The following is a 57,143-nucleotide window of genomic DNA, read 5'->3' as shown; positions in this document are numbered from 1 at the left end:
GACCACGCTCAAGCGGCCGATCATCAACACCCGCGACGAACCGCACGCCGACGCCGAGAAGTACCGCCGGCTGCACGTGATCATCGGGGACGCCAACCTCTCCGAGATCTCCACCTACCTCAAGCTGGGCACCACCTCGCTGGTCCTGTCGATGATCGAGGACTCCTTCATCGCCTCCGACCTCGCCGTCGACCAGCCGGTGCGCACCCTGCACCGGGTCTCCCACGACCCGACCCTCAAGCACCTGATCACCTTGCGGAACGGGCGCAAGCTCACCGCCGTCCAGCTCCAGCTGGAGTACTTCGAACTGGCCCGCAAGTACGTCGAGGACCGCTTCGGCACCGACGCGGACGAGCAGACGGTGGACGTGCTGGCCCGCTGGGAGGACGTGCTCGGCCGGCTGGAGCGCGACCCGATGTCGCTCTCGAAGCAGCTGGACTGGATCGCCAAGCGGGAGATCCTGGAGGGCTACCGCAGCCGGGACGCCCTGCAGTGGGACAACCCGCGGCTGCACCTGGTCGACCTCCAGTACAGCGACGTGCGGCCCGAGAAGGGCCTCTACAACCGCCTGGTGGCCCGTGGCCGGTTCGACCGGCTGGTGACCGAGGACGAGGTCGAGCGGGCCGTCACCAAGCCCCCGGAGGACACCCGGGCGTACTTCCGCGGGCGCTGCCTGGAGCAGTACGCCGACCACGTCGCGGCGGCCTCCTGGGACTCGGTGATCTTCGACCTGCCGGGCCGGGACTCGCTCCAGCGGGTGCCCACCCTGGAGCCGCTGCGCGGCACCCGCAACCACGTCAAGGAGCTGCTGGACCGCTGTCGCACGGCGGAGGACCTGCTCCGGGTGCTGGCCGGCGGGTAACTTTTCGATCACCATGGGTGAACGTCCGCCGAATGGGAATCATCCGGGGTGGCAGCGGGTGTTGGACAGGAAGCGCCACCGGCAAACCGGGAGCGGCAGTCGCACCTTGTGTATAGGGTCGGTGCAGCAAGCAGCGACCAAACCGTGCCAGACCGATCGAGCGGGGTGAGGGAAATGGCGAGCAAGGACACCGGCGGCGGCCAGCAGCGGGCGAACCGCTCCTCCGAGGAGGTCGAGGAGCAGGCCGCGGAAACCCAGAATTCCGACGACCTCAAGGAGCGCCAGGAAAAGCTGAGCGACGACGTCGACGCGGTCCTGGACGAAATCGACGAAGTGCTCGAGTCGAACGCGGAGGATTTCGTCCGGGGCTTTGTCCAGAAAGGTGGGCAATAGCCCGTCCCCGGTATTCGGGAATTCACGGTCGCGACCGTCGAGGGCGGCCGGGCGGCGAGGGCTGCCCGACCGCCCGGCACCGGCCCCTTCACGCGTGGACAGTGATCGTCGGGCGGGTAGGGTGCGGGCAGCGCGCGCTTCAAGCTACCTGGAAGGAATCGTGTGGAAGCCAACACTCGTGGCACCGGGCGTCTACCGGCTGCCTTCCTGACCCCGGGGTCCTCCTCGTTCCTTGACTTCCTCGCCGAGCACAAGCCGGAGCTGATTCCCGGTCGGCGCGGGCTCCCCGAGGGGGCCGTGGTCGAGGCCCCGCACGGGACCACGATCGTGGCCGCGGTCTTCGACGGCGGTGTCGTGATCGCCGGTGACCGCCGCGCGACCATGGGCAACGTGATCGCCCAGCGCGACATCGAGAAGGTGTTCCCGGCCGACGAGTACAGCGCGGTCGGCATCGCCGGCACCGCCGGCCTCGCGGTGGAGATGGTCCGGCTGTTCCAGCTGGAGCTGGAGCACTACGAGAAGATCGAGGGTGCCACGCTCTCCCTGGAGGGCAAGGCCAACCGGCTGACCAGCATGATCCGGGGCAACCTGGGCATGGCGATGCAGGGCCTGGCCGTCGTCCCGATGTTCGCCGGGTACGACCTGGACCTCGGCCGCGGCCGGATCTTCAGCTACGACGTCACCGGCGGCCGCTCCGAGGAGCGCGGCTTCGCCGCCACCGGCTCGGGCTCGGTCTTCGCCCGCGGCTCGATGAAGAAGCTCTACCGCGAGGACCTGACGGCCGACCAGGCCGCCACCCTGGTCGTCCAGGCGCTCTACGACGCGGCCGACGACGACTCCGCCACCGGCGGCCCGGACCTCGCCCGCAAGATCTTCCCGATCGTCTCGCTGATCACCGAGGACGGCTTCCACCGGCTCACCGAGCCGGAGGTCACCGAGATCGCCGTCGCGATCACCGACGAGCGCCTGACCCGCCCCAACGGCCCGCAGGCCCCGCTGATCTAGCCGCCACCTACCAGGAAAGGGACGACCGCCGGTGTCGACACCGTTCTACGTCTCGCCCCAGCAGGCCATGGCGGACCGCGCGGAGTACGCCCGCAAGGGCATCGCGCGCGGCCGCAGCGTGGTCGTGCTCACCTACGCCGACGGCATCGTCTTCGTCGCGGAGAACACCTCCAGAGCGCTCCACAAGGTCTCCGAGATCTACGACAAGATCGCCTTCGCGGCGGTCGGCCGCTACAACGAGTTCGAGAACCTGCGCATCGGCGGCGTCCGCTACGCCGACCTGCGCGGCTACTCCTACGACCGGGCCGACGTCACCGCCCGAGGCCTGGCGAACGTCTACGCCCAGACCCTCGGCACCATCTTCTCCTCGGTCGGCGAGAAGCCGTACGAGGTCGAGCTGATCGTGGCCGAGGTCGGCCGCACCTCGGACGAGGACCAGATCTACCGCCTCACCCCGGACGGCTCGATCGTGGACGAGAAGAGCTACGTGGTGGTCGGCGGCAACGCCGACTCGATCGGCAACTACCTGGGCCAGCGCCACCGCAGCGGGATGGGCCTCACCGAGGTGGTCCGGGTCGCCGTGGACTCGCTCGCCCGCGACCCCAACGGGGGCAGCCCGCGCGCCCTCACCCCGGAGCAGCTGGAGGTCGCGGTCCTCGACCGCCAGCGGTTCCAGCAGCGCAAGTTCAAGCGCATCCTGGGCGGCCAGCTCGGCCGGCTGCTCGACGGCGACCAGTCCGCCGAGGCGGACGACGAGGAGAAGCCGGCGGCCACCGCGCCGTCGGACGAGTAGTGCCTGCGGAGTCCCGTGCGGCGGCCTGACCGCCGTACGGGACTCCGGTGCCCCTGCGGCGGCCCAGTCGTCGTGGAGGCGGTTTCGGACAGCTCCGACCAGAATGGAGTGCTCATGGACCGCCGGATCTTCGGGCTGGAGAACGAGTACGGGGTCACCTGCACGTTCCGCGGGCAGCGCCGGCTGTCACCGGACGAGGTGGCGCGGTACCTGTTCCGCCGCGTCGTCTCCTGGGGCCGCAGCAGCAACGTGTTCCTGCGCAACGGCGCGCGGCTGTACCTCGACGTCGGCTCCCACCCCGAGTACGCCACCCCCGAGTGCGACAACGTGGTCGAGCTCGTGACGCACGACAAGGCCGGCGAGCGCATCCTCGAGGGCCTCCTGGTGGACGCCGAGCGGCGGCTGCACGAGGAGGGCATCGCCGGGGACGTCTACCTCTTCAAGAACAACACCGACTCCGCCGGGAACTCCTACGGCTGCCACGAGAACTACTGCGTGGCCCGGCACGGCGAGTTCTCCCGGCTGGCCGACGTGCTGATCCCCTTCCTGGTCACCCGCCAGCTGATCTGCGGCGCCGGCAAGGTGCTGCAGACCCCGCGCGGCGCGGTCTACTGCGTCAGCCAGCGGGCCGAGCACATCTGGGAGGGCGTCAGCTCCGCCACCACCCGCTCGCGGCCGATCATCAACACCCGGGACGAGCCGCACGCGGACGCCGAGCGCTACCGCCGGCTGCACGTGATCGTCGGCGACTCCAACATGTCCGAGACCACGACGCTGCTCAAGGTCGGCTCCACCGACCTGGTGCTGCGGCTGATCGAGGCCGGCGTGGTGATGCGCGACCTGACCCTGGAGAACCCGATCCGGGCGATCCGCGAGGTCAGCCACGACCTCACCGGCACCCACCAGGTCCGGCTCGCCAACGGGCGGGAGGCCAGCGCGCTGGACATCCAGGAGGAGTACTTCACCAAGGCGCTGGAGTTCGCCGACCGCAAGGGCATCAACACCGGCACCATCGCCCGGGTCCTCGACCTGTGGGGCCGCACCCTGGAGGCCGTCCGCACCGAGAACCTGGACGGGGTGGCCACCGAGATCGACTGGATCATGAAGTACAAGCTCATCGAGCGCTACCGCGAGAAGCACCAGATGAGCATGTCCAACCCGCGGGTGGCCCAGATCGACCTCGCGTACCACGACATCCACCGCCGCCGCGGCCTGTTCTACCTGCTCCAGGGCAAGGGGCAGGCGCAGCGGGTGACCACCGACCTGAAGACCTTCGAGGCCAAGTCGATCCCGCCGCAGACCACCCGGGCCCGACTCCGCGGGGACTTCATCCGCCGGGCGCAGGAGCAGCGCCGGGACTTCACGGTGGACTGGGTGCACCTGAAGCTGAACGACCAGGCGCAGCGCACGGTGCTCTGCAAGGACCCGTTCCGCTCGGTGGACGAGCGGGTCGAGAAGCTGATCGCCGGGATGTGAGCCGGGCCGTGGTGCCCGCCCGGATGTGATCTTCGCGGTGTCCGGCCCCGGTGGTGTCTACCGGGGCCGGACGCGTGCGGGGCATACGCTGTCCGTCGAGTCAGGAGGCCCGACTTCGACCGACAGTAAGGACCCCCGTGCGTCGCACCGCCGGTTTGCTTCTCACCCTGCCGCTGCTGCTCCTGGTCGCCTGTAGCAGCTCGACCAAGGCGGCCGGCCCGGCGACGTCGTCCGTGCCGAGCGCGCCGCCGACCGTGCCCGCGCCGGTCAGCGAGGCGTCGCCGATGCCCACCGTTTCGGGTGGCGGCTTCGGGAGCAAGGCGACCATCACCATCCCCGAGGGCCAGCCCAGCGGTCAGTTCGTGGTGAACACCGTGAGCGAGGGCGACCGGTCGACGGTCAACAAGGGCGACTGGGTGACGGTCAACTACACGGCGAAGGACTGGACCACCGGCAAGGACCTGCCCAGCTCGTACGACCCGGGCGGGAAGCCGCAGCTCTACCAGGCGGGCAGCGGGCAGTTGGTGCCGGCCTTCGACCAGAGCGTGATCGGCAAGAAGGTGGGCAGCCGGCTGCTGGTGGTGGCCCCGCCGGCGGCGGCCTTCGGCGACCAGGGCAGCACCCAGCTGGGCGTGAACAAGGGCGACACGGTGGTCTTCGTGCTCGACATCATGGAGAGCGTGCCGCAGGACTCCACGCTGTCCGGCACCATGACCCAGCCGCCGGCGAACCTGCCGCAGGTCAAGGACAACGGCAAGGCCCCGGTGACGATCACCATCCCGGCCGGGCAGGCGGCGCCCACCGACCTCCAGCAGGCGGTGCTGATCAAGGGCGAGGGCAAGCAGGTCAAGGCCGGGCAGACCCTGGTGGTGCAGTACACCGGGGTGCTGTGGAGCAACGGCCAGCAGTTCGACTCGTCCTGGACGCACGGCGGCGCGCAGGCGGTGCAGATCGGCACCGGGAGCGTGATCGAGGGCTGGGACAAGGGTCTGGTCGGCCAGACCGTCGGCAGCCGGGTCGAGCTGGTGGTGCCGCCCGCGCTCGGCTACAAGGACCAGGCGCAGGGCGCGGTGCCGGCGAACTCGACCCTGGTCTTCGTGATCGACATTCTGGAAGCCGTCTAGGAAGAGCCCGCCAGGATTCCGTACGCTTGGGCGGACGCTCGCACATGGAAGCGTCCGCCCTCATCCTGAGCTGTCATACTGCCCTCGCACTGTGGCAGGCGCCGCCCGGTGCCGAGGTCCGGGGCGGGCAGTGTGCGGCGGCAGCCGGCGCTCACCACGCCGGTGGTGACCTTGAAGACCTGGCGAGATGGATGGGGAGTCATGACTGAGAAGACGCCGAGCCCGGGCGGGGCCGGCACCGCGGCGAACGACAGCTCTGCGGGTGACCCGGCCGCCTCGCGTCCCGGCGGGCCGCTTGCGGGGGACGGCGAGTCGATCGTCGTTCCGCCGTCGATCCTGAAGCAGCAGGCGGGCTGGACCCAGCCCGGTGACCGGCCGCGTGCCGCGGGCGGGACGAAGACCGACGAGACCCCGCAGATCTTCGCCTCCACCGTCCGCCGGGCCGACACCTCGGAGGCCGGGTACGACGAGAACCCGCCCGGGGTGGGCCGGCTCGGCGTGATCCTCGGCACCGTGCTCGCCGTGCTGCTGGCCGGCAGCGCCGTGACGCTGTACCTGGTGAACAAGGACGGCTCCAAGGACGACGTCTCCGCCGCGAAGCCGGACGCCGTCAAGACCGCGCCGCCCACGCCGACCCAGGACCCGGTGCCGCCGATCAAGGACAGCGCCAAGGTGCTGCCGACGATCACCGGCGACTTCGGCAAGAAGGCCGAGATCCAGGTGCCCGGTGACAAGTCCGACGGCAGCTTCGTGGTCAAGGTGCTGTCCGAGGGCAACGGCCCCAAGGTGGACAAGAACTCCTGGACCTCGGTGGACTACACCGCCAAGGACTGGAACACCGGCAAGGACATCCCGAGCTCGTACGACAACAACGGCAAGCAGCAGATCTTCCAGGCCGGCACGGACGCGCTGATCCCGGCGCTGGACCAGGCCGTGCTCGGGAAGAAGGCCGGCAGCCGGGTCCTGGTGGTGGCCCCGCCGGCCGCCGCCTTCGGTGCCCAGGGCAAGGCCGACATGTCGATCGGGCCCAAGGACGACCTGATCTTCGTGATCGACATCCGCAACGCCAACGCGCCCGACGCGGTGGTGAGCGGCACCGTCACCCCGCCGCCGGCGGACTTCCCGCAGGTCAAGGACAACGGCAAGAAGCCCGCCGAGATCACCCCGGTGGCGGGCGCGGCCGACCCGACCGAGCTGAAGACGCACGTGCTGATCAAGGGCAACGGGCCGAAGGTGGAGAAGGGCGAGAAGGTCGTCGTCCAGTACACCGGCGCGCTGTTCAAGGACGGCAAGATGTTCGACTCCTCGCTCAGCAAGGGCCAGGCGTTCTCCTTCCCGGTCGGCGGTGGCCAGGTCATCCAGGGCTGGGACCAGGGCCTGGTCGGCCAGACCGTCGGCAGCCGGGTCGAGCTGGTCATCCCGGCCGCGCTGGCCTACGGCGACAAGGGCCAGGGCGACATCCCGGCCAACGCGCCGCTGGTCTTCGTGGTGGACATCCTGGACGCCGGTCAGGGCTGATCCACTTTCGGGTGACAATGGTGTGCGTGTGACCTTCGGGTCCGGCCGCGTGGCCGGACCCGGACGGGCGGCGGGCGCCCGTATCGTGGTCCGTCCGTACTGCCGTGCGGGTGGACCTGGGTGCGGGCGCCCGCCGCTTGGTCGTGAGTGCAAGCGAATGAGGAGAAGACTGTGGGGACTGTGAACCTCAACGAGAAGCCGGAGATCGACTTCCCGATCGGCGAGCCGCCGACCGAGCTGAAGATCACGGACATCGTCGTCGGGACCGGCGAGGAGGCCAAGCCGGGCCAGACGGTCAAGGTCCACTACGTCGGTGTGACCTACGCGACCGGCGAGGAGTTCGACGCGAGCTGGAACCGGGGCAGCGCCTTCCAGTTCCCGCTGGGCAAGGGCCGCGTCATCAAGGGCTGGGACGAGGGCGTCGTCGGCATGAAGGTCGGTGGCCGTCGCGAGCTGATCATCCCGGCGAACAAGGCCTACGGCAACCAGTCGCCGACCCCGGCCATCCCGCCGGGCTCGACCCTGATCTTCGTGGTCGACCTGCTGGGCGTCTGAGCCCGCTCGCGCCGTGGGCCGGATCCCGTTCGGGGTCCGGCCCACGGCCGTTTCGGACCGCGGCTTTTGCAGTGCGTTCCGCTACCGGTACGGTCGGTCCCGCCGGGCGACGATCGCCCGGTTGGCGCACCCCGCGCGCGGCGCGGCACACCGGAAGGGTCAGCGATGGCGATCGCCAAGGCAGAGCGGCTGATGAATCTCGCCCTGTGCCTGATGAACACCAGACGTCCGCTCTCCAAGAAGGAGCTGCGGGAATCCATCGAGGCGTACCGCGAGGCCTGGCAGCACAGCAGCGAGGACGCCTTCAACCGGATGTTCGAGCGGGACAAGGACGACCTGCGCGAACTCGGTCTGGTGATCGACGTCGACGAGAGCGCCCTGGACGGCGAGCTCGGCTACCTGGCCCGCGCCGACCGCAACCGGCTGCCCGAGATCGCCCTGGACGCCGAGGAGGCGGCCGCGCTGACCCTGGCCGCCCGGGTCTGGCAGCAGGCCAAGATGTCCGGCGCGGCCAGCGGCGCGCTGCAGAAGCTGCGGGCGGCCGGGGTGCCGTTCGCCGAGCCCGAGGGCCGCACCGCCCTGGAGCCGCGCATCCCCGCCCGGGAGGCCGCGTTCGAGCCGCTGCTCACCGCCGCCCGGGACCGCCGTCCGGTCACCTTCGAGTACCGCAAGGCCGGCGCCGCCGCCGTCGAGCAGCGCAGCGTCGAGCCGTGGGCACTGGAGTGCTGGCGCGGCCACTGGTACCTGGCCGGGTGGGACCGCGACCGGGGCGACGCCCGGGTGTTCCGGCTCAGCCGGATCACCGGCAAGGTGCGGGCGAAGGGCGGTGCCTTCCTCGGGACGGTGCCCGAGCACGTGGACGTCCGGGCCACCGTGGCCAAGTTCGCGGGGGAGGGGGCCACCGCCACGGCGACCGTCCGGGTCCGGCGGGGGGCGGGTTTCCCGCTGCGCACCAAGGCGCTGGGCAGCACCCGGGTGGACGAGACCTGGGACGAGCTGGAGATCCCGTACGGGAACGGGCTGGGCGCCGACCTCGCCGAGTTCGGCCCGGACGTGCTGGTGCTCGGGCCGGAGGAGCTGCGGGCGGACGTGATCGAGCGGCTGCGGGCCGTGGCGGGGCTGGACGTGGAAGGCGTGCGGGCATGAGCAATGCGATCGACCAGACCAGGCGGATGCTGTCGCTGGTCACCTACCTGCGCGAGCGGCCCGGTGCCGAGGTGGCCGAGGTCGCCCGGGCCTTCGGGATCACCGAGCGCGAGCTGATCGGGGACCTCAACGTGCTGCCGATGTGCGGCACCAGCTTCCGCGGCGGCGACCTGCTCGACATCGACACCGACGGCGAGCGGATCTGGTGGCACAACGTCGACGACGTGGCCCAGCCGCTGCGGCTGGCCGCCGACGAGGCGACCGCGCTGCTGGTCGCCGCCCGCGCGGTGGCCGGGCTGCCCGGCCTGCGGGCGGGTGACCGGGAGGCGCTGACCCGGGCCGTCGCCAAGATCGAGAACGCGGCCGGGGAGAGCGCCGAGGGCAGCGCCCGGGTCGGCGTGACCTTCGAGGCCGAGAGCCACGTCTTCGCCGACATCGACCGCGCGCTCAGCGAGGGCCGCCGGCTCTGGCTGCGCTACTACTCGCACGGGCGCGGCGGGATGACCGAGCGCGAGGTGGACCCGATCCGGCTGCTCACCGAGGGCCACACCTACCTCGAGGCCTGGTGCCGCACCTCCGAGGACCACCGGATGTTCCGGCTCGACCGGGTCGCCGAGATCCGGGTCCTGGACGTGCCGGCCGACCCGCCCCGGCGCGAGCCGCGCGACCTGAGCGGCGGGCTGGTCAACCCGTCCGCCGACGACCCCGAGGTGGTCGTCGAGGTCTCCTCCGGCGGGCGCTGGGTGGCCGAGTACTACACCCACGACAAGGCCGAGGAGCTGCCCGACGGCGGGCTGCGGATCACCCTGCGCAGCGCCGACCCCTCCCAGCTGCGCCCGCTGGCGCTGCGGCTGGGCCGGGACGGCCGGATCGTCTCGCCGCCCGGGCTGGCCGGGCAGGCGCGCTCGGCCGCGCGGGAGGCGCTGGCCCTGTACGGGGAGGGGCGGGTCTGACAGGTGGAGCCCGGGACCAGATTCAAGGTGTACTGCTCCGAGTGCCGGGAGAAGGTGGAGCTCCCGGCCGAGGAGTTCCGGCTGACCCTCGGGCGCACTCCGGCCCAGGCGTACTACAGCTTCGGCTGCCCGCTCTGCGGGGCGGCGGTGCGCAAGCCGGCGGGGGAGAAGATCGTCGCGGCGCTCACCGGGGCGGGGGTCCGCACCATGCGGCTCGTCCCGGCGGAGGGGTAACCGGCTGCGTGCCGGTGGGGCCCGTTAGGGTGGGGGCCATGTCCTGGATGCTCGTCGCCGCCGTTCTGCTCGCCACCGCGGGCCTGCTGGTCCTCGGGGTCCTCGCGATCCGGCTCTGGCTGGACGTGCGGGCGCTGGCCAAGGGCGTGGACGCGGCGGCGCGGGCGCTGGCCGAGGCGGGCGGGGAGCTCGCCGCGGCCGTCCCCGGGCGGTAGCACACCCGGGCCGTCGGCGGTACGGGGGCTGCTGCTCGGAGGTGAGGGCGGGTTACGCTCTCAGATGGCTCCTTGCAGATGGCTCCTGAACTGCGAACCGGGGCCGCTGTCCTGTTCGGGCGGCCGTCGTCGTGGCGTCATCCGCAGCGGTTACCATCCGCGGCGGGCGGCCCGTCGGGCCGCCATGACTGAAGGTGGTCGCCCATGCGCATCTCGATGACCGCGATTGTGGTGGTCGTGGTAATCGCCATCGTGCTGTTCGGAGCCAAGCGGCTGCCCGATCTGGCGCGCTCGCTGGGGCAGTCGATGCGGATCCTGAAGAGCGAGGCCAGGGCGATGCGCTCGGAGGACGCCGAGGGCGGTGCGGCCGCCGCGGCGCCGCCGGCGCCGGTCGAGGGCGGTGCGGCCAGGACCATCCAGACCGCCCCGGGGGCTTCGGACACCGCCCGTCCGGTGGCCGGGCCGGCCGCCGAGCGGTCCGCCGACGGCGACCGGCCGCACTGAGCGCGGCGCACGTGACGTACGTGACCCACGTGACGCGTGCGACGACGCGCGTGACCATGGAGGCCCGCCGACCGGCGGGCCTCGACGCACGAGTTGAGGACCGGGGTTGAGCAAGCTCTCCATGGCGACGAAGGCGCCCAAGGATCCCGAGGGGCGGATGGCCCTCGCCGACCACCTGCGGGAACTGCGCAACCGCGTGGTCAAGTCGGTCCTGGCGATCGTGGTGATCACGATCATCGCGGCGATGTACCACAAGCAGATCGAGGACTTCCTGCTGAAGCCGCTGCCGCGCTGCACGATGGAGACCGCGGGCCAGTTCCACGGCAAGTGCGCCCAGGTCTCCAACATCGGTCTGACCGCCGGTTTCACCTGGATGTTGAAGGTGTCGCTGACGGCCGGTGTGGTCGCGACCGTGCCGATCTGGCTCTACCAGGTGTGGGCCTTCGTGGCGCCCGGTCTGCACAAGCACGAGAAGAAGTACGCGGTCATCTTCATGGTCTGCGGGGCGCCGCTCTTCCTGGCCGGTGTGGCCTGCGCCATCCTGGTGCTGCCGACCACGGTCGACGTGCTGATCTCGTTCACCCCGAACAACACCACGCCGATCCTGCCGCCCGAGGACTACCTGGACATCGCCACCCGGATGGTGCTGGTCTTCGGTCTGGCCTTCGAGTTCCCGCTGCTGCTGGTGATGCTGAACATCGTCGGCATGGTCACCGGTAAGCGGCTGCTCGGCTGGTGGCGCGGGATGGTCATGGCCATCACGGTGTTCGCGGCCTTCGCGACGCCGAGTGCCGACCCGGTGAGCATGCTGACGCTGGCCGCGCCGATCTGGGCGCTGTACTTCATCGCGGTGGCCATCGCGCTGGTCAACGACAAGCGGAAGGCGCGTCGCAACCCGGACGCCGGGCTGAGCGACGAGGAGGCCTCGCACCTGGACCTCTCGGTGGAGGCGGTGGCGGGAGCGGAGACCGTGCAGGCCTCGACCGCCCCGGTGGCCGGTCCGCCGGTGCCGGCGGCCCGGCACGAGCAGCAGATGGACGACATCACCTGAGCCGGTGACCGGGACGATCGCCCGTGAGCCCCGGCCCGCCGTTCCGAACGGCGGGCCGGGGCTTTTGCGATGCTTGGGTCCGATTCGTGTTTCGGTGGGGCGCTCTTGGCAGGGTGGATGGCATGTGACATATTACTGACGTGCTCAAGACCGAGAGACCTCCCCTGGATGTCGTCGTGGTCGGCGCCGGTGTCGTCGGCGCCGCCTGCGCGTACTACGCCGCCCGCGCCGGGCTCGCCGTCGCCGTCGTCGACCGCGGGCCGGTGGCCGGCGGCACCACCGGCGCCGGTGAGGGCAACCTGCTGGTCTCCGACAAGGAGCCCGGGCCCGAACTCGACCTCGCACTGCTCAGCACCCGGCTCTGGCGCGAGCTCGCCGAGAGCTTCGGCGCGGCCATGGAGTACGAGCCCAAGGGTGGCGTGGTGATCTCCGCCACCGAGGCCGGACAGGAGGCCCTGCGGGCCTTCGCCGCCCAGCAGGCCGAGGTGGGCGTCACCGCGGAGGAGGTCCCCGCCGAGCGGCTGCACGAGCTGGAACCGCACCTCGCGCCCGGCCTGGCCGGCGGCTTCCACTACCCGCAGGACGCCCAGGTCCAGCCCGCGCTCGCCGCCGCCCACCTGCTGCGCGAGGCGCGCCGGATGGGCGCCGAGCTGATCACCGGCGAGACCGTGACGGCCGTCGACCGGGGGCCGGACGGCGCCGTGCGCGGCGTCCGGACCGACCGCCGCCGACTGGCCGCCCCCGCCGTGGTCAACGCCGCCGGTACCTGGGGCGGCGAACTGGCCGGGCTGGCCGGGGTGCACCTGCCGGTGATGCCCCGGCGCGGCTTCGTCCTGGTCACCGAGCCGCTGCCGCGGATCGTCCGGCACAAGGTCTACGCCGCCGACTACGTCGCCAACGTCGCCAGCGGCTCGGCCGGCTTGCAGACCTCCGCCGTGGTCGAGGGCACCCCGGGCGGGCCGGTGCTGATCGGCGCCAGCCGGGAGCGGGTCGGCTTCGACCGGACGCTCTCCCAGGAGGTGCTGCACCGCCTCGCCGCCCAGGCCGCCGCGCTCTTCCCGGTCCTCGCGGACGTCACCGTGATGCGGGTCTACCGGGGCTTCCGCCCGTACCTGCCGGACCACCTGCCGGCGATCGGCGAGGACCCCCGGGTGCCCGGGCTCTACCACGCCTGCGGACACGAGGGGGCCGGCATCGGGCTGGCCCCGGCGACCGGGCTGCTGATCAGCGAGCAGCTCACCGGCAAGCGGCCCGAACTGGACCTCGCGCCGTTCCGGGCCGATCGGTTCCCGGCCGAGGGCTGACGCCCGCTCGTACCTTGTTTGGACCGTTCCCACAGGGCCGTTCCCCGCGGACCGCCCCCTGTGGACCGCCACCGGATTGGAGAGGCCGCCGATGCGCCGCACCCCCGCCGAGCTGGTCGGGGCCGAGCCCGGCCCCGCCCACCACATCGAGTTCGACGGCCGACCCGTCCCGGCGCTGCCCGGGCAGTCGATCGCGGCCGCGCTCTGGGCCGACGGCGTGCTCGCCTGGCGCACCACCCGGGTCGGCGGGCGCCCGCGCGGGGTGTTCTGCGGGATCGGCGCCTGCTTCGACTGCCTCGCCACCGTCGACGGCCGGCCCAACCAGCGCACCTGCCTGCTCCCCGCCGAGCCCGGCACCATCGTCACCACCCAGGAGGGCAACGGCCGTGCCGACCTCGCCGTTTGATTCCGCCGGCTCCGCCGCGGCCGCTGGTTCCGCCGATCCGGGTCGGTACGACCTCGCGGTGATCGGGGCCGGCCCGGCCGGGCTCGCCGCCGCCGTCACCGCGGCCGACCTCGGGCTGCGCTGCGTCCTGCTGGACGGCGGACGCAGCACCGGCGGCCAGTACTACCGCCACCCGGCGCCCGGGCTCGGCGCGGCCCGGCCGGACCGGCTGCACCACGGTTGGTCCGTCTACACCGGGCTGGCCGACCGGCTCGCCGGGCACGAGCGGACCGGCCTGGCCGACTTCCGGGCCGGGCACCAGGTCTGGGCGCTGGAGCGGCTCGACGAGGGCTTCGCGGTGCACGTGACGCTCGGGCCGGAGTCCGCCGACCGGACGACCGTCCGGGCGGCGGCCGTGCTGCTGGCCACCGGCGCGTACGAGCGGCAGCTGCCGTTCCCCGGCTGGACGCTGCCCGGGGTGGTCACCGCCGGTGGTGCGCAGGCCATGCTCAAGGCCGGGCTGGTGCTGCCCGGTCGACGGATCGTGGTGGCCGGCAGCGGGCCGCTGCTGCTCGCGGCGGCGTCCTCGCTGGTCACCGCGGGGGCCGAGGTGCCCGCGGTGGTCGAGGCCACCAACTACCTCGGGTACGCGCGGCGGCCCGGCGTGCTGGCGGCCGTCCCCGCCAAGCTCGTCGAGGGTGCCGGGCACGGGAGCGCGCTGCTGCGGCACGGCGTCCGGCTGCGGCCGCGCAGCGCGGTCGTCGAGGCGCACGGCACCGACCGGGTCACCGCCGTCACGGTGGCCCGGCTGGACGCCGAGTGGCGTCCGGTGCCCGGCACCGAGCGCCGGATCGAGTGCGACGCGGTCGCGGTGGGCCACGGACTGCTGCCGCAGATCGACCTGGCGACCGAGTTGGGCGCGGCCACCCGGACCGCCCCCGACGGGGCCGTCGCGCTGGACGTCGACGCCCGGCTGCGCACCAGCGTGCCCGGCCTCTGGTCGGCGGGCGAGACCAACGGCGTGGGCGGCGCGGACCTCGCGATCGCCGAGGGGGAGCTGGCCGCGCACGCCGTGGCCGGGCGCTCCCCGAAGCCCGCGCTGCTGCGCCGGCGGGCCCGGCTGCGGGCCTTCGCCGAGCTGATGGCCGCCGCCCATCGGCCCGGCCCCGGCTGGACCGGCTGGCTGCGGCCGGACACCGACGTCTGCCGGTGCGAGGAGGTCCCGGTCGCGAAGGTCCGGGAGGCCGTGGAGGAGCTGGGCGCGGGCGATCCGCGCACCGTCAAGCTGCTCACCCGGGCCGGGATGGGGTGGTGCCAGGGCCGGATGTGCGGTCCGGCCGTGGCCTGTCTCGCCGGCTCGGGTGAGCCCGGGCCGGACCGCCGTCCGCTGGCCTGCCCGGTGCCGCTCTCCCAGTTGGCGGGGGAGCCGCCGGTGGCGTCGCCGGGGGCGGAGGAGTAGCGATCGGTCCGTCCGTCGAACACGGGGGCCGGGGACTCTTGTCTCCGGCCTGTCCCGTCTAATAAAATGTCACACCTCACCAAGGAGTACATCACCGTGTCCCACACCCCGCACGACACCACGCGTCCCTGGCGCGGCATCATGGTCGCCACCACGATCCCGCTGCGCCCGGACCACTCCGTCGACTACGACGCGTACGCCGAGCACGTCCGCTGGCTGATCGAGTCCGGCTGTGACGGCGTCGTCCCCAACGGCTCGCTCGGCGAGTACCAGACGCTCACCGCCGAGGAGCGCGCCCGCGTCGTCGAGGTGGCCGTCGAGGCGGCCGGCGACGGCTCCCGGGTCATGCCGGGCGTGGCCGCGTACGGCAGCGCCGATTCCCGCCGCTGGGCCGAGCAGGCCGCCGAGGCCGGGGCCGGCTCCGTCCTGCTGCTGCCGCCGAACGCCTACCGGGCCGACCACGCGTCCGTCCGCGCGCACTACGCCGAGGTCGCCAAGGCCGGGCTGCCGATCGTCGCGTACAACAACCCGATCGACACCAAGGTCGACCTGGTGCCGTCGCTGCTCGCGGAGCTGCACGGCGAGGGCTCGATCGTCGCGGTCAAGGAGTTCAGCGGCGACGTCCGCCGGGCCTACGAGATCGCCGAGCTGGCCCCCGGGCTGGACCTGCTGATCGGCGCCGACGACGTGCTGCTGGAGCTGGCGCTGGCCGGTGCGGTCGGCTGGATCGCCGGCTACCCGAACGCCCTGCCGGAGGCCAGCGTCGCGCTGTACAAGGCCGCCGTGGCGCACGACCTGGAGACCGCGCTGCCGCTGTACAAGTCGCTGCACTCGCTGCTGCGCTGGGACTCCAAGACCGAGTTCGTCCAGGCGATCAAGCTGTCCATGGACATCGCCGGCCGCCCCGGCGGTCCGGTCCGCGCGCCGCGCCAGCCGCTGACCCCGGAGATCGAGGCGGCCGTCCGCGCGGCCACCGAGAAGGCGCTGGCCGAGGGCCTGGCCTGAGCCGGTAGACGGGCAGTCACCAGGGCCGGCTGTGGGGGCAGCCGGCCCGGCCTGGCCGATCCTTGTTTTCGTCCGTACGTCCCACCCACCCCGACGGGAGTCGTAAGCCATGCGCAGCCGTCACGTGTTCCACGCCGTCGACTCGCACACCGAGGGCATGCCGACCAGGGTCATCACCGGTGGCTTCGGCGTCATCCCCGGCGCCACCATGGCCGAGCGCCGGGTGCACTTCCAGCAGCACCTGGACCACTTCCGCACCCTGCTGATGTACGAGCCCCGCGGCCACTCCGCGATGAGCGGCGCCATCCTTCAGCCGCCGACCCGGCCGGACGCCGACTTCGGCGTGCTCTACATCGAGGTCTCCGGGCTGCTGCCGATGTGCGGGCACGGCACCATCGGGGTGGCCACCGTGCTCGTCGAGACCGGCATGGTCCCGGTCGTCGAGCCGGTCACCACCGTCCGGCTGGACACCCCCGCCGGGCTGGTGATCGCCGAGGTGCGGGTCGAGGACGGCGCCGCCAAGGCGGTGACCATCCGCAACGTGCCGTCCTACTCGGTCGCGCTGGACCGCAAGATCGAGGTGCCCGGCTACGGCACCGTCGGCTACGACCTCGCGTACGGCGGCAACTTCTACGCCATCCTGCCGCTCGCCGAGTTCGGGCTGCCCTTCGAGCGCGAGCGCAAGCAGGAGATCCTGGACGCCGGGCTGGCCCTGATGGACGCCATCAACGCGAGCCCCGACCGGCCGGTGCACCCGGAGAACCCGTCGATCCACAGCTGCCACCACGTCCAGCTGCTGGCCCCCGGCTCCACCGCCGAGCACTCCCGGCACGCGATGGCCATCCACCCCGGCTGGTTCGACCGCTCGCCCTGCGGCACCGGCACCTCGGCGCGGATGGCGCAGCTGCACGCCCGCGGCGAACTGCCGCTCGGCAAGGACTTCCGCAACGACTCCTTCATCGGGACGACCTTCATCGGGCGTCTGGTCGAGGAGACCGAGGTGGCCGGGCGGCCCGCCGTGGTGCCCACCGTCACCGGGCGGGCCTGGGTCACCGGCACCGCCCAGTACTTCCTCGACCCGAGCGACCCGTTCCCGGCCGGCTTCCTGCTCTGACCCGGTCTGCCGGAGACGTCGGTCCTGCCGTGCTGAACCACCCCATGAAGGGCTGCTAGTTGTGACCATCACCTCGTACAACCCCGCCGACCCGACCGATCTCGTCGTCGCGGTCGAGGAGCCCGGCGCCGAGGCCGTCCGGGACGCCGTCGCCCGGGCCCGGGCCGCGCAGTCCGGCTGGCTGGCGGCCGGCGCCGGTGCCCGGTCGGCGGCGCTCGGCCGGATCGCCGAGGCGGTCGAGGCGCACGCGGAGGAGCTGGCCGCGCTGATCGTGCGCGAGGTCGGCAAGCCGCTCGCCGAGGCGCGCGGCGAGGTCGCCCGCACCGCCGCGATCTGGCGGTACTACGCGCAGGCGCCGTTCGCGCCGTCCGGGGCGGTGCACGAGACCGCCGCCGGGCCGGGGCTGCTGCTCACCCGGCGCCGCCCGTACGGGGTCGCCGGGCTGATCGCGCCGTGGAACTTCCCGCTGGCGATCCCGACCTGGAAGGCCGCCCCGGCGCTGGCGGTCGGCAACACGGTGGTGCTGAAGCCGGCGCCCGAGGCCACCGCCTGCGCGCTGCGGCTGGCCGAGCTGGCCGGGCTGCCCGAATCCGTGTTCACCGTGCTGCCGGGTGGTGCCGAGGAGGGCGCCGCCCTGGTCGACGCGGCCGACGTGGTCTCCTTCACCGGCTCGACCGGGGTCGGCCGGGCCGTGGTGCGGGCCGCCACCGAGCGCGGGGTGCCGGTGCAGGCCGAACTCGGCGGGCTGAACGCCGCGCTGGTGCTGCCGGACGCCGACATCGAGCAGGCCGCCGCCCACATCGCCGCCGCCGTCGCCGGGTACGCGGGGCAGAAGTGCACCGCGACCAGCCGGGTGATCGCGGTCGGCGCGGCCCACGAGCCGTTGCGCGAGGCGCTGGTCAAGGCGCTGGAGGCGGTCGACGACGCGGTCTGCGGGCCGGTCGTCAACGCCGCCGCCCGGGACCGGCTGACCGGTGCCGTCTCCTCGGCGACCGCGGCGGGGGCCACGGTGCTCACCGGCGGCGGGGTGCCCGAGCGGGCCGGCTGGTACGTCGAGCCGACCCTGCTCACCGACGTGCCGGCCGAACACCCGCTGGCCCGCGAGGAGTTCTTCGGCCCGATCGCGGTGCTGCACGCGGTGGCCGACCTCGACGAGGCGATCGCGCTCGCCAACGACACCCCGCACAGCCTCTCCACCTCGGTGCACAGCCGCAGCCTGGACGTGGCGCTGGCCGCCGCCGACCGGCTGGACGCGGGCATGATCCGGATCAACGCGCCCTCCAGCGGCGTCGACTTCCACCTGCCGTTCGGCGGCGCCAAGGGCGCGAGCCACGGCGAGCGCGAGCAGGGCCAGGCGGCGCTGGACTTCTACACCGTCAGCCGTACCGTCAGCGTGCTGCCGGGCGGGGGCGCCTGATGTTCGTCCGGACCGTGGACTACCACACCGGGGGCGAGCCGTTCCGGATCGTGCTGGACGGCGCCCCGACGATCCCCGGCGACAGCGTGGCCGAGCGCCGGGCCATCGCGCTCGGCGCCGGCGGCCGCGCCACCGCACCCCGGCCGAGCGCGCTCGACGACATCCGGCAGCTGCTCAGCCGGGAGCCGCGCGGGCACGCCGGGATGTACGGCGGGTTCCTGGTGCCGCCGGACGACGACGAGGCGCACCTCGGCGTGCTGTTCTGGCACAAGGACGGCTACTCGACGGCCTGCGGGCACGGCACCATGGCGCTCGGCGCCTGGGCGGTCGACTCCGGGCTGGTCGCGGCCCCCGCCGACGGCGTGGCGCGGGTGCGGATCGACGTGCCGTCCGGCCGGGTCACCGCCACGGTGCACCGGTCCGGCGGGCGGACCACCGGCGTCACCTTCCGCAACGTGCCCAGCCGGGTCAGCGCGCTCAAGCTGCCGCTGACCACCTCGCGGGGCACCGTGGAGGTCGCGGTGGCGCACTCCGGGGCCTGCTACGCCTCGCTGCCGGCGGCCGCCCTCGGGCTGTCGGTGGAACCCGGGCAGCTGCCCGAACTCACCGCGGCGGGGCGGGAGATCAGGGAGCTGCTGGCCGGTTCCGAGGCGGTCGCCCACCCGACGGACGCCCGGCTGTCGGGCGTCTACGGGGTCGTCCTGTACGACGAACTCCCCTCGGAGGAGGGTGGGTTGAACCAGCGGAACGTCACCGTCTTCGCGGACGGGCAGATCGACCGCTCGCCGTGCGGCTCCGGCACCTCTGCCCGCCTGGCGGTCCTCGCTGCCGAGGGGCGGCTCGCGCCGGGGGAGGAACTTCGGCACGAGTCGATCATCGGGACGGTTTTCACCGGGCGGGTGCTGCCCGGCGGCGACCCGCAGGGCGGGGGCGTCGTCACCGAGGTGACCGGCACCGCGCACCGCACCGGGGAGAGCGGCTTCGTGCTGGAGCCGGACGACGACCTGGGCGCGGGGTTCCTGCTGTGACCGTGGACGACTGCGTTGCGCTGCCCGGCGCGGCGGCTGAGCCGCTCCAGTACGCCGTGCCGGGCGCCGGTGGGGTGACGCCGCTCCGGGCCGTCGAGGCGATCGAGCGGGTGCTGCTGGACGGGTTCGACCCGGAGGCGGCGCCGGCCCGTGCGAACGTGCCGGTGCCGGCCGGTGAGCTGCTGATGATGCCGGCGGCGGCGGGCCGGTACGCCGGCGTCAAGATCGCCGGGGTGGCGCCGGCCAACCCGGGCCGCGGGCTGCCCCGGATCACCGGGAGCTACCTGCTGCTCGACGGGCCCACCCTGCAGCCGCTCGCGCTGCTGGACGGCGCCGCGCTCACCGCGCTGCGCACGCCCGCCGTGACCGCCGCCGCGCTGCGCCGGCTGGCCGCGCCGGACGCCGCGCACCTGGTGCTGTTCGGCTCCGGGCCGCAGGCGTACGGGCACCTGGACGCGCTGCTCGCCGTCCGGCCGCTCACCCGGCTCACCGTGGTGGCGCGCAACGCCGAGCGGGCGGCGGCGCTGGCCGGGTACGGGCGGGAGCTGGGGCTGGCGGCCGAGGTGGGCGGGCCGGCCGCGGTCGCCGGGGCCGACCTGGTGGTCTGCTGCACCACCGCGCGCACGCCGCTGTTCGACGGCGCGCTGGTGCCCCCGCATGCCGTCGTCGCAGCGGTCGGCTCGCACGAGCCGGACGCGCGGGAGGTGGACGAGGTGCTGGTCGGGCGGGCCGAGCTGTACGTCGAGGCGCGAGCGGTCGCGGCCCGCGAGGCCGGGGACCTGATCGTGGCCGGGGTGGGCGGCCGGCAGGTGTGGAACCTGGCCGAGCTGGTGCTGGGCGAGGCGCCGGTGCCGGCGGACCGGCCGCGGTTCTTCAAGAGTGTCGGCATGGCCTGGGAGGACCTGGCCGTGGCGGCGGAGGTGTACCACGACAGCGGTGGGCGCTGATCGTGGGACAGCTGTGACCGGTGGCCGCCGTTCGGGGTGGCGACCGGTTACAGCGTGACGCCGATCGCACAAGTCCGTTACCACGGGCGGCGGTTGGGCGTTGTGAGGGAGGGCCGGTGCGGCGGGCAGGGATCCCCTGGCGCACCGGCCCTCTTCGGTTCGGTTCCGGGCGGCGCAGCGGAGGCTCGTGCGGCGGAGGATCGTGTGCCGCCGGCCGTTGTCACGGCAGCCGGCCGCTGTCACCATGGGTTTCGGTCGAGGTCCGGGTGCCTGACGGACCGTCCCGATCCCGGAATGTTGCACACTCAACGTAACGTGACATTGTACGCTGGTGTTCTGCACCCACCCGGAGGAACACCATGGCCGACCTCAAACCCCGCACCCTGATCTCCGTGCAGGAGCGGCTTCGCGACCAGGTCGCCCACGCCCTCCGCGCGGCCCTGATCTCCGGCGAACTGCGCCCCGGCGTCGTCTACTCCGCCCCCGCGCTCGCCGCCGACTTCGGCGTCTCCGCCACCCCCGTCCGCGAGGCCATGCTCGACCTCGCCCGCGAGGGCCTGGTCGAGGCCGTCCGCAACAAGGGCTTCCGGGTCACCGAACTCACCGAGCGCGACCTCGACGACTACACCGAGATCCGCGCCCTGATCGAGGTCCCGACCGTCGGCCGGGTGACGCGCACGGCCACCAAGGAGCAGCTGGAGCGGCTGCGCCCGCAGGCCGAGGCGATCGTCGCGGCGGCCCGCAAGCACGACCTGATCGGCTACCTGGAGGCCGACCGGCAGTTCCACCTGGACGTGCTGGGGCTGGCGGGCAACGCCCGGCTGGTCGAGACCGTCGGCGACCTGCGCAAGCGCTCGCGGCTGTACGGGCTGAACCGCCTCGACGAGCGCGGCGAGCTGGTGTCGTCCGCCGAGGAGCACCTGGAGCTGCTGGACCTGATGATCGCGGGCGACGCGGCGGCGGCGGAGGCCTGCATGACCCGCCACCTCAGCCATGTGCGCTCGCTGTGGGCGGGCCAGGAGGAGGCCGAGGCGGACCGCCCGGCCCTGCGGCTGCGGGCCCGGTAGGGGCGCGGTCACCCGCTCGGGTACGAGTACCGGCAACGGGTCGTCCCCCGCAACCGTCGGTGACGGTTGCGGGGGACGACCCGTTTCTCGCTGCGCGGCCCGTGCTCAGTGCACGGCGGGCACCGTGAGGCGGCCGTCGTGGACTTCGGCGATCTGGTCGACGGCGGTGAGGTGGGTGCGGTCGTGGGTGACCAGGACGGTGGCGGTGGCCCGGCGGTGGGTGAGGTCGGTGATGAGCTCCAGGACGGCGGCGCCGCGCTCGTGGTCGAGGGCGCTGGTGGGTTCGTCGATCAGCAGGACGGTGGGGTCGTTCATCAGCGCTCGGGCGATGTTGACGCGCTGGCGCTGACCGCCGGAGAGCTGGTGCGGGCGACGGCCGGCCTGGTCGCGCAGGCCGACGGCGTCCAGGAGCTCCAGGGCCCGGGGGAGGGCGGCGCGCGGGGAGCGGCCGTCCAGGTGGGCCATCACCTGGAGCTGTTCGGCGGCGGTCAGCGAGGGCAGCAGGTTGGCCTGCTGGAAGACGATGCCGATCCGGGTGCGGCGCAGCGCGGTAAGTTCGGCGCGGCTGAGGCCGGTGGTGTCGGTGCCGTCCACCACGACCCGGCCGGAGTCTGGGGCGATCAGGGTGGCGGCGACCGCCAGCAGGCTGGACTTGCCGGAGCCGGACGGGCCGACCACGGCCGTGATCGAGCCCTTGGGGACGGTCAGCGAGACCTCGTCCAGCGCGGTGAGCCGTCCGTCGCCGTCCGGGTAGGTCAGGGTGATGCGGTCGAGTTCGAGACTCATGCGCCCACCTCGCTGCGCTCGGCGGGGGCATTCGCCCACGCGCACCTTTTGATGGTCACTTCGCTTCGCTCGTTCAACGGGCGCTCCCGAGGGCGGTCAGTGGGTCGACGGCGGTGATCCGCCGGATGGACAGGGCCGCGCCGACCGCGCCGAGGGCGATCATGACGGCGGCGGGGAGGAGCACGGTCGGGGCGTCCAGGACGAACGGGACGGCGGAGCCGATCAGCGCGCCGAAGCCGGAGGCGATCGCGGTGCCGACGGCGGTGCCCAGCACCAGCAGCAGGACGGCCTGGCCGAGGGCGTCGCGCAGCAGGTAGCGGGTGGAGGCGCCGAGGGCCTTCAGCACCGCGATGTCGCCGCTGCGCTGAATCGTCCAGACGGTGAAGAAGGCGCCGATCACCAGCGCCGAGATGGCGAACAGGAAGCCGCGCATCAGCTGGAGCGAGCCGTTCTCGGAGGTGTAGGAGCCGATCGCGTCGAGCGCGTCGTCGCGGGTGCGGGTCTCGGTGCCGAGGCGGGCGTCGGCGGCGGACAGCTCGGCGCCCTTCGCGGTGGTGAGCGCGACCACGGTGGCGTGGCCGGCCCCGCCGGGGGCGAACTGCTGCCAGTCGGTGAGGCTGGTCCAGATCACCGGGGTGTGGCTGTACGCGGCGTCCCCGTCGACGGCGGCGACCCGCAGGTGGTGGCCGGCCAGGGTGAAGTCCGCGCCCGGGGCGAGGCCGCCCAGGTTCGCGGCGGCGGTCTTGGACAGGACGGCCTGACCGGGGGTGATCCGGTCGCCCTGCGGGGCCAGCCCGGAGCCGTCCGGGACGCCGAAGGCCGAGAGCGCGGCGGTACGGGTGCCCGCGGCGGCCTTGGTGGTGGTGATGCCGAGCGGCTGGGCGGAGCTGACGCCCGGCTCGCGCGCCCAGGCCTGCCACTGCTCCGGGGTCACCTGGGAGTCGGTGAAGGAGAGCTTCTGCCCGTCCGCGGGCCGGGAGAACACCAGGTGGTCGGCGGGCAGGCCGGTGATCGCCGAGATGTTCTGGCGGCCCAGCCCGGCGGTCAGTCCGGACAGCAGGCCGACCAGGACGGTGATCAGCACGATGACGGTCCCCATCAGGGCGAACCGCCCCTTGGCGAACCCCAGATCCCTCCAGGCGACGAACACGGCGGGCCTTTCTGTACAGCGGTTTCTCCGACGCTTCCACCCTCGCGGTGGAGGGGGTCCGCGGGCATCGCTCCGGGGATTGCATCCTCGGCATCAAAGGGCAGAAGCGGAGTTCAACCTTTTGATTGATGCCGGGGCGGGCGGGCGGCTTTAGGCTGGACGGATGGCGACCGAACGAACCCGTACCACCCCCGTCGCCCGCGTCCTCCAGGTCTGCCTGCACCTGCTCGTGGCGGGCCTGCTCGTCCTCGCCGTCGCCCGGGCCGTGACCGGCCGGGACGGCGATCCGGCGGCCGTTGCCGCCGCGGCATCCGCGATGGCCGCCGTGTGGGCCGTCGGGCCCGGGCTCGCCGCCGTCCGGCGGTCCCGGCGGGCCGCCGCGCTCTGGCTGGTGCTGCTCGGCGTCACCTGGGCCGGGGTGCTGGTCGCCACCCAGGACGGGGTCTGGCTGGCGTTCCCGCTGTACTTCCTCGAACTGCACCTGCTCGGGCGGCGCGGCGGGCTGACCGCCGTCGGACTCACCGCGGGTGCCGCGATCGCCGCCTGGTCCTGGCACCAGCACGGCTTCAACCTGGCCGCCGCGATCGGGCCCGCGCTCGGGGCGGCCGTCGCCACCGCGACCGTGCTCGGCTACCAGGCGCTGTACCGGGAGAGCGAGGAACGGCGCCGGCTCATCGACGAACTCACCGCCGCCCGGGCCGACCTCGCCGCCGCGCACCACGCCGCCGGGGTGCTCGCCGAGCGCGAACGCCTCGCCCGGGAGATCCACGACACCCTCGCGCAGAGCCTCAGCAGCATCCAGCTGCTGCTGCGGGCCGCCCAGCGGGCCCTGCCGGAGCGCACCGAGGCCGCCGCCGGGTACGTCGAGCAGGCCCGGCAGGCCGCCCAGGACAACCTGGCGGAGGCCCGGCGGTTCGTCCGGGCGCTCACCCCGCCCGCGCTGGACGACGACCCGCTGCCGGTCGCGCTGGAGCGGCTCTGCGCGACCACCACGGCGCACAGCGGCCTGCCCGTCCACCTGCACGTCTCGGGGGACCCGGTCCGGCTGCCGGTGCCGCAGGAGGTCGCGCTGCTGCGGATCGCGCAGTCGGCGCTCGGCAACACCGTCCGGCACGCGCAGGCCTCGCACGCCGAGGTGACGCTCAGCTACATGGAGGGCGAGGTGGCGTTGGACGTGTTCGACGACGGGGCCGGGTTCGACCCGGCGGCGGTCACCGGCCCGGCGGGCGGCGAGGGCGGCTTCGGGCTGCCCTCGATGCGGGCCCGGGCGCGGGCGCTCGGCGGCAGCTTCACGGTGGAGTCGGCGCCCGGGGAGGGGACGGCGCTGGCGGTCCAGCTGCCGGTGCTGCCGGTGGGGGCTCCGGGGGCTCCGGTACTGCCGGCGTCGTCGGGGTCCGAGTCGGTGTCGGCGGTCAGGGAGGCGGAATGAGCGAGCGGGTGATCCGGCTGCTGCTGGCGGACGACCACCCGGTGGTCCGGGCCGGGCTGCGGGCGGTCCTGGAGGGCGAACCGGACTTCGCGATCGTCGCCGAGGCCGCGACCGCGGAACGGGCCGTCGAGCTGGCGGCGGCGGGCGGCGTCGACGTGGTGCTGATGGACCTGCAGTTCGGGCCCGGCTCGGCGATGAACGGCGCCCAGGCCACCGCCGCGATCACCGCCCGGGCCGGCGGGCCCCGGGTGCTCGTGGTCACCACCTACGACACGGACGCGGACACCCTGCCCGCACTGGAGGCGGGCGCCACCGGGTACCTGCTGAAGGACGCCCCGCCGGAGGAGCTCGCCCAGGCCGTCCGGGCCGCGGCGGCGGGCCGCTCGGCGCTGGCGCCCAGCGTCGCGGACCGGCTGCTGGAACGGATGCGGGCGCCCGCGGCGGCGCTCAGCGCGCGGGAGACCGAGGTGCTGGGGCTGGTCGCGGACGGGCTGACCAACCAGCAGATCAGCCAGCAGCTGCACCTGAGCCAGGCCACCGTGAAGTCGCACCTGGTGCACATCTACACGAAGCTGGGCGTCGACTCGCGGACGACGGCCGTCCGGGAGGCCCGGGGGCGGGGACTGATCCGGTAGCCGGGCGGAGTCGATCGACTCCGCCGACCAGGCCGGCCGCGCCCCGCGCTCCCGAGGCGCCGCCGGGGCGCCGCGTAGGGTGGCGGAACTGTCGTCCGTGGTGGAGGAGTTCCGGTGGTCGTCCGTCTTGACGAGCTGGCCGTTGCGGTGATCGGCGCGCCGATGGCGGGTGGGGCGTCGACGCCGGAGCTGGTGGCGGCGGTGAACCGGGCCGGTGGGCTGGGGTTCCTCGCGGCCGGGTACCGGAGCGCCGCGGCGATGGTCGAACAGATCGGCCGGGTACGGGCGTTGACGGACCGGCCGGTCGGCGTGAACCTCTTCGTCCCGGCCCCGCCCGGTGATCCGGCGGCGGTGGCCGGGTACCGCGAGCGGCTGCGGCCGGAGGCCGAGCGGTGGGACGTCCGGCTGCCGGAGGAGATCGGGCCGGACCGGGACGACTGGGAGGCCAAGCTGGCCGCGCTGCTGGCGGATCCGGTCGAGGTGGTCTCGTACACCTTCGGGCTGCCGACGGCGGCGGAGGCGGCGGCGGTCCGGGCGGCCGGGATGCTCCAGGTGGGCACCGTGACCACGCCCGGGGAGGCGCGGGCGGCGGAGGCGGCCGGGATGGACGCGCTGTGCGTGCAGGGTCCGGAGGCGGGCGGGCACCGCGCCACCCACCACGTCGGGGACGAGCCCGGCACCCGCCCGCTGCTGGAACTGCTGCCCGCCGTCCGGGCGGTGACGGCGCTGCCGCTGGTCGCGGCCGGCGGGCTGGGGGACGGCGCGGCGGTGGCGGCGGCGCTGCGGGCCGGGGCGGTGGCGGTGCAGCTGGGGACGGCGCTGCTCTGCGCGGACGAGTCCGGCGCCTCGGCCGCGCACCGGGCGGCGCTCACCGCGCTGCCGGAGACGGTGGTCACCCGCGCCTTCACCGGCCGCCCGGCCCGCGGCCTGCGCAACGCCTTCATCGACCGGTACGGCCGCTACGCCCCGCCCGCCTACCCCGAGGTGCACCACCTCACCCAGCCCCTGCGCGCCGCGGCCACCGGTCGGGCCGACCTCCAGGCCATGCACCTGTGGGCCGGTACCGCCCACCGCGCCACCCGCCCGGGCCCGGCGGAGGAGATCGTCGCGGGGCTGTGGCGGGCGGCGCGGTGGGCCTGAGCCGTACGCGGTGGGCGTGAGCCGTACGGGGGTCAGCTCAGCAGGTCGGCCATCCAGGATTCGATGGCCGGGGCGGTCCGCGGCAGGGCGCCGGACATCAGGTGGGCGCCGTCGGCGGTGATGACGAGGTCGTCCTCGATGCGGACGCCGAGGCCGCGGAGTTCGACGGGGAGGGTCTCGTCGTCGGGCTGGAGGTAGAGGCCGGGTTCGACGGTGAGGACCATGCCCTCCTCCAGGACGCCGTCGAGGTAGCGGTCGGCCCGGGCCTTGGCGCAGTCGTGGTAGTCGAGGCCGAGCATGTGGCCGCTGCCGCAGAGGGTGTAGCGGCGGTAGAGGCCGTTGTCCTCGGCGAGGGCGTCCTCCGCGGGGATGCGCAGCACGCCCCAGTCGGCGAGGCCCTCGGCGATGACCCGCATCGCGGCCTGGTGGAAGTCGCGGTAGCGGGCGCCGGGGCGCAGCGCGGCGATGCCGGCGCTCTGGGCGGCGAGGACGAGGTCGTAGGCCTGGCGCTGGACGGGGGAGAAGGTGCCGCTGAGCGGGAGGGTGCGGGTGATGTCGGCGGCGTAGAGGGTGTCGGTCTCGACGCCGGCGTCGAGCAGCAGCAGGGCGTTCGGGTCGAGCGGGCCGTCGTTGCGGATCCAGTGCAGGACGCAGGCGTGCGCGCCGGAGGCGACGATGGTGCTGTAGCCGGTGCCGTTGCCCTCGGCGCGGGCGCGCAGGTCGAAGACGCCCTCGATCCAGCGTTCGCCGCGGTGGTGGCGCAGCGCGGTGGGCAGGGCGCGGACGACGTCCTCGAAGCCGGTCACCGTGTGGTCGACGGCGAGTTGCAGCTGGTCGACCTCCCAGTGGTCCTTGACCAGGCGCAGTTCGGAGAGGACGGCGGCGAGTTCGGCGTCGGCCTCGGCGCGGGTGGCGGCGCCGGGGCGGCCGGTGGCCTGGTCGACGTACGGGTCGGTGCCGGCCAGCACGCGGGTGGGCGGCTGGGGGCCGTCGAGGAGCTTGTCGAGCAGGTCGAGGTGTTCGGTGCGCAGGCCGGTGAGCTGGGCGGCCTCGGCGAGGTCGGGGCGGCGGCCGACCCAGAACTCGCCGTAGCGGCGGTCGCGGTAGAACTCGGTGCCGTTGGCGTGGTTGCCGCGCGGGGAGCGGGGGCGCAGGTAGAGGACGGGCTCGTGGCCGTCGGGGCCGGCCGGTTCGAGGACGAGCACGTGGTCGGCCTGGTCCTCGCCGGTGAGGCCGGTGAGCCAGACGTAGGCGCTGTGCGCGCGGAAGCGGTGGTCGAGGTCGTTGTTGCGGACCTTGAGCCGGCCGGCGGGGATGACCAGCCGTTCGCCGGGGAAGGCGGCGGAGAGCCGGGCGCGGCGGCCGGGGAAGTGCGGGTGGCCGGGGACGCGCTGGTCGGCGGGGAGCGGGGTGGCGGCCCACCGGGTGCCCATGAAGGCTTCCAGTGCGGGGGAGACCGGGAGGTCGTGGCTCCCGGTGTTGAGGCCGGTCTGGCGGAGGGTCACCGGTGAACTCCTATGCGGGGCGGGGGAGGTGTGGCACGGACACAGCTCGGTAACGGGCGGCGTCACCTCTTGTGCAGTGCAATTTCACATTACTATGTTACGGGTCACACCGCGGGAGCGGCTAGACCTCGACGGTCGCCCTCCCCGGTCGGACCCCGGACCAGCCCCGGGGCGGACCACGGGCCTTCATGGTGGGCCCCCCACAGCGGAGTTGCACATGACCAGGCGCACCCACGCCGCCCTCGCGGCGGCCCTCGCGGCAACCCTCACCCTCGGCCTCGGGGCCTGCAAGAACGACAAGAGCGACAGCGGCGGGGACGCCGGCAGCACGGCCGCGGCCTCCAAGGGCCCGGGCGCGGAGAGCGGCTCGATCATCGGCGGCACCCCGGCCAAGGGCGGCACCCTCAACGTCCTGACCAACCAGGACTTCGCGCACCTCGACCCGGCCCGCAACTGGGTGCTGCCGCACATGGACTTCGGCACCCGGCTGATCTACCGCACCCTGGTCACCTTCAAGGCCGAGCCGGGCGCCGCGGGCAGCGAGATCGTCCCGGACCTCGCCACCGACCTGGGCAAGTCCTCCGACGGCGGCAAGGTGTGGACCTTCACCCTGAAGGACGGCCTCAAGTACGAGGACGGCAGCCTGATCAAGTCCGCCGACATCAAGTACAACGTCGAGCGGTCCTTCTCCCCGGACCTCACCGGCGGCCCCGACTACGCGATCCAGTACCTGGCCGGCGGCGAGAACTACAAGGGCCCGCTCGGCGGCGAGCACCTGGCAAGCATCGAGACTCCCGACGACAGGACCATCGTCTTCCACCTGAAGCGCGCGGTCGCCGAGTTCTCGTACACCACCACCCTGCCGACCTTCTCCCCGGTGCCGCAGGCCCAGGAGAAGGGCACCCAGTACGACTCGCGGCCGTTCTCCTCCGGCCCGTACAAGATCGAGACCTACGACCGGGGCAAGCAGCTGGTGCTGGTCCGCAACACCAACTGGGACCAGGCCAGCGACACCGTCCGCAAGGCGTACCCGGACCGGATCGTGGTCACCCAGGGCCTGAAGGGCGGTCAGGTCGACGACCGGATCATCGCCAGCGACGGCGCGGACGCCTCCGCGATCGAGATGCCGTGGATGCAGCACGAGTCGGTGTCCAAGGTGCTGCCCAAGGCCGACGTCAAGGCCCGGATGGCGGCCGAGCGGACCGGCTGTACCGACATGCTGTTCATGAACACCGCCAAGGCGCCCTTCGACGACCCGAAGGTGCGCGAGGCGATGATGTACGCGGTCGACCGCGAGGCCCAGGTCACCGCGTTCGGCGGCCCGGCGATGGCCGACGTCGCGACCTCCTTCCTGCCGCCCGCGCTGACCGGCGGCGACAAGGCCGACCCGCTGAAGATCCCGGCCGCCGGTGACCCGGCGAAGGCCAAGGACCTGCTGAAGGCGGCCGGCAAGTCCGACCTCAAGGCCTCGCTCACCGTCTCGCTCGGCGACAAGACCCGCGCCGAGGCGATCCAGCAGTCGCTGGCCAAGGCCGGCGTCCAGGTCACCGTCAACACCGTGGACCCGTCCGCCTTCGCCGACACCGTCGGCGACACCAAGAACGCCCCCGACCTGGTCATCCAGGGCTGGTGCCCGGACTACCCCTCCGCCGCGACCTTCTTCCCGTTCCTGTTCGACGGCCGGACCATCAAGGAGAAGGGCAACCAGGGCAACTACAGCCAGTTCAAGGACCAGGCCACGATGGACCGGATGGACCAGATCGCGGCCATGACGGACGTCGCCGAGGCCAACAAGGCCTGGCAGCAGCTGGACCAGGACCTGCTGAAGAAGGCCCCGGCCGTCCCGCTGATGTGGCAGCGCCGCCCGCTGCTGACCGGCAGCAACGTGGCCGGCGCGTTCGGCAACTCCGGCTACGCCGGCATGATCGACATGGCCGTGGTCGGCCTCAAGGACCCCTCGAAGAGCAAGGGCTGAGGGACCGCCGCGCATGAGTACCACCACTGAGCCCGTCGCCGTGGACACCACGGCGGCGGGCCCCGCGAAGGCCGCCGGGCGCGGGCCGTGGCGGCTGGTCTGGGACCAGCTGTGGGCCCGCGGTTCGGCCCGGTTCGGCCTGATCACCGTCGGCGTGCTGGTCCTGGCCGCCGCCCTGGCCGGTCCGCTGAGCTCGCTCGGCGGCTGGTCCCCCGAGGAGTTCGACAAGCGCTCCATCGACGCCTACCTGGGCGGCATGCCCAAGGGCGACTTCGGCGGCATCAGCACCCGGCACTGGCTGGGCGTGGAGCCGATCACCGGGCGCGACCTGTTCGCCCGGGTGCTGCACGGCGGGCAGGTCTCGCTGCTGATCGCCTTCACGGCGACCGCCGTGGTCGTGGTCGTCGGCACCACGGCCGGCATCGCGGCCGGCTACTTCGGCGGCCGCACCGACACCGTGCTGTCCCGGCTGATGGACCTGACCATGTCCTTCCCCTCGCTGATCTTCATGATCGCGATGATGTCGGTGGCCAAGGACGTCAACCGGATCCTGCTGATCACCCTGGTGATCGGCCTGTTCACCTGGCCCGGCATCGCCCGCGTGGTCCGCGGCCAGACCCTCTCGCTCAAGCACCGCGAGTACGTGGAGGCCGCCAAGGTCGGCGGCGCCCGCTCCTGGCGGATCCTCACCCGGGAGATCCTGCCGAACGTCTCCGGCCCGATCATCGCGTACACCACGCTGCTCGTCCCCGGCATGATCGCCACCGAGGCCGCGCTCAGCTACCTCGGCGTGGGCGTGCGCCCGCCGACCGCGTCCTGGGGCCAGATGATCGCCGAGAGCATCCTGCACTACGAGACCGACCCGACGTACTTCCTCATCCCGACGGTCTTCCTGTTCCTCGCCGTGCTCGCCTTCACCCTGCTCGGGGACGCGCTGCGCGACATCCTCGACCCCCGGGGAGGCCGGTCGTGATCCTCTACCTCGGCCGCCGGCTGATCGGCGTCGCGGGCATCCTGCTCGCCATCTGCGCCATCACCTTCACCATCTTCTACCTGCTGCCGAACGACCCGGCCGCGGCGGCCTGCGGCAAGACCTGTAGCCCCGAGCGGCTGGCCGACGTCAAGGCGGCGATGGGCCTGGACAAGCCGATCTGGGACCAGTTCCTCGGCTACCTGACCGGCATCTTCGCGGGCCGCGACTACGGCACCGGGCCGAGCGCGCTGCACTGCGAGTTCCCCTGCCTCGGCTACTCCTACGAGTACGGGCTGCCGGTCTGGGACCTGCTCACCGACCGCCTGCCGGTCTCGATCTCGCTGGCCCTCGGCGCCTCGCTGCTCTGGCTGCTGCTCGGCCTCGGTGCGGGCGTCACCTCGGCGCTGCGCAAGGGCGGCGTCACCGACAAGGCCCTGATGGTGCTCTCGGTCGGCACCGCCTCGCTGCCGGTCTACTTCACCTCGATCATGCTGATCTGGGGCGTGGTCAGAACGGCCGGACTGCTGCCCTACCCGGCCTACCACAAGTTCACCGAGAACCCCGTGGAGTGGGCCTCCAACCTGCTGCTGCCGTGGATCGCGCTGGCCCTGCTGTACGCGGCGATGTACGCCCGGCAGAGCCGCAACTCGATGATCGAGGCGATGGCCGAGCCGTACATCCGCACCGCCCGCGCCAAGGGGCTGCCGGCCCGGACGGTGACCGTCAAGCACGGGCTGCGCTCCGGGATGACGCCGATCCTCACCATCTTCGGCATGGACCTCGGCGGCCTGCTCGCCGGCGCCGTCATCACCGAGTCCATCTTCGGCCTGCCCGGCGTCGGCCGGCTGTTCTACGACGGTCTGGCCCGTTCCGACCAGCCCGTCATCCTCGGTGTCACCCTGCTCGCGGCCTTCTTCATCGTCGCGGCGAACCTGCTGGTCGACCTGCTCTACGCGTTCGTCGACCCGAGAGTGAGGTACTGATGACCGCTCTGTTGGAGGTCGAGGACCTCAGGGTCTCCTTCGACACGCCCCGGGGCACCGTCCGGGCGGTGGACGGCATCTCCTTCACCGTCGAGGCCGGGCGGACCCTCGGCCTGGTCGGCGAGTCCGGCAGCGGGAAGTCCGTCACCTCGCTCGCCGTCATGGGCCTGCATCGCGGGGCCGCCGTCACCGGCTCGATCCGGCTCGCCGGGCAGGAGCTCAACGGGCTCGGCGAGCGGGAGCTGGGCGCCGTGCGCGGCCGCCGGATCGCGATGATCTTCCAGGACCCGCTGTCCAGCCTGCACCCCTTCTACACCGTCGGGGAGCAGATCGCCGAGCACTACCGGGTGCACTTCAAGGCCTCCCGCAAGGCGGGCCGGGAGCGCGCGATCGAGATGCTGGCCGAGGTCGGCATCCCCGAACCGGCCCGCCGGGTCGACGAGTACCCGCACCAGTTCTCCGGCGGCATGCGCCAGCGAGTCATGATCGCCATGGCGCTCGCCTGCGAGCCCGACCTGCTGATCGCCGACGAGCCCACCACGGCCCTCGACGTCACCGTGCAGGCGCAGATCCTCGACCTGATCGCCCGCATCCAGCAGGAGCGCGGCCTCGGCGTCGTCATGATCACCCACGACCTGGGCGTGGTCGCCCGGGTCGCCCACGAGGTGCTGGTCATGTACGGCGGCCGGGCCGCCGAACAGGCCCCGGTGGACCGGCTGTTCGCCACCCCGGCGCACCCGTACACCCGCGGCCTGCTCGACTCGCTGCCCCGCCTGGACGACACCGACGACGCCCCGCTGCGGGCCATCCCCGGCAGCCCGCCGTCGCTGATCGCCCCGGCTCCCGGCTGCTCCTTCGCGCCGCGCTGCGCCCGCACCACCGCCGCGACCGCCGAGGAACACGCCCGCTGCCTGGCCGAACGCCCCGAGTTCGGCCCGCGCGCCCCCGGCCACCAGGCCGCCTGCCATCTGCCGCTGGTGCCGGAGGTAGCCCTGTGAGCCCTGAGAACCGCGAACCGCTGCTGTCCGTCCGGGACCTGGTCAAGACCTTCCCCGGCCGGCGCGGGCGCACCGGCCGGGCCGGCGCCCCGATCCGGGCCGTGGACGGGGTCAGCTTCGACGTCGGCACCCGCGAGACGCTCGGCCTGGTCGGCGAGTCGGGCTGCGGGAAGTCCACCACCGGCCGGATGATCGTCCGGCTGCTCGACCCGACCTCGGGCACCGTCACCTTCGACGGCACCGAGATCGGCGGGCTCTCCCAGGCCCAACTGCGGCCGCACCGACGGCACTTGCAGATGGTCTTCCAGGACCCGTACTCCTCGCTCAACCCCCGGCAGACGGTCGCCCGGATCATCTCCGAGCCGCTGCTGGTCCAGGGGACGAGTGCGGCGGACGCGCGCAAGCGGGCCGGCGAGCTGATGGAGCTGGTCGGGCTCATCCCCGAGCACATCGACCGCTACCCGCACGAGTTCTCCGGCGGCCAGGCGCAGCGGATCGGCATCGCCCGTTCGCTGGCCACCTCGCCGAAGCTGGTGATCGCCGACGAGCCGGTCTCCGCGCTCGACGTGTCCATCCAGGCCCAGGTGGTCAACCTGATGGAACGGCTCCAGCAGGAGCTCGGGCTGGCGTACGTGTTCATCGCGCACGACCTCTCGGTGGTCAAGCGGGTCTGCGACCGGGTCGCGGTGATGTACCTCGGGCGGATCGTCGAGATCGGCGACAAGGCCGAGGTGTACGGCAGCCCCGCGCACCCGTACACCCGGGCGCTGCTGTCCGCGGTGCCGCTGCCGGACCCGGCGGCCGAGCGCGGGCGGGATCGGATCGTGCTGCTCGGCGACCCGCCGAGCCCGGCGAACCCGCCGTCCGGCTGCACCTTCCACCCGCGCTGCCCGAAGGCGCAGGAGGTCTGCCGGACCGAGCGGCCGCTGCTCCAGATCGCCGGGCCGGGCGGCCGGCAGGCGGCCTGCCACTTCCCGGAGGCCTGAGCCGGGGCCCGAGTCTCCGGGAAGCCGGAGCCGGGCGGGCTGAGCCTCCGGGAGGAGGCCTCGGCCGGAAAACCGAAAGACCCCCGGTCGGACGTGGCGGGGAACCTCACGAGGGCCGCGTCCGACCGGGTTCCAGGCGTCGCCCGGGGCCGTCCGGCCGGGTCACGCCTGGCGGGCGTGTCCGAGCGGCGCGCCCCGGGCCCGTCGTCACGACGGGCCCGCCGGGCCCGGCGGTGGGCCCGGTCGCGGGTCACCCGTGGTGGCCCGGTTCGGGACTTGGTTCGGAGCCTGGTTCGGGGCCCGGTCCGGGACCCGTCGAGGGGTCCGGCGGTGGGCCGCCCGGCAGCAGCCGGCGGGGGCCGGGCCCCTCGGCGGCGAGTTCGTCGCCCGGGTTGAGCACCCGGCAGCGGCGCAGCGACACGCAGCCGCAGCCGATGCAGCCGGTCAGCTCCGCCTCCAGCCGCTCCAGCTCGGCCCGCCGGGCGCGCAGCTGCTCCGCCCAGCGCCGCGAGATGCGCTCCCAGTCGTGCTTGCCCGGCATCCGGTCCTCGGGGAGCCCGGTGAACACCTCGGCGACCTCGGCGAGCGGGATGCCGAGCCGCTTGGCGACCAGGATCAGCGAGATCCGCCGCAGCACGTGCCGCCGGTAGCGGCGCTGGTTCCCGGTGGAGCGCTCCGAGGAGATCAGCCCCTGGTCCTCGTAGAAGCGCACCGCCGAGGTGGCGATGCCGGCCCGCCGGGCCACTTCGCCGACGCTCAGCAGGTCGACCGGTGCGGTGGTCATCAGCCCGCTCCTTGACTTCAAGTGCTGTTGAAGTCCTAGCGTACCGGACGTGACCGAATCGACCGCTGTACAGAGCGCTACCACCGGTGCCGAGCAGGACAGTTACCCTTCGGGGCGGACGTCCGCCGGCCCTTCGGGCGGCTGGCGTGAACTCTTCTCCGGGCGCTACCTCGCGGCGGCGTCGATCCTGGCCGGCGGGGTCGCGCTGTACGCGATGAACCTCTACTTCACCGCCGCCCTGATGCCCTCGATCGTGGCCGACATCGGCGGCGAGCGGTACTACGCCTGGGTCGCCACCGGCTTCCTGACGGCCGCCGTGATCGCCTCCATGCTGGTCAGCCGGCTGCTCGACCGGCTGGGCGCCGCGCGCGCCTACGTCCTCGGGTTCCTGGTCTTCGGCGTCGGCGCCGCGCTGAACGCGGCCAGCCCCTCGATGGCGGCGCTGATCGTCGGCCGGGTGGTGCAGGGCCTCGGCGGCGGGCTGGTGGCCGGGCTCGGCTACGCCGTGATCCGCGGCGCGCTGCCGGAACGGCTGTGGACCCGCGCGGCCGGGCTGGTCTCGGCGATGTGGGGTGTCGGCACCCTGGTCGGGCCCTCGCTGGGCGGGCTCTTCGCCCAGCTGGGCGCCTGGCGCTGGGCGTACGTCCTGCTGCTGCTCGCCGCGCTGGCACTGGCCGCGCTGGCCCGCCGGGTGCTGCCCGGGCCGTCCGGCCCGGGGCGGGCCGCCGAGCCGGTGCCGCTGGCCTCGCTGGTGCTGCTGACCCTGGCGGCGGCCGGGTTCAGCATCAGCTCGACCGTGCCGCGCGGCTGGCCGACGGCCCTGTGCATCCTGGCCGGACTGGCCCTGCTGGTGGGTTTCGTGCTGGCCGAGCGCCGGGGCGGGGCGACCGTGCTGCCGCGCCGGACCTACCGGGCCGGGAACGGTCTGAAGTGGCTCTACCTGACCGTCGCGGTGCTGTGCGCGGGCGTGATGGCGGAGAACTTCATCCCGCTGTTCGGGCAACGCCTCGGCGGGCTGGGCCCGCTGGTGGCCGGCTTCCTCGGTGCCTCGGTGTCGGCGGGCTGGACCACGGCACAGCTGTTCAGCGTGGGCATCGAGTCGGCCCGCGGCCGGGCCCGGGCGATCCGCACCGGACCGGTGGTGCTCACCGCCGGGCTGCTCGGGTACGGGCTGCTGCAGAGCGGCGAGGCCTCCGGCGTGCGGGTGGTGCTGTGGGCGGTGACGCTGTTCGCGGCCGGGACCGGGATCGGCCTGGCCTTCCCGCACCTGAGCGTGGCCGCGATGCGCAGCAGCGCCGACCCGGCCGAAGGCGGCAAGGCGGCCGCCGCGCTCAACACCACCCAGCTGATCGCCTTCTCGGTGACCTCGGCGCTGGCCGGCACCCTGGTCAGCCTGGGCGGGTCGGCCCTGCTGGACTCGGCCCGGTACATGACCTACGGGATCGCCGCGATCACCCTGCTCGGGGTGGGCACGGCCGCGCGCACCGCCCGGCGCCTGGGGCGGTGAGTCCTTACGAGCGAGCCCCGGGTCCGTTTCGTCGGGGCCCGGGGCTCGCTTGCTACCGATGGACCGTCAGGAGGCGGGGCCCACCCGGACGGTGGTGATCCGGCCGCCCTGGGACTCCCGGACGACCTCGATGTTCGTGTTGGTGTCCGGCACCTTCACGGTGAGCTGCGGGGTCGCCGGGTCGCTGTAGACGCCGGTGTGGTCGTTGAAGACCGGCACGGCCGGCTCCGACGGGATCCGCACCGCCACGCCGCCCTTGTGCAGGGTGAACGCCGTGGTCGGCTTGAGCGAGAAGGTCGCGTCGAAGGTCTGCGCCCGCGCGTTCACCAGGCTGCCGTCGGCGAAGCGGATCGGCGCCGGGTGGGCGTCGATCGGCAGGATCAGCCCGCCGCCGGGGTGGTCCTTGGTGTTGTTGTCGCCGTACGAGGTGTCCCAGAGCCAGAGCAGGACGCCCTCCTGGTACGGGTAGTTGTCGACGACGTTGGCCTTGCCCTCGACGCCGGTGTACCCGAAGTTGTACGGGCCGGTCTTCAGGAACGCGCCGTAGCCGGTGTAGCGACGGTTCTCGGCGAGGTAGGCGCGCGGGTGCTGCTTGACCGCGGTGCGGCCGGTGATCACGGTGAAGCCGTTGACGGTCCAGCCGTTGACACCGTTCTCGGCGCCGTCGGCGAACAGCTCGGTGCCGCCGGCGGTGAGCTTCACGGCGTCCACCAGGACGCCCTTGCCGTGGGTGTTGCTGTCCGAGGTGGCGTGGAAGCGCAGCCGGACCTGCTGGCCGAGGTAGCCGTCCAGCGGGATGTGCAGCTTCCGGTAGGCGCCCGAAGTGCCGGTCAGCCCGGGGGTGTTGGCGCTGGTGTTGCCGATCGGCGCGCCGTCCACGGTGCCGGGCAGGGCGGTCCAGTGCTTGCCCTGGTCGGTGGAGGCCTCGACGGTCAGGAAGTCGTAGTCCTGCTCGATGTCGTACCAGACGGCGGCGTCCAACGCGGCCGGGCCGGCGGCCGAGCGCAGATCGACGTCCCGGGTCAGGGAGTTGTCGAGGTTGTCGCCGGTGTCGCTCCACCACTGCTTGCCGCCCTCGTACGGGTCGGCGAGGTCGGTGCTGGTGGTGCCGTCCGGCAGGTGGACCAGGACGGCCTGGGCCTGGTCGGTGTTGTAGCTGCTCACCCCGAGCGCGTGGCTGGAGCGGGTGGCGGCCTGCGCCTCGTCGTAGTTGAGCCAGCCGAACTGCAGCTTGCTCCAGGCGTCGAGGTCGCCGGGATAGCCGCCGGTGGTGTTCGGGCCCTTGCCCAGGTACGAGCCGGAGGACATCAGCGACCAGAAGTTGACGCTGTTGTCGCCGCCGCTGGTGCTGTACAGGTCGGGCAGGCCGAGGTTGTGGCCGTACTCGTGGGCGAACAGGCCGACGCCGCTGTTCTCGCCGCCCTGGACGTAGTCGTAGACGTACAGACCGGTGTCGCCGACCGGGGCGCCGCCGATCTTGTCGCCCTCCGGTCCGGTCTGGCCGGTGGCGTCCGGGAAGGCCCAACTGCGGTGCGCCCACAGGGCGTCCGCGCCCTGGGCGCCGCCGCCCCAGGTCTCGTCGACGCCCGCGTGCACGACGACCACGTTGTCCAGGTAGCCGTCGGGCTGGTTGAACTCGCCGTTCTTGTCGTGGTCGTAGCGGTCGTAGACGTCGTACTGGGCCAGCTGCGCCTTGATGTCGGCGACGCTGCGGCCCTTGGCGATCTCGCCGTCGTACCAGGCCTTCACGGCGTCCCGGATGAACTCCTGGGCCTGGGTCCAGGCGCCGGAGCCCTGCGGGCCCTTGTTGCTGCCGTACCGGGCCTCGTTGTACGGGACGGTGACCCAGTCGCTGACGGTGCCCTCGACGTCGTACCGGCCGGAGGACTGGGTGCGGTAGTAGTTGCGCATCGACACCGCGCCGGGCGTGTCGTCGAAGAACATCTTCTGGTAGTAGTCACGGCCGAAGTCCGACGACCAGAGCGTGTGGTTGTCGTCCTTGCCCGGCTTGGGGATCTGGTTGTGCCGCGGGCCGGGGGTGCCGCCGTAGCGGGGCTGGCCGTTGTACTGGGTGGTGTTGTCGACCTCGTCGCCGAACTGGGCGAGGATCACGAAGACCTTGTCCGTGCGCTGGTGGGCCAGCTGGACGTAGTCGTTGCCGATCTTCACCTTGGCGGGTGCCCGCTTGTCGGCGGTCTTGGCGACGGCGCCCTTGTTGAGCTGTTCCAGGGCCTTGGTGCGGAGCGACTGGCGCTCGCGCTCCTGGGGGGCGAGCGGCGCGGGCGGGGCCTCGGCGCCGCCGGCCTCGGCGCCCTGCTCGGCAGCGGCGGCGATGGTGAGGGGGGCGGGGGGTGCGGCCTGGGCGGGAGTGCCCAGGAGGGTGGCCGCTATCGCGCTCGTGGTGAGCGCGGCCGCGAGTGCCGCGGACAGTCTGCGCAACTGACCGGTCCTTTCCGGGGGATGGGGGAGGCTGGTCGTCTGATGAAGGGTTCTCAGATGAAGCGCAGGTAATATTTCACATGTCACGGGTCACGTGGAAGAGGTCGGGGTGTTCGCGTGCGAGGGGTCGGGGCAGCGCAAAGGGCGCCGCACGGAGTGTGCGACGCCCTCGCGTGGACGCGTCGTCAGTTCGCGGTGTACTCCACGGCCACGCTGACCACGGCCAGGACGGCGAAGACCGTCCCCAGGGTCGGCCGGCCCGCCGCGTGCAGGGCCAGCGCGCCGGTCGCCAGGACCGCGAGCTTGAGCACGATCTCGGCGGCCAGCGGCAGCCGGAACTTCGGTCCGCCCGCGGCCAGGAACAGGCCCCAGGCGGTGGCCGCCAGTGCGGGTGCGCCGATCCCGAGCAGGATCCGGGTGAGCGTGCTGGAACCGGTCTTGAAGCCCCAGTAGCAGAGTGCCGCCAGCAGCCCCAGTTCGAGGGCGAAGGCGAGCCCGCCGTTGACCACGGTCAGCGGGGTCCACTGCCGCTGCGAGACCGGGCCGGGTCTTTCGATCCTCATCTCGTTGGTTCTCCCCGTTCGTCGCCGCCGCCCGGGCCGGGCGGCGATCACGCGGGGAGTGTCGCAGCCCGGCCCGGGGAGCACAATCGATCAGGCCGGGTTTCCGCCCAAGGAAGCACGCAGGAAGGCGAGTTCGGCCTGGGTGACCTGCTCGTTCACCCCGCCCGGGGTCATGTGGGTGACGCCCGGCAGCGGCAGCACGCTGTGCGGGCGGCCGGCCTTGGTGAGCGCCTCGGAGAGCAGCAGGGTGTGCGAGGGGTGGACGTTGTCGTCGGCCAGCCCGTGGATCAGCAGCAGCGGGCGGCTCAGGCCCGGCGCGTCGGTGACCAGGCAGTCGTCGGCGTAGCCCTCGGGGTTGTCCTGCGGCAGCCCGAGGTAGCGCTCGGTGTACGCGGTGTCGTAGTGCCGGAAGTCGGTGGGCGGGGCGCCCGCGCAGGCGGCGTGGAAGACGTCCGGGCGGCGCAGCACGGCGAGCGCCGCGAAGTAGCCGCCGTAGGACCAGCCACGGACGCCGACCCGGCCGAGGTCGAGGTCGGGGTGCTGCTCGGCGAGCGCCAGCAGGGCGTTCACCTGGTCGTCCAGCGCCACCTGGGAGAAGCGGCGGAAGATCGCCCGGGTGAACTCCGGCGAGACGAAGGGGGTGCCGCGGTTGTCGGTGGTGACCACGGCGAAACCCTGGTCGGCCCACCACTGCCGGACCTGCCAGCGGCGCGGCTCGGCGGCGACGGCCTGGAAGCCGGGGCCGCCGTAGACGTCCAGCAGCACCGGCAGCCGGCGGCCGGGGACGTGGTCGCGGGGGTACACCACGGCGGTGGGCAGGCCGAGTTCGGTGACCCGGGCGAGCTGCGGGGTCACCCGGTAGGGCAGCCGGGCGCTCAGGTCGACGAGGGTCAGCTCGTGGCCGTCGGGCGCGGCGCTCGGCTCGCTGGTCGATGCACCGCTGGTCGATGCACCGCTGATCGATGTGCCGCTGGTCGACGAGCCGTTGGGCAGCAGCCGGCGGCGGGTGCCGTCGGCGTCGGCGGTGGTGAGCAGCAGGGTGTCGGCGGCGGCCAGCGCGGAGTGCAGGCCGGGGCCGGGGGTGAGGAGTTGGGGCGCGCCGCCGTCCGGGTCGATCAGGTGGACGTACTGGTCGGCCGGGTCGCCCGCGCCGGTCTCGCAGAGCAGCCGGCCGCGCAGCCGTCCGACCACCCGGCGGATCTGGAGCCCGGTGGTGTCCAGCGGCTTGCCGTCCAGGGCGAGGCCGCGGGCCTGCGGGGTGTCGTGGACGGTGAGCAGCCGGCCGTCGGCCAGCCGGGCGGGCGTGCCGGGCAGGTCGTCGACCCAGAACTCGTCGGTGGTGCGGGAGAGTTCGGTGGTCTCGCCGGTGGCCGGGTCGGCGCTCAGCAGCAGCACCTGCTGCTGAAGCCGGTCGGCGACGGTGATCAGCAGCTCCTGGTCGGAGGCCCAGGAGGCGGCGCAGACGTACGGGAACCGCTCGTCGTCCCAGTGGATTTGGACCCGGCTGCGGTCGAGGCCGAGGACCCAGAGCCGGACGTCCGCGTTGGGGCCGCCGGCCTGCGGGTAGGCGAAGTCCTCGGCGGGCTCGCCGGGGTGGGCCGGGTCGGCGAAGTACCGCCGGGGGAGGGCCGATTCGTCCACCCGGGCGGCCAGCAGCGCGCCGCCGTCCGGGCGCCACCAGTGGCCGCGGGCCCGGCCGAGCTCCTCGGCGGCGGCGAACTCGGCGACGCCCCAGCGGGCGCCGTCGGCGGGGGAGAGCGGTTCGAGCTCCGGCGTGACGTACAGGGCGTCCCCGGCGACGTACGCGACGCGCTCGCCGGTGGCGTCCGGGCGGGGGTCGAACGCGGGCCCGGCGACCGGGAGTTCGACGGTGTCGGCGGCCGCGGTGTCGGTGCGGAAGAGCCGGCCGTCGAGGGTGAAGACGGCGACGGCGAGGTCGGCGGTGGCGGCGAAGGTGCCGATTCCGGCGGCGGTGAGGCGGGTACGCTCGCGCAGGCGGCGTTCGACGGCGGGCAGGTCCTCGCGTCGGCCGGTGCGGCCGGGGGCGAGCGCGGCCGGGTCGGCGACCAGGCGTTCCTCGCCGGTGGCGACGTCGAGCAGGTGGAGGCGGTCGACCGGGTCCTCGGGGCCGGTCGAGCGGAGCAGCAGCAGCCGGGAGCCGTCCTCGGCGAGGGTGATCGCGCGCGGGGCGCCGTAGGTGAAGCGGCCGGTGCGGGCGCTGAGGGAGAGGAAGGGGTCGGTGATGGTCACGGCCCGATCGTGGTCGCGTGGTGCGTCCCCGGACCAGTAGTCTGTCATGTGAAATGTCACACATCAGTGATCCGTCGCCAGCTGGGAGGACGCCGTGACCGAGGACGCCGTGGGCGAGGGCGCCGTGACCGAGGAGCTGTGGACCGTCGAACCCCCGGCGCCGCTCGCCGGGGTGGAGCGGCTGTTCAGCGTGTCGACGGACGCGGCGCACCTGAACCACGGTTCGTACGGCGCCGTGCCCGTCCCGGTGCAACGGGCCCAGGAGCGGCTGCGCACCGAGCACGAGCAGGACCCGGACGGCTTCTTCGCCGACCTGCCGGCCCGGGTCGGCGCCGCCCGGGTCGAGATCGCCGCCGAGCTGGCCACCGACCCGGACCGGCTCGCGCTCGTCCCCAACGTCACCGAGGCCGTCGCGATCGCCCTGGACAGCATCCCGTTCGCACCCGGTGACCGGATCCTGGTCACCGACCACGGCTACGGCGTGGTGAACCAGGCGGCCGAGCGGCGGGCCGCCGAGACCGGCGCCGAGGTGGTCCTGGTGCCGGTCGCGCTGGACGCCCCGGACGAGGCGGCCGTCCGCGAGACCGTGCTGGCCGCCGTCGACGAGCGGACGAAGGTCGCCGTCCTGGACCAGATCACCTCGCCCACCGCCCGGCTGATCGCCGACCCGGCCCTGCTCGCCGCCCTGCGCGGGCGCGGCGTGACCACCCTGGTGGACGGCGCCCACGCCCCCGGCATGCTGCCCGCCCCGGTCGACCCGGGCGCCGACTTCTGGTGCGGCAACCTGCACAAGTGGGCCTTCGCCCCGCGCGCCACCGGCGTCCTCGCGGTCCGCCCGGAGTGGGTGGACCGGGTGCGCCCGGTCGCGCTCTCCTGGGAGCACGACCAGGGGTTCCCCTGGAACGTCGAGTGGCGCGGCACCTGCGACTACACCGCCTGGCTGGCCGCGCCGGACGGCTTCGCGCTGCTGCGCGAGCTCGGCCCCGCCGCGGTGGCCGGGCACAACGCCCGGCTGGCCGCCTACGGTCAGCGGGTGCTGGCCGAGCGGGCGGGCCTGGCGCCGCTGCCCGCCACACCCGGGGTGTCGATGCGCGCCGTCCGGCTGCCCGCCGGGTGGGCCGAGCGGGAGGCCGACGCCAAGGCGCTGATGCGACAGGTGTGGCAGAGCCTCGCCACCCGGATCGCCGTCCGCCCGTGGGCCGGCGGCGGGGTGCTCCGGATCAGCGCGCAGGTGTACAACCGGCCGCAGGAGTACGAGCGGCTGGCGGACGGGCTGGCGGCGCTGTTGAAGGGCTGAGCCGGAACGCGGGCCGGGCGCCCGCTACTCGGCGGCCGCGCGCAGCTCGGCGAGCAGCAGGTTCTGGTCGTCGAGCAGCCCGGTGAGGATCCGCCGGGCCGTCCGCAGCAGGTCGGCGACGTCGCCGCCGGCCAGCGCGTACACCACCGTGCTGCCCTCCCGGGTGGCGGTGACGATGCCGGACCGGCGCAGTACCGCCAGCTGCTGGGACAGGCTGGAGGGCTCCACCTCCAGCTCGGCGAGCAGCGCGCGGACGGGCGTCGGTCCGGCCTGGAGCAGCTCCAGCACCCGGATCCGGACGGGATGGCCGAGCATCCGGAAGAAATCGGCCTTGGCCTGGTACAGCGCGACCGGCACGAGGCCCCCCTTCCCTGGTGTCGGTCCGCTCAGATCTCCAGCGCGAGTTCGATCCGCTTGAGCTGGTGCCGGGCCATCGCGAGGTTGGCACGGCCGCGGTGGAGCGCCAGGAAGAGGAAGAGCCCGCGGCCGCCCTGCGTGGTGATCGGCCGGACCAGGTGGTACTGGCTGGTGAGGCTGATCAGCATGTCCTCGATGTTGTTGTCGTGCAGGTTGAGCAGCTCCATCGTCCGCATCTTGGCCCGCACCACGTCGGTGTTGCCGGCCGCGGCGACGTTGAGGTCGAGATCGCCGCCGTCGCCCAGGGTGCCGAGCGCCATGCCGCTGTTGTAGTCGACCAGGGCCACGCCGATCGCCCCGTCGATCGCCATGGCGTCCTTGAGGGACGTCTCCAGGTTCGCCATCGTCGGTGTCCTCCTGTGAATTGGTGGGTGTGTGAACGCCTTGTGACCACGACGGTAGGGAAGCTGGGCGGCGATCCACCGGAGATGACCGGAGGTGTTCGAAGCTGGTGCGATCGTGATCAGTTGAAGACATTTGCAACTATGGATCTGAGAGAGATCTGATCTCGTAGCGCCTCGTAGTGCGGAAAAAACGGTGCTATCGATGTCAGGGCTCCCGGGTAACCTCTCGCTGAGATGCGAGATCACACCAACCACACCCGGACGGCGATGAACACCCCTGAGCCCGAGCCCCACGACGACCGGGAGCTCAGCCCCGCCGAGGCGTACGCGGCCAGCCGCCGCCGGGCCGCGGAGCAGGCCACCGCCCTGTACGGCTTCCAGCAGCTGTACGACTTCCCGCTGGACGACTTCCAGCTGGAGGCCTGCCAGGCCCTGGAGGCCGGCTCGGGCGTCCTGGTCGCCGCGCCCACCGGCTCGGGGAAGACCATCGTCGGCGAGTTCGCGGTGCACCTGGCCCTGCAAGGCGGCCGCAAGTGCTTCTACACCACGCCGATCAAGGCCCTCTCCAACCAGAAGTACGGCGACCTGGTCAAGCGCTACGGCGCCGCCAAGGTCGGCCTGCTCACCGGCGACAACAGCGTCAACGGCGACGCCCCCGTGGTGGTCATGACCACCGAGGTGCTGCGCAACATGCTGTACGCGGGTTCCAGCGCCCTCGACGGCCTCGGCTACGTCGTCATGGACGAGGTGCACTACCTGGCCGACCGCTTCCGCGGCGCCGTCTGGGAGGAGGTCATCATCCACCTCCCCGAGTCGGTCGTCCTCGCCTCGCTCTCCGCGACCGTCTCCAACGCCGAGGAGTTCGGCGACTGGCTGGACACCGTGCGCGGCGGCACCAAGGTGATCGTCTCCGAGACCCGGCCCGTGCCGCTCTGGCAGCACGTGATGGCCGGCAACCGGATGTACGACCTGTTCGCCAACCCCGACCGGGACGGCCGCCCCAAGGACAACCTGAAGAACCCCGGCAAGGCCGTCAACCCCGAGCTGGTCCGGCTCGCCCGCTCCGAGCTCGACCGCAACCCGCGCGACCGGTTCGGCCGCGGCCGGGGCCGCTCGATGCCCAACGGCCGCCCCGGCCGGGTCTGGACCCCGGGCCGGGTGGACGTCATCGACCGGCTCGACGCCGAGGGCCTGCTGCCCGCGATCACCTTCATCTTCAGCCGGGCCGGCTGCGAGGCCGCCGTCCAGCAGTGCCTCAGCTCCGGCCTGCGGCTCAACAAGGACGCCGAGCGCGCCCAGGTCCGGGCCGTCGTCGAGGAGCGCTGCGCCGACATCCCCGACGAGGACCTGCACGTTCTCGGCTACTTCGAGTGGCTGGACGGGCTGGAGCGCGGCATCGCCGCCCACCACGCGGGCATGCTGCCCCGGTTCAAGGAGGTGGTCGAGGAGCTCTTCGTGAAGGGCCTGGTCAAGGCCGTCTTCGCGACCGAGACCCTCGCCCTCGGCATCAACATGCCCGCCCGCTCGGTGGTCATGGAGAAGCTGGTCAAGTGGAACGGCGAGACCCACGCCGACATCACCCCCGGCGAGTACACCCAGCTCACCGGCCGGGCCGGGCGGCGCGGCATCGACGTCGAGGGCCACGCCGTGGTGCTCTGGCAGCGCGGTCTCGACCCGGAGGCCCTGGCCGGCCTGGCCGGCACCCGCACCTACCCGCTCAAGTCCTCGTTCCGGCCGTCCTACAACATGGCCGTCAACCTGGTCTCCCAGTTCGGCCGGCACCGCTCGCGCGAACTGCTGGAGACCTCCTTCGCCCAGTTCCAGGCGGACCGCTCGGTGGTCGGCATCGCCCGCCAGGTCCAGCGCAACGAGGAGGGGCTGGACGGCTACCGCGCGTCGATGACCTGCCACCTCGGCGACTTCGACGAGTACATGGCGCTGCGCCGACAGCTCAAGGAGCGGGAGAACGAGCTCGCCCGCGAGGGCTCCAGCCAGCGCCGCGCCGCCGCCGTCGAGTCCATCGAGCAGCTCAAGCCGGGTGACGTCATCCACGTCCCCACCGGCAAGTTCGCCGGCCTCGCCCTGGTCCTCGACCCGGGCCTGCCGCCGGTCAACCGCTCCGGCCGGGGCGGCTCGCGCCACCCCGACTACCAGGACGGGCCGCGCCCGGTGGTGCTCACCGCCGAGCGGCAGGTCAAGCGGCTCGCCATGATCGACTTCCCGCACCCGGTGGCCGCCATCGAACGGCTGCGCATCCCCAAGTCCTTCAACCCGCGCAGCCCGCAGTCCCGCCGGGACCTCGCCTCCGCGCTGCGCACCAAGGCCGGCCACCTGGAGCCCGAGCGGTTCCGGCGCGGCCGCGCCGCCGCCGCGGACGACCCGGAGATCACCCGGCTGCGCACCGTCCTGCGCCAGCACCCCTGCCACGGCTGCGACGAGCGCGAGGACCACGCCCGCTGGGCCGAGCGCTACCACCGGCTGCACCGCGACACCGAGCTGCTGGAACGCCGGATGCGCTCCCGCACCCACACCATCGCCCGCACCTTCGACCGGGTCTGCGGGCTGCTCACCGACCTCGGCTACCTCAGCGGCGACACCGTCACCGAGGACGGCAAGCGGCTCGGCCGGCTCTACGGCGAACTCGACCTGCTCGCCTCCGAGTGCATCCGCGAAGGTGTCTGGAGCGGCCTCGCCGCCGCCGAACTCGCCGCCTGCGCCTCGGCGTTGGTCTACGAGGCCCGGCAGTCCGACGACGCCGGCGCCCCCCGGGTGCCGGAGGGCGCGGCCAAGGAGGCGCTCGGCAAGATGGTCCGCATCTGGGGCCACCTCGACGCCCTGGAGGAACAGCACCGGATCAACACCGCCGAGGGCGTCGGCCAGCGCGAACCCGACCTGGGCTTCGCCTGGGTCGCCTACCGCTGGGCGCTCGGCCACAACCTCGACCAGGTCCTGCGCGACGCCGACATGCCGGCCGGCGACTTCGTCCGCTGGACCAAGCAGCTGATCGACGTCCTCGGCCAGATCCAGGACGCCGCCGGGGAGGACGCCGAACTCCGCAGGACCGCCCGCAAGGCCGTCGACGGCCTCCGTCGCGGCATCATCGCCTACTCCTCGGTCGGCTGACCGCGACACCCGAACGGGCCCGCACGTTCGTGGCGAACGTGCGGGCCCCGCTCGGGCCTGTCCGGCGGTCCTGCCCGTCCGGCCGGCCCGGTCGGTGGAAAGCCTTGCCACCGGGCAGGATCGCGCCGCACAGTGGCCGCGGGCGCGTTGACGATCGCGAGCCCCCGGCAGTCCGGCTGCCGGTACGAGGGAGGGGGACGGCAGATGGCCGTGAGTCTGAGCAAGGTCGAGCAGAGCGCGCCCGCACTGGTGAACCTGTACAAGACCGCCGCGGACGCGGTGGAGCGGCGCGGGCTGAACGGTCAGCCCGTCGCCGTCTACCTGGTGGTCGACTACTCCGGCTCGATGCGGCCCTTCTACAAGGACGGCAGCGTCCAGGCGCTCGCCGACCGGGTGTTGGGGCTGTCGGCCAATCTGGACGACGACGGGAGCGTGCCGGTCGTCTTCTTCTCCACCGAGGTCGACGCCCAGACCGAGATCGCCCTGCGGGACCACGAGGGCCAGATCGACCGGATCGTCGCCGGTCTCGGCCACATGGGCAAGACCAGCTACCACCTGGCGATGGAGGCGGTCATCCGCCACTACCGCGAAGGCGGCTCGACCGCCCCGGCGTTGGTCCTCTTCCAGACGGACGGCGGGCCCATCAACAAGGGCGCGGCGGAGCGGAGCCTCTGCGAGGCGGCGAAGCTGCCGATCTTCTGGCAGTTCATCGGCTTCGGCGACCCGGACAGCCGGCAGTTCGACTTCCTGCGGAGCCTCGACCGGTTGGCGGTCCCGGCGAAGCGGCCCATCGACAACTCCGGCTTCTTCCACCTCGGGCGGGACCCCCGGCGGATCTCCGACCGCAAGCTGTACGACCTGATGCTCTCCGAGTTCAACGCGTGGCTGGCTGCCGCCCGCGCCCAGGGCATGCTGCCTCCCCTGCCGGAGGGCCAGAGCGGCCCCGGCCAAGGCGGCTCAGGCCAGAGCGGCCCCGGCCAGGATGACGTCCGCCGCCGAGGTCTCGGGGCGGCGCTCTCCGGGTGGTTGAGAAGCCTTTTCCGCCGTCATGCATGATGACCGGATGAACCAAAGCGTCCAGCGCTTCCACGTCATCGTGCTGTCGAACTTCGCGAAGGGCTTCGACAAGTACGCCTTCGCCTATGGCAAGGCGGGGATACCGGAGAGCACCTTTCCCGACCGGTTCCACCTGCTGACCCGGGCCGAGTTGGACATCGGCATCCGCAAGGCGCGGCGCCTGCTGGACCGTCTGGCCATCCCGGGCGACCGGCTGCTGGTGCTGGAAACCACGGTGGACCCCGACGAACTGGTGCCCAACGTGTCGACCGGCCTCGGCGAGGAACTGCACGAGGCGCGCATCCGGTTGTCGGCCGTCCACGAACTCGACCACGCGGGCGAGGAGTTCACGCTGCGCCCGACGACCGTCGAGGACGCGATGGCGGCCTCCCTGCACCTGCACGGATCGGCCCTGCGTGACTACGCCGAGCTGCGACCGCGCTCGGTCTCGCTCCTTCCGGTCGCCTCCGCCTGCCAGGCCCGGTGTTCGTTCTGCTTCTCCGCGGCTTCGATCTCCAGCGACCAGACGCCGGCCCGGGTCCCGTGGGACGCGGTCGCCCACTGGCTGGAGCGCGCCCGTGCGGCGGGTGCCGAGCGTGCGGTGATCACCGGCGGTGGGGAGCCCACGCTCATACCGTTCGACCAGCAGCTGCGGCTGGTGTCCGCCTGCTCGGCGGCCTTCCCGAAGGTCGTCCTGATCACCAACGCGCACACCCTGGCGAAGGGGGAGCACGCCGACCGGGCCGACCGACTGGCCGCCCTGGGTGCGGCAGGCCTCAGCGTGCTGGCGGTCTCCCGGCACCACCAGGACGACGCCGTCAGCGAGCGACTGATGATGCTGCGCACGCCGGTGGGCTCGGTGGTCGACTCCTGGCGCGAGGAACGTGACCGCTGGCCGGGGCTGCGGATGAGGCTGATCTGCGTCCTCCAGCGCGGCGGCGTGGCCGACGCGACCGGCGTCGCCGACTACCTCTCGTGGGCCGCGGCGCTCGGTGTCGAGGAAGTCTGCTTCAAGGAGCTCTACGTCTCCACCAGCACCGAGTCGCTCTACTTCGACCGCGCGGCCAACGTCTGGAGCCGGGAGCACCAGGTCTCGCTGTCCGTGGTCACCGGGTTCGCCGAGCAGCACGGCTTCGCACTGGCCAGCCGCCTGCCCTGGGGTGCGCCGGTCTACCGGGGCAGCTGGGACGGCCGGCCGATGCGGATCGCCGCCTACACCGAGCCCAGCCTGCTCTGGGAACGCACCAGCGGGATCGCCCGCAGCTGGAACGTCCTGGCCGACGGACGCTGCTACGCCTCCCTGGAGGACCGGGCGAGCGAGGTCGTGCCGGAGGGGGCGGCGGTATGAGGTTCGACGAGTTCCAGGAGTTCCGGCAGCGGCAACTCGGTGCTTCCGCAGCGCTGCTGGACGCCGCCGAGACCAACGTGTACCGGGCGCTCGCTCCGCTGCGGCCGGAACCGCCGGTGGGTACGAGCACGGTGTACCGGTGCGACCTCGCCCGTACCTGGCTGCGGCGGTTCGAGCTGCCGGAGGAGTGGTCCCGCCGCGCCATGGTCTGCCGCGGGGTCCGGCACGGGCTCGGTGTGGTGTTCCCGTGGCTGCGCGCCGTGCGAGCGCGGTTGTGGTTGCCCGGCGACGTGTACCCGGTCTACTTCGAGCTTGCCCGCGCCGCGGGCCTGGCGCCCGCGTCCTACCCGACGCTGCCGGCGCCGGCCCTGCCGGGCTCGCCGGCGGACGACCGGCCGGAGTACCTGCTGCTCACCAACCCCAGCAAGCCGCTCGGCCGGTACCTCTCCGATGCCGAGTGCGCCGCGCTGATCTCGTGGTTGCGGGAGTCACCGCGCCGCCACCTGCTGATCGACAGCGTCTACGACCTGGGCGCCCCGTTCGCCGCCGGCACCCGGCGGTTGCTGGACACCGGCCGTGCGGTCCTGCTGCATTCGGTCACCAAGGGCTGGCTCTGGCCGCGCACGTTCGGCGTGGTCCTGCTGGGTGCGGAGCACACCGAACTGGCCGAGGCGTTCCGGGCGGATCCGCCGGCGCCGGATCAGCTGCGGCTCGCCGACCGCCTGCTGACCGAGCACGGTGACGTGCCCCGGCAGGTCGCCGACGAACTGGCCGCCCGGGCCGAGCGGTTGTTCGACCGGCTGCCGGGCGAGGTGCTCGGGGCGATTCCCGCGGCGAGCCGGATCTCGCCCGGCAACTACTTCTTCCCGGTGGACATCCCGGCGGAGACGCTCCGGCGCGAGTACGGCGTGCTCGCCGTGCCGGTCGGCGTGTTCGGGGAGAGCACCTGGTCCGGCTCCGTCCTGACCAGCCTCGCCGACGCGTTCGGCCCGGGGCCGGCGGCGGCGCGGTAACCCCTCAGGCCGGCTTGCCGGCCTGGGCGAGGGCCTCCAGCAGGCGGTCGAGGGAGGTGCCGAGACCCCAGCGGGTGGAGAGTTCCTCAAGGGTCATCGGGTCGAGGGGCTCGCGGGGGAGGGCCGGGTCGAAGGCGGGGAGGGGGGCGTCGGCGGCGACCCGGACGACCGTGGGGGCGACGTCGAGGTAGCCGGAGCCCTCGACGAGGTTGCGGCGGCGGGCGGGGGTGAGGCGGGAGGAGAGGTCGAGGGCGGCGGCACGGATGGCGGCGAGGTCGCCGTACTCGTTGATCAGCTGGGCGGCGGTCTTCTCGCCGATGCCCTTGACGCCGGGCAGGCCGTCGCTCGGGTCGCCGCGCAGGGCGGCCATGTCGGCGTACTGGGCGCCGCGCACGCCGTACTTCTCCAGGAGCAGGGCGTCGTCGGTGACCTGGAGGTTGCCCATGCCCTTGACGGGGTAGAGCACGGTGATCCGGCGGGCGTCGTCGACGAGTTGGAAGAGGTCGCGGTCGCCGGTGACGATCTGCACCGGGCCCCGGGCGCGGGCGGTGAGGGTGCCGATGACGTCGTCCGCCTCGTAGCCGGGGGAGCCGACCCGGGCGATGCCGAGCGCGTCCAGCACCTGCTCGATCACCGGGACCTGCGGGGCCAGGGTGTCGGGCACCTCCTCCTCGCCGTCCTCGGCCGCCTCGGCGACCCGGTGGGTCTTGTACGAGGGGACGAGGTCGACCCGCCACTGCGGGCGCCAGTCGGCGTCCATGCAGGCGACCAGCTGGTCGGGGTGGTGGTCGTGGACCAGCCGGGCGATGAAGTCCAGCAGGCCGCGGACGGCGTTGACCGGCTCACCCTGCGGGGAACGCAGGGTGTCCGGCACGCCGAAGTAGGCCCGGAAGTACAGGCTGGCGGAGTCGAGCAGCATCAGTCGCGGTGCGGTCTGCGGTGCGGTCACGGGTCAGATCATGCCGTACCGGGGCGACAACCGAGGGCCTTCGTCGCTCGTGCGGGCCGGCCGTGGGCCTCAGTGCTCGTGCGGGCCGGCGCGGTGGACCGGGCCGTGGGCGTCGGCGCAGTGTTCGGCGGTCAGGTCGCCGGGGGCGGCGATCTGCAACAGCGCGCCGGCCTCGTCCTCGCCGACGTGGTCGACCTGGAGCGTGCTGTGGGTGATCCCGTACTCGCCGGCGAGCCGGCGCTGGAGCTCGCGCCGTACGGCGTGGCAGTCGCCGCCGGGAGTGACCAGGATGTGCGCGGAGAGGGCGGGCTGGCCGGAGGTGATCTCCCAGATGTGCAGGTCGTGGATCTCCTCGACCAGTGGCTGGGTGACCAGGCGGTCGGCCACCGCGTCCGGGTCGATCCCGGCCGGGGCGGCCTCCAGGAAGATCCGGGCGGAGTCGCGGACCAGTCCGATGCCGGCCTTGAGCATCAGGGCGACCACGATCAGCGAGGCGATCGCGTCGGCGCGGGCGAAGCCGGTGGTGAGCACGACCAGGCCGGCGACGGCGGTGGCGATGAACGCGTACAGATCGGTGAGCACGTGCTGGAAGGCGCCCTCGACGTTCAGCGAGCTGCGGTTGGCCTTCGACATGCACCAGGTGGCGGCCAGGTTGACGACGATCCCGACCAGCGCGGTGACCAGCACCAGCGAGCCGGTGACCGCCGGCGGCTCCAGCAGCCGGGTGACCGCCTCGTAGCCCAGCCAGGCGGAGAGCACCAGCAGGGTGACGCCGTTGGCCTGGGCGGAGAGGATCTCGGCGCGCTTGAGGCCGTAGGTGTAGCCGCCGCGGGCCGGGCGGGCGGCGAGCCGCATCGCGACCAGCGCGAGGACGATCGACGCGGCGTCAGTGAGCATGTGGGCCGCGTCGGAGATCAGGGCCAGCGACTGGGCGGCGAAGCCGACCACGACCTCGCCGGCCATGAAGACGACGATCAGCGCGAGGGCGCTGAGCAGCCAGCGGCGGTCGGCGTCGGCGGCGACACCGTGCGAGTGGCCGCCGTGCCCGCCGTGTCCGTGCCCGTGTCCGTGCGCGTGTCCGCCGGTCCCGCGTCCGCCGCTCCCGTGTCCCGTCGAGCCGTGGTCGTGGGAGTGCTTGTGGTCATGCGCATGATCAGCGTGGGAGTGCTCGTGCCCGGCCATCGAAGTCCTCTCTGGAACGCACGGGTGGGGAGGGGCGGGGCCGCGAACGCCCCGCAACCGAAGTGAACCTCAGATCGGACAAAGATCCAAAGGCTGTACTGGTGACCGTTGTCGTTGCCGTTCGGACACCTTGCTCCGATAGGGTCACGCCGCCGCTGACCAGGGGAGAAGCGATGGAGTCGAACGAACGGCCGGGGTTGGTCGCGATCGCCGCCGAATGGGGCCGGATCGGGGTGACCGGCTTCGGCGGGCCGCCCGCGCACATCCTGCTGCTGCGCCGGCTCTGCGTCGACGGGCGCGGCTGGCTGACGGCGGCCGAGTTCGAGGACGGCATCGCGGCGTGCAACCTGCTGCCCGGGCCGGCCTCCACCCAGTTGGCGATCCTCACCGCCTGGCGGCTGCGCGGACCGGCCGGTGCGCTGGTCGGCGGGGTGGCCTTCATCGCGCCCGGGCTGGTGCTGATCCTGGCGCTGGCCGCGCTGTTCCTGGCCGCCGAGCCGCCGCGCTGGGTGCTCGGCGCGGCCGCCGGCGCCGGGGCGGCCGTTCCGGCGGTCGCGGTGCAGGCGGCGGTCGCGCTCGCGCCGGGCGGTTTCACCCGGATGGGTCCGGGGCGGGCGGCCCGCGCCCGCTGGGCCGGGTACGCGCTGGCGGGCGCGGCGGCGGCCGTGCTGACCGGGCCGTGGCTGGTGCTGGTGCTGCTCGCCGCCGGGCTGGCCGAGGTCGCGGTCCGTACGCCGGGGCGGCTCGCCGTGCTTCCGGTGCCCGTGCCGCTGCGCCCGCTGGCCGCGGCGCTGCCCGCGCTCGGCGGGCTGGGTGCGGTGGCCTGGGTGGCGTTCAAGGTGGGCGCGCTCTCCTACGGCGGCGGCTTCGTGATCATCCCGTTGATGCGGGACGACGCCGTCCACCGCTACCACTGGATGACGGACGGGCAGTTCCTCAACGCCGTCGCCCTCGGGCAGGTCACCCCCGGGCCGGTGGTGCACACCGTGGCCGCCGTCGGCTACGCGGCCGCCGGGACGGTCGGCGGGCTGCTCGCGGCGGCCGTCGCCTTCGCGCCGTCCTTCCTGTTCGTGCTGGTCGGCGGGGCGCACTTCGACCGGCTGCGGGCCGACCGGCGGGTGCAGGACTTCCTGACCGGCGCCGGCCCCGCGGTGGTCGGTGCGATCGCCGGGTCGGCGCTCCCACTGGCCTCCTCGCTCGGCGCCGGCTGGCAGTGGGCGGTGCTGGCGGGCGCGCTGCTGTGGCTGCTCGCCGCGCGGCGGGGCGTGGTGGCGGCGCTGCTCGGGGCGGGCGCGGCCGGGGTGGTCGCCGTGGCGGCCGGGTTGCCCTTGGTATAGGCCCTGGTCAGGGCCTGGATCCCGGCTCACTCGAACGGGTTAGGTGAGTTTGCGTCGCCGTGCGCGGTTCGGCAACGATCATGGCCCGTGGAGATCACCAGCCCGGGAACCGTCCACTGGCTCGTCGAACTGGAGCCGACCGCCGCAGAATTGACGAACCGTCACCTCGCTGCGGCGCGCGAGTGGTTCCCGCACCAGTACGTCCCGTGGAGCCTCGGCCGCGACTTCGACGGTCCGCTCGACGGCGAGCCCTGGCGCCCCGAGCAGTCCCCGCTCAGCCCTGCGTTGCGCTCCGCCCTGGTCGTCAACCTGCTGACCGAGGACAACCTGCCCGGCTACCACTGGACCATCGGCGCACAGACCTCCCGGGACGGCGCCTGGGGCGCCTGGCTGCACCAGTGGACCGCCGAGGAGGACCGGCACGCCGCCGCCATCCGCGGCTACCTGCACGCCGCCCGCGCCGTCGACCCGGTCGCGCTGGAGCGCGCCCGGATGGCCCACCTGGGCGCCGGCGCCGTCCCCGAACCGGACGGCGTGCTCGGCATCGTCGCCTACGCCGCCGTCCAGGAGCTCGCCACCCGGGTCAGCCACCGCAACACCGGCCGGCTCAGCGGCGACCCGGTCTGCGACCGGCTGCTCGCCCGGGTCGCCCAGGACGAGAACCTGCACATGGTCTTCTACCGCGAACTCCTGCGCACCGCCGTGGAGCTGGACCCCGACCAGGTGCTCGACCGGCTGGACCGGACGGTCCGCGGGTTCGCCATGCCCGGCCAGGGCATGCCCGGCTTCGACCGGATGGCCGCCGAGATCGCGGTGGCCGGCGTGTACGACCTGAGGGTGCATCACGACGAGGTGCTCGTCCCGCTGCTGCGCTCGCTGAAGGTCTTCGAGCTCACCGGGCTCGGCCCCGCCGGGGAGCGGGCCCGCGACCGGCTCGCCGCCCACCTGGCGCAGGTCGACGCCCGGGCGACCCGCTTCGTCGAGCGCCGCGCCCAGGCCCTCGCCGTCCGGGCCCGCCGCGCCGCAACCGCCTGAGCTGCTTGCAACCGCCTGAACCGCTGCTCACCGTTCAGAACAGGACCCGCATGACGATCACCACCGTCGGCACCAGCGCCGCCGACATCGAACACCACTACGACCTCGGCAACGACTTCTACGCGCTGTGGCTCGACGAGACCCTCGCCTACACCGCCGCCAAGTGGGACGGCATCCCGCGTGAGGAGCCGGACGCCACCGCGCTGCCCCGCGCCCAGCGGGCCAAGCTCGACCACCACCTGGACCTGGTCGGCGCCCGTCCCGGCGACCGGCTGCGGCTGCTGGACGTCGGCTGCGGCTGGGGCGCGATGCTGGCGCACGCCGGCCGGGACGGCCAGGGCGGCCGGGACGGTCGGGTCGCCGAGGCCGTCGGCCTCACCATCTCGCCCGCCCAGCACGCCTTCCTCACCGCCCGCGCCCTGCCCGGCGTCGAACCCCGGCTGGAGAGCTGGGAGGACCACCGCCCCGACCGGCCGTACGACGCCGTCGTCGCGATGGGCGCCTTCGAGCACTTCGCCACCGCCGGGATGACCCGCGCCGAGCGCCTCGGCGGCTACGCCCGTTACTTCGAGGCCTGCCACCGCTGGCTGCGCCCCGGCGGCCGGACGTCGTTGCAGACCATCGCCTACGACGGCGTGGCCGACGGCTCCGGCCCGGTCGGCGAGTTCGTCGGCAGCGACATCTTCCCGAGCGCCAGGCTGCCCCGGCTGAGCGAGATCGCCGCCGCCTGCGACCCGTACTTCTCGGTCGTCGCGCTGACCGCCTCGGCCGAGGACTACGCTCGCACCCTGGCCTGCTGGTCGGCCCGGCTGCTGCGGGCCCGCGAGGCCGCCGAACGGCTGGTCGGCCCCGAGGGCTACCGGCGGTACCGGCGCTACCTGCGGGCCAGTGAGGTGACCTTCCTGCGCGGCGCCGCCACGCTGTACCGGATCGGCTTCCGGCGGCGCGACGAGCCGCTGCGGCTGCCCGTCTGAGGCCGGGATGGACTCCCCACGACGGGCCTGGGCCGCGGTCACCGTGGTCTGCGCCGCGCTCTTCCTGCTCGGGCTGGACTTCACCGTCCTCAACGTGGCGATCCCCCGCCTGCGCGCCGAGCTCGGCCCGACCCTGGCCGAGACCCAGTGGATCGTCGACGGCTACGCCCTCGCGCTCGGCGGCTGCGTGCTGGCCGGCGGTGCGCTCGGCGACCGGTACGGGCGGCGGCGGGCCTTCCTGGCCGGGCTCGCGCTCTGCGCCCTGGCCTCGGCGGCCGGGGCCACCGGCAGCGGTGCGGGCCAGCTCGTCGCCGCCCGCTGCGGGATGGGGCTGGGCGCGGCGCTGTTCATGCCCGCCACCCTCTCCACCGTCGTGCACGTGCTGACCGAGCCGGCCGCCCGGAAGCGGGCGATCGGGATCTGGGCGGCGGTCGCCGGGGTCGGCGCGGTGTTCGGCCCGGTCGCGGGCGGCCTGCTGGTCGAACGGTACGGCTGGCAGTCGGCGTTCTGGCTGAACGTCCCGGTGATCGCGCTGATCGTCGTGGCGGCCCTGGCCGTCCTACCCGAATCCCGCGACCCCGAGGCCCGGCCGCTGGACACCCCCGGCTCGCTGCTGTCCTGCGCCGGGCTGCTGGCGCTGGTCTGGGGGGTGATCGAGGCGCCCGGCCGGGGCTGGACCAGCGCCGCCGTGCTGGCCGCGTTCGCGCTCTCGGCACTGCTGCTGGCCGGCTTCATCCGACGCCAACTCCGCTGCGCCGCACCGATGGTGCCGGTCCGGCTGCTGCGCGGCGGGCCGGTCTGGCCGGCCACCGTCTCGCTCGCGCTGATGTCCTTCGCGATGTTCGGCGCGATGTTCCTGCTCACCCTCTACCTCCAGCAGGTGCGCGGCCTGAGCGCCTGGCAGGCCGGGCTGCGGATGGTCCCGCTCTCCGTCGGCCTGGCCGTCGGCGCGGTCTCCGGTCCGCTGCTGGCCCGGTGGTCGGGCGCCCGGGTGCCCGCCACCGGCGGGCTGCTGCTGATCGCCGCCGGGTTCGTCCAGCTCGGCCGACTGGCCGCCGGATCGGGGGACGCGCCGGTGCTGCTCTTCGAGAGCCTCTCCGGGGTCGGCGCCGGGCTGCTCGCGCCGGTCGCCACCGAGGTGGTGATGAGCGCCATCCCGGCGAGCGCCGCCGGTGTCGGCTCGGCGCTCAACGACGCCACCCGGCAGGTCGGTTCGACCCTCGGCGTGGCGGTGCTCGGCTCCGTGCTGGCCACCTCGCTGAGCGACGCCGCGCCGGGCGACGGCCCGGCCGCCTTCGTCGAGCACTTCACCGACGGCCTCACCGCCGCCGCGACCGTGGGCGGCGCCGTCGCGGTGCTCGCGGCCGCGCTGGCCTGGCGCCGACTGCCCCGGCGCCACCCGCTGCCCGC

At 73.4% G+C, this 57,143-nt stretch carries 51 protein-coding genes and 2 pseudogenes (2 of these 53 cut by a window edge); 42 read left to right on the top strand and 11 right to left on the bottom strand.

Going from position 1 to position 57,143, the window contains the following annotated elements; genetic code table 11:
• The 24 genes and pseudogenes from dop to ABTY15_RS10520 all read left to right on the top strand — a co-directional run.
• Positions 1–862: the 3' portion of a depupylase/deamidase Dop gene (gene dop, locus ABTY15_RS10635; RefSeq protein ID WP_350579499.1), read on the top strand. It extends 650 nt beyond the left edge of the window; 862 of the gene's 1,512 nt are visible here — the last part of the coding sequence; its start codon lies beyond the left edge, outside the window; the stop codon is at positions 860–862.
• Between the two features lie 174 nt (positions 863–1,036).
• A complete protein-coding gene (locus tag ABTY15_RS10630) occupies positions 1,037–1,255 on the top strand; it encodes a ubiquitin-like protein Pup (RefSeq protein ID WP_031069167.1) in 219 nt (72 codons plus the stop codon).
• A 133-nt stretch (positions 1,256–1,388) separates the two neighbouring features.
• Positions 1,389–1,466: pseudogene (locus ABTY15_RS10625) on the top strand (endonuclease VII domain-containing protein); the annotation flags it as partial.
• Positions 1,463–2,260: a proteasome subunit beta gene (prcB, locus tag ABTY15_RS10620; RefSeq protein ID WP_350579740.1), complete on the top strand. Its 798-nt coding sequence runs from the start codon at positions 1,463–1,465 to the stop codon at positions 2,258–2,260. The pseudogene ABTY15_RS10625 and the gene prcB, both read left to right, overlap by 4 nt.
• A 31-nt stretch (positions 2,261–2,291) precedes the next feature.
• Positions 2,292–3,053 carry a proteasome subunit alpha gene (prcA, locus tag ABTY15_RS10615; protein WP_350579495.1) on the top strand — a complete coding sequence of 254 codons (762 nt, stop codon included), beginning with the start codon at positions 2,292–2,294 and terminating at the stop codon, positions 3,051–3,053.
• Positions 3,054–3,167: 114 nt separating this feature from the next.
• Positions 3,168–4,529, top strand: coding sequence for a Pup--protein ligase (gene pafA, locus ABTY15_RS10610; RefSeq protein ID WP_350579483.1), 1,362 nt, complete (start codon positions 3,168–3,170; stop codon positions 4,527–4,529).
• A 137-nt stretch (positions 4,530–4,666) separates the two neighbouring features.
• On the top strand, positions 4,667–5,653 hold the full coding sequence (locus ABTY15_RS10605; protein ID WP_350579477.1) for an FKBP-type peptidyl-prolyl cis-trans isomerase: 987 nt from the start codon (positions 4,667–4,669) through the stop codon (positions 5,651–5,653).
• A 201-nt stretch (positions 5,654–5,854) separates the two neighbouring features.
• Positions 5,855–7,171, top strand: coding sequence for an FKBP-type peptidyl-prolyl cis-trans isomerase (locus tag ABTY15_RS10600; RefSeq protein WP_350579469.1), 1,317 nt, complete (start codon positions 5,855–5,857; stop codon positions 7,169–7,171).
• Between the two features lie 180 nt (positions 7,172–7,351).
• On the top strand, positions 7,352–7,726 hold the full coding sequence (locus tag ABTY15_RS10595) for an FKBP-type peptidyl-prolyl cis-trans isomerase (RefSeq protein WP_350579734.1): 375 nt from the start codon (positions 7,352–7,354) through the stop codon (positions 7,724–7,726).
• A gap of 165 nt (positions 7,727–7,891) precedes the next feature.
• Positions 7,892–8,872, top strand: a complete 981-nt coding sequence (locus tag ABTY15_RS10590; protein WP_350579463.1) for a helix-turn-helix transcriptional regulator — start codon at positions 7,892–7,894, stop codon at positions 8,870–8,872.
• Positions 8,869–9,825 carry a helix-turn-helix transcriptional regulator gene (locus ABTY15_RS10585; RefSeq protein WP_350579455.1) on the top strand — a complete coding sequence of 319 codons (957 nt, stop codon included), beginning with the start codon at positions 8,869–8,871 and terminating at the stop codon, positions 9,823–9,825. The genes ABTY15_RS10590 and ABTY15_RS10585 overlap by 4 nt, the downstream gene beginning before the upstream one ends.
• 27 nt (positions 9,826–9,852) lie before the next feature.
• Complete coding sequence (locus ABTY15_RS10580) at positions 9,853–10,059, top strand: hypothetical protein (RefSeq protein ID WP_350579447.1); 207 nt, start codon at positions 9,853–9,855, stop codon at positions 10,057–10,059.
• Positions 10,060–10,097: 38 nt separating this feature from the next.
• On the top strand, positions 10,098–10,274 hold the full coding sequence (locus tag ABTY15_RS10575; RefSeq protein WP_350579444.1) for a hypothetical protein: 177 nt from the start codon (positions 10,098–10,100) through the stop codon (positions 10,272–10,274).
• A 204-nt stretch (positions 10,275–10,478) separates the two neighbouring features.
• On the top strand, positions 10,479–10,778 hold the full coding sequence (gene tatA, locus ABTY15_RS10570; RefSeq protein WP_350579440.1) for a Sec-independent protein translocase subunit TatA: 300 nt from the start codon (positions 10,479–10,481) through the stop codon (positions 10,776–10,778).
• Between the two features lie 157 nt (positions 10,779–10,935).
• Positions 10,936–11,829, top strand: a complete 894-nt coding sequence (tatC, locus tag ABTY15_RS10565; RefSeq protein ID WP_350579730.1) for a twin-arginine translocase subunit TatC — start codon at positions 10,936–10,938, stop codon at positions 11,827–11,829.
• Between the two features lie 140 nt (positions 11,830–11,969).
• Complete coding sequence (locus ABTY15_RS10560; RefSeq protein WP_350579434.1) at positions 11,970–13,133, top strand: NAD(P)/FAD-dependent oxidoreductase; 1,164 nt, start codon at positions 11,970–11,972, stop codon at positions 13,131–13,133.
• Between the two features lie 91 nt (positions 13,134–13,224).
• A complete protein-coding gene (locus ABTY15_RS10555; RefSeq protein ID WP_350579433.1) occupies positions 13,225–13,539 on the top strand; it encodes a (2Fe-2S)-binding protein in 315 nt (104 codons plus the stop codon).
• A complete protein-coding gene (locus ABTY15_RS10550) occupies positions 13,520–14,977 on the top strand; it encodes an FAD/NAD(P)-dependent oxidoreductase (RefSeq protein WP_502893467.1) in 1,458 nt (485 codons plus the stop codon). Before ABTY15_RS10555 ends, ABTY15_RS10550 begins: the two co-directional genes overlap by 20 nt.
• A gap of 66 nt (positions 14,978–15,043) precedes the next feature.
• A complete protein-coding gene (locus ABTY15_RS10545; RefSeq protein WP_350579431.1) occupies positions 15,044–15,982 on the top strand; it encodes a dihydrodipicolinate synthase family protein in 939 nt (312 codons plus the stop codon).
• Positions 15,983–16,091: 109 nt separating this feature from the next.
• A complete protein-coding gene (locus tag ABTY15_RS10540; RefSeq protein ID WP_350579427.1) occupies positions 16,092–17,096 on the top strand; it encodes a proline racemase family protein in 1,005 nt (334 codons plus the stop codon).
• A gap of 61 nt (positions 17,097–17,157) precedes the next feature.
• Positions 17,158–18,513, top strand: coding sequence for an aldehyde dehydrogenase family protein (locus tag ABTY15_RS10535; protein ID WP_350579425.1), 1,356 nt, complete (start codon positions 17,158–17,160; stop codon positions 18,511–18,513).
• Positions 18,513–19,541, top strand: coding sequence for a proline racemase family protein (locus tag ABTY15_RS10530; RefSeq protein ID WP_350579422.1), 1,029 nt, complete (start codon positions 18,513–18,515; stop codon positions 19,539–19,541). The genes ABTY15_RS10535 and ABTY15_RS10530 overlap by 1 nt, the downstream gene beginning before the upstream one ends.
• Before the next feature lie 2 nt (positions 19,542–19,543).
• Positions 19,544–20,488: an ornithine cyclodeaminase family protein gene (locus ABTY15_RS10525; RefSeq protein WP_502893466.1), complete on the top strand. Its 945-nt coding sequence runs from the start codon at positions 19,544–19,546 to the stop codon at positions 20,486–20,488.
• Positions 20,489–20,847: 359 nt separating this feature from the next.
• Positions 20,848–21,555 (top strand): GntR family transcriptional regulator, encoded by a 708-nt coding sequence (locus tag ABTY15_RS10520; protein ID WP_350579419.1) that lies wholly within the window; start codon positions 20,848–20,850, stop codon positions 21,553–21,555.
• 105 nt (positions 21,556–21,660) lie between these two features.
• Here ABTY15_RS10520 and ABTY15_RS10515 read toward each other — a convergent pair whose 3' ends face one another.
• Both ABTY15_RS10515 and ABTY15_RS10510 read right to left on the bottom strand, forming a co-directional pair.
• A complete protein-coding gene (locus ABTY15_RS10515; RefSeq protein WP_350579417.1) occupies positions 21,661–22,341 on the bottom strand; it encodes an ABC transporter ATP-binding protein in 681 nt (226 codons plus the stop codon).
• Between the two features lie 73 nt (positions 22,342–22,414).
• On the bottom strand, positions 22,415–23,491 hold the full coding sequence (locus ABTY15_RS10510; protein ID WP_350579415.1) for an ABC transporter permease: 1,077 nt from the start codon (positions 23,489–23,491) through the stop codon (positions 22,415–22,417).
• A 163-nt stretch (positions 23,492–23,654) separates the two neighbouring features.
• On the opposite strand from ABTY15_RS10510, the gene ABTY15_RS10505 reads away from it, so the two are divergent.
• From ABTY15_RS10505 to ABTY15_RS10495, 3 genes are all read left to right on the top strand, one after another.
• The gene (locus tag ABTY15_RS10505) at positions 23,655–24,920 is read left to right on the top strand and encodes a sensor histidine kinase (protein WP_350579413.1); all 1,266 of its coding nucleotides are present in this window, start codon (positions 23,655–23,657) and stop codon (positions 24,918–24,920) included.
• Positions 24,917–25,555: a response regulator transcription factor gene (locus ABTY15_RS10500; protein WP_350579410.1), complete on the top strand. Its 639-nt coding sequence runs from the start codon at positions 24,917–24,919 to the stop codon at positions 25,553–25,555. Before ABTY15_RS10505 ends, ABTY15_RS10500 begins: the two co-directional genes overlap by 4 nt.
• Before the next feature lie 114 nt (positions 25,556–25,669).
• On the top strand, positions 25,670–26,695 hold the full coding sequence (locus ABTY15_RS10495; protein ID WP_350579407.1) for a nitronate monooxygenase: 1,026 nt from the start codon (positions 25,670–25,672) through the stop codon (positions 26,693–26,695).
• A gap of 32 nt (positions 26,696–26,727) precedes the next feature.
• On the opposite strand, the gene ABTY15_RS10490 is transcribed toward ABTY15_RS10495, so the two are convergent.
• Positions 26,728–28,200: an aminopeptidase P family protein gene (locus ABTY15_RS10490; protein ID WP_350579403.1), complete on the bottom strand. Its 1,473-nt coding sequence runs from the start codon at positions 28,198–28,200 to the stop codon at positions 26,728–26,730.
• A 217-nt stretch (positions 28,201–28,417) separates the two neighbouring features.
• On the opposite strand from ABTY15_RS10490, the gene ABTY15_RS10485 reads away from it, so the two are divergent.
• Genes ABTY15_RS10485 through ABTY15_RS10465 form a run of 5 tightly spaced genes read left to right on the top strand, consistent with a single transcriptional unit; the run spans position 28,418 to position 34,115 of the window.
• On the top strand, positions 28,418–30,175 hold the full coding sequence (locus tag ABTY15_RS10485; RefSeq protein WP_350579401.1) for an ABC transporter substrate-binding protein: 1,758 nt from the start codon (positions 28,418–28,420) through the stop codon (positions 30,173–30,175).
• A 13-nt stretch (positions 30,176–30,188) separates the two neighbouring features.
• Positions 30,189–31,148, top strand: a complete 960-nt coding sequence (locus ABTY15_RS10480; RefSeq protein WP_350579399.1) for an ABC transporter permease — start codon at positions 30,189–30,191, stop codon at positions 31,146–31,148.
• Positions 31,145–32,131 carry an ABC transporter permease gene (locus ABTY15_RS10475; RefSeq protein ID WP_350579397.1) on the top strand — a complete coding sequence of 329 codons (987 nt, stop codon included), beginning with the start codon at positions 31,145–31,147 and terminating at the stop codon, positions 32,129–32,131. The genes ABTY15_RS10480 and ABTY15_RS10475 overlap by 4 nt, the downstream gene beginning before the upstream one ends.
• The gene (locus tag ABTY15_RS10470) at positions 32,131–33,129 is read left to right on the top strand and encodes an ABC transporter ATP-binding protein (RefSeq protein ID WP_350579393.1); all 999 of its coding nucleotides are present in this window, start codon (positions 32,131–32,133) and stop codon (positions 33,127–33,129) included. Before ABTY15_RS10475 ends, ABTY15_RS10470 begins: the two co-directional genes overlap by 1 nt.
• A complete protein-coding gene (locus tag ABTY15_RS10465) occupies positions 33,093–34,115 on the top strand; it encodes an ABC transporter ATP-binding protein (RefSeq protein ID WP_502893473.1) in 1,023 nt (340 codons plus the stop codon). The genes ABTY15_RS10470 and ABTY15_RS10465 overlap by 37 nt, the downstream gene beginning before the upstream one ends.
• 250 nt (positions 34,116–34,365) lie before the next feature.
• Here ABTY15_RS10465 and soxR read toward each other — a convergent pair whose 3' ends face one another.
• A complete protein-coding gene (gene soxR, locus ABTY15_RS10460; protein ID WP_350579387.1) occupies positions 34,366–34,899 on the bottom strand; it encodes a redox-sensitive transcriptional activator SoxR in 534 nt (177 codons plus the stop codon).
• A gap of 49 nt (positions 34,900–34,948) precedes the next feature.
• Here soxR and ABTY15_RS10455 point away from each other — a divergent pair, with 49 nt between their 5' ends.
• Positions 34,949–36,406 (top strand): MFS transporter, encoded by a 1,458-nt coding sequence (locus tag ABTY15_RS10455; protein ID WP_350579384.1) that lies wholly within the window; start codon positions 34,949–34,951, stop codon positions 36,404–36,406.
• A 66-nt stretch (positions 36,407–36,472) separates the two neighbouring features.
• Here ABTY15_RS10455 and ABTY15_RS10450 read toward each other — a convergent pair whose 3' ends face one another.
• The 3 genes from ABTY15_RS10450 to ABTY15_RS10440 all read right to left on the bottom strand — a co-directional run bounded on the left by ABTY15_RS10450 (position 36,473) and on the right by ABTY15_RS10440 (position 41,658).
• Positions 36,473–38,845: an immune inhibitor A domain-containing protein gene (locus tag ABTY15_RS10450; RefSeq protein WP_350579382.1), complete on the bottom strand. Its 2,373-nt coding sequence runs from the start codon at positions 38,843–38,845 to the stop codon at positions 36,473–36,475.
• 185 nt (positions 38,846–39,030) lie between these two features.
• A complete protein-coding gene (locus tag ABTY15_RS10445) occupies positions 39,031–39,408 on the bottom strand; it encodes a YrdB family protein (RefSeq protein ID WP_350579377.1) in 378 nt (125 codons plus the stop codon).
• 90 nt (positions 39,409–39,498) lie between these two features.
• On the bottom strand, positions 39,499–41,658 hold the full coding sequence (locus ABTY15_RS10440; protein WP_350579370.1) for a S9 family peptidase: 2,160 nt from the start codon (positions 41,656–41,658) through the stop codon (positions 39,499–39,501).
• A gap of 94 nt (positions 41,659–41,752) precedes the next feature.
• Between ABTY15_RS10440 and ABTY15_RS10435 the strand changes: the two genes are divergently transcribed.
• Positions 41,753–42,955, top strand: a complete 1,203-nt coding sequence (locus ABTY15_RS10435) for an aminotransferase class V-fold PLP-dependent enzyme (RefSeq protein ID WP_350579353.1) — start codon at positions 41,753–41,755, stop codon at positions 42,953–42,955.
• Positions 42,956–42,979: 24 nt separating this feature from the next.
• Here the strand turns inward: ABTY15_RS10435 and ABTY15_RS10430 are convergent, their stop codons facing one another.
• Positions 42,980–43,312: an ArsR/SmtB family transcription factor gene (locus ABTY15_RS10430; protein ID WP_350579338.1), complete on the bottom strand. Its 333-nt coding sequence runs from the start codon at positions 43,310–43,312 to the stop codon at positions 42,980–42,982.
• Positions 43,313–43,341: 29 nt separating this feature from the next.
• Positions 43,342–43,716 (bottom strand): hypothetical protein, encoded by a 375-nt coding sequence (locus tag ABTY15_RS10425; protein WP_350579322.1) that lies wholly within the window; start codon positions 43,714–43,716, stop codon positions 43,342–43,344.
• 267 nt (positions 43,717–43,983) lie between these two features.
• On the opposite strand from ABTY15_RS10425, the gene ABTY15_RS10420 reads away from it, so the two are divergent.
• From ABTY15_RS10420 to ABTY15_RS10405, 4 genes and pseudogenes are all read left to right on the top strand, one after another.
• A complete protein-coding gene (locus ABTY15_RS10420; RefSeq protein WP_350579721.1) occupies positions 43,984–46,839 on the top strand; it encodes a DEAD/DEAH box helicase in 2,856 nt (951 codons plus the stop codon).
• A gap of 204 nt (positions 46,840–47,043) precedes the next feature.
• Positions 47,044–47,760, top strand: a pseudogene (locus ABTY15_RS10415) (VWA domain-containing protein); the annotation flags it as partial.
• 142 nt (positions 47,761–47,902) lie between these two features.
• On the top strand, positions 47,903–49,243 hold the full coding sequence (locus ABTY15_RS10410) for a radical SAM protein (protein ID WP_350579316.1): 1,341 nt from the start codon (positions 47,903–47,905) through the stop codon (positions 49,241–49,243).
• The gene (locus ABTY15_RS10405; RefSeq protein WP_350579313.1) at positions 49,240–50,256 is read left to right on the top strand and encodes an aminotransferase class I/II-fold pyridoxal phosphate-dependent enzyme; all 1,017 of its coding nucleotides are present in this window, start codon (positions 49,240–49,242) and stop codon (positions 50,254–50,256) included. Before ABTY15_RS10410 ends, ABTY15_RS10405 begins: the two co-directional genes overlap by 4 nt.
• A 4-nt stretch (positions 50,257–50,260) precedes the next feature.
• On the opposite strand, the gene ABTY15_RS10400 is transcribed toward ABTY15_RS10405, so the two are convergent.
• Both ABTY15_RS10400 and ABTY15_RS10395 read right to left on the bottom strand, forming a co-directional pair.
• Entirely contained in the window at positions 50,261–51,175 is a 915-nt protein-coding gene (locus tag ABTY15_RS10400) for a 5'-3' exonuclease (protein ID WP_350579719.1), read from the bottom strand.
• Between the two features lie 99 nt (positions 51,176–51,274).
• Positions 51,275–52,387: a cation diffusion facilitator family transporter gene (locus tag ABTY15_RS10395; protein WP_350579308.1), complete on the bottom strand. Its 1,113-nt coding sequence runs from the start codon at positions 52,385–52,387 to the stop codon at positions 51,275–51,277.
• Positions 52,388–52,560: 173 nt separating this feature from the next.
• Here ABTY15_RS10395 and chrA point away from each other — a divergent pair, with 173 nt between their 5' ends.
• The 4 genes from chrA to ABTY15_RS10375 form a co-directional block, all read left to right on the top strand.
• Positions 52,561–53,724, top strand: coding sequence for a chromate efflux transporter (gene chrA, locus ABTY15_RS10390; protein WP_350579305.1), 1,164 nt, complete (start codon positions 52,561–52,563; stop codon positions 53,722–53,724).
• A gap of 87 nt (positions 53,725–53,811) precedes the next feature.
• Positions 53,812–54,759 carry an acyl-ACP desaturase gene (locus tag ABTY15_RS10385; protein WP_350579301.1) on the top strand — a complete coding sequence of 316 codons (948 nt, stop codon included), beginning with the start codon at positions 53,812–53,814 and terminating at the stop codon, positions 54,757–54,759.
• Between the two features lie 50 nt (positions 54,760–54,809).
• Entirely contained in the window at positions 54,810–55,733 is a 924-nt protein-coding gene (locus ABTY15_RS10380) for a class I SAM-dependent methyltransferase (RefSeq protein WP_350579298.1), read from the top strand.
• Between the two features lie 7 nt (positions 55,734–55,740).
• Positions 55,741–57,143 carry the 5' portion of an MFS transporter gene (locus tag ABTY15_RS10375; protein WP_350579294.1) on the top strand. It continues 52 nt past the right edge of the window, so the window shows 1,403 of its 1,455 coding nt (coding positions 1–1,403); it begins with the start codon at positions 55,741–55,743; its stop codon lies beyond the right edge, outside the window.

The organism is Kitasatospora sp. NPDC097643, from assembly GCF_040302625.1.
GTDB lineage: Bacteria > Actinomycetota > Actinomycetes > Streptomycetales > Streptomycetaceae > Kitasatospora.
Note: the sequence above shows the minus strand (reverse complement) of the source record. Positions and strands in the feature narration are given on the sequence as shown.

Coding starts and splice junctions, on each gene's coding strand:
- ABTY15_RS10630 (WP_031069167.1), top strand. CDS start 1,037: ATGGCGAGCAAGGACACCGGCGGCGGCCAGCAGCGGGCGAACCGCTCC.
- pafA (WP_350579483.1), top strand. CDS start 3,168: ATGGACCGCCGGATCTTCGGGCTGGAGAACGAGTACGGGGTCACCTGC.
- ABTY15_RS10600 (WP_350579469.1), top strand. CDS start 5,855: ATGACTGAGAAGACGCCGAGCCCGGGCGGGGCCGGCACCGCGGCGAAC.
- ABTY15_RS10590 (WP_350579463.1), top strand. CDS start 7,892: ATGGCGATCGCCAAGGCAGAGCGGCTGATGAATCTCGCCCTGTGCCTG.
- ABTY15_RS10585 (WP_350579455.1), top strand. CDS start 8,869: ATGAGCAATGCGATCGACCAGACCAGGCGGATGCTGTCGCTGGTCACC.
- ABTY15_RS10575 (WP_350579444.1), top strand. CDS start 10,098: ATGTCCTGGATGCTCGTCGCCGCCGTTCTGCTCGCCACCGCGGGCCTG.
- tatA (WP_350579440.1), top strand. CDS start 10,479: ATGCGCATCTCGATGACCGCGATTGTGGTGGTCGTGGTAATCGCCATC.
- tatC (WP_350579730.1), top strand. CDS start 10,936: ATGGCCCTCGCCGACCACCTGCGGGAACTGCGCAACCGCGTGGTCAAG.
- ABTY15_RS10555 (WP_350579433.1), top strand. CDS start 13,225: ATGCGCCGCACCCCCGCCGAGCTGGTCGGGGCCGAGCCCGGCCCCGCC.
- ABTY15_RS10545 (WP_350579431.1), top strand. CDS start 15,044: ATGTCACACCTCACCAAGGAGTACATCACCGTGTCCCACACCCCGCAC.
- ABTY15_RS10540 (WP_350579427.1), top strand. CDS start 16,092: ATGCGCAGCCGTCACGTGTTCCACGCCGTCGACTCGCACACCGAGGGC.
- ABTY15_RS10530 (WP_350579422.1), top strand. CDS start 18,513: ATGTTCGTCCGGACCGTGGACTACCACACCGGGGGCGAGCCGTTCCGG.
- ABTY15_RS10520 (WP_350579419.1), top strand. CDS start 20,848: ATGGCCGACCTCAAACCCCGCACCCTGATCTCCGTGCAGGAGCGGCTT.
- ABTY15_RS10515 (WP_350579417.1), bottom strand. CDS start 22,341: ATGAGTCTCGAACTCGACCGCATCACCCTGACCTACCCGGACGGCGAC.
- ABTY15_RS10505 (WP_350579413.1), top strand. CDS start 23,655: ATGGCGACCGAACGAACCCGTACCACCCCCGTCGCCCGCGTCCTCCAG.
- ABTY15_RS10500 (WP_350579410.1), top strand. CDS start 24,917: ATGAGCGAGCGGGTGATCCGGCTGCTGCTGGCGGACGACCACCCGGTG.
- ABTY15_RS10485 (WP_350579401.1), top strand. CDS start 28,418: ATGACCAGGCGCACCCACGCCGCCCTCGCGGCGGCCCTCGCGGCAACC.
- ABTY15_RS10480 (WP_350579399.1), top strand. CDS start 30,189: ATGAGTACCACCACTGAGCCCGTCGCCGTGGACACCACGGCGGCGGGC.
- ABTY15_RS10470 (WP_350579393.1), top strand. CDS start 32,131: ATGACCGCTCTGTTGGAGGTCGAGGACCTCAGGGTCTCCTTCGACACG.
- soxR (WP_350579387.1), bottom strand. CDS start 34,899: ATGACCACCGCACCGGTCGACCTGCTGAGCGTCGGCGAAGTGGCCCGG.
- ABTY15_RS10445 (WP_350579377.1), bottom strand. CDS start 39,408: ATGAGGATCGAAAGACCCGGCCCGGTCTCGCAGCGGCAGTGGACCCCG.
- ABTY15_RS10425 (WP_350579322.1), bottom strand. CDS start 43,716: ATGGCGAACCTGGAGACGTCCCTCAAGGACGCCATGGCGATCGACGGG.
- ABTY15_RS10420 (WP_350579721.1), top strand. CDS start 43,984: ATGAACACCCCTGAGCCCGAGCCCCACGACGACCGGGAGCTCAGCCCC.
- ABTY15_RS10410 (WP_350579316.1), top strand. CDS start 47,903: ATGAACCAAAGCGTCCAGCGCTTCCACGTCATCGTGCTGTCGAACTTC.
- ABTY15_RS10405 (WP_350579313.1), top strand. CDS start 49,240: ATGAGGTTCGACGAGTTCCAGGAGTTCCGGCAGCGGCAACTCGGTGCT.
- ABTY15_RS10400 (WP_350579719.1), bottom strand. CDS start 51,175: ATGCTGCTCGACTCCGCCAGCCTGTACTTCCGGGCCTACTTCGGCGTG.
- ABTY15_RS10395 (WP_350579308.1), bottom strand. CDS start 52,387: ATGGCCGGGCACGAGCACTCCCACGCTGATCATGCGCATGACCACAAG.
- chrA (WP_350579305.1), top strand. CDS start 52,561: ATGGAGTCGAACGAACGGCCGGGGTTGGTCGCGATCGCCGCCGAATGG.
- ABTY15_RS10380 (WP_350579298.1), top strand. CDS start 54,810: ATGACGATCACCACCGTCGGCACCAGCGCCGCCGACATCGAACACCAC.